Raw genomic sequence first — 54323 nt, 5'->3', positions numbered from 1 at the left:
TCGGGGATCAGGAAGGCGGTTTCGGCGAGGTTGTTCTCGGCCGCGATCGCCTGCAGCGTCGCGTCGTCGAGCCACTCCTCGAGTGGCATCACCGCGGCGGGATTGCCGGTGAAGGGGCGGTCGGCAAAGGCGTCGACCTGCGTGATGGGAAGGCGGCGCCAGCTCATGGATAGAGCAGCCCGCTGGTCCAGCCATCCCGATCACGAACGAACAGGGTGCGTTCGTGGAGGCGGTGCGCGCGGTCCTGCCAAAATTCGATCCGACCGGGGGTCACGCGCCAGCCCGACCAGCGCGGCGGGCGCGGCACGTCCTGCCCCTCGAAGCGTGCCTGCATCTCGGCGAAGCGCGCCTCGAAGGTCGCGCGGTCGGCGAGCGGGCGCGACTGGTCGCTCGCCCAGGCGCCGAGCTGGCTGTCGCGGCTGCGCGTCGCGAAATAGGCGTCGGCAACGCTGTCCGCGACGGGTTCGACGGGTCCCTCGATGCGGATCTGGCGGCGCAGCGACTTCCAGTGAAAGAGCAGCGCGACCTGCGGGTTCGCGGCGAGCTCGCCGCCCTTGCGGCTGTCGAGATTGGTGTAGAAGACGAACCCGTCCGGCCCATGCCCCTTCAGCAGCACCATGCGCAGCGAGGGCCGCCCGTCGGCGGTCGCGGTGGCGAGCGCCATCGCGTTCGAATCATTGGGCTCGCTGGCGCGCGCTTTGGCGAACCAGGCGTCGAACAGGGCGAAGGGGTCGGTGGTCGTCATGGGCGCGCTTCTAATGCGCCGTCGGCCTGCGGTCGAGTAAAAGCCAGCCTATATCGTCACCCCGGACTTGATCCGGGGTCCCGCTTTCGGACGTCACCGAGCGGGACCCCGGATCAAGTCCGGGGTGACGGAAGAGAGGAGTTACCTTGGAACTTGACCGCCTTTCGCTCCGTTCCCACATCGCGCGCGCAATCGGGCCTTTCCGGCCAACATCTTATCGGGCTACAGGATAGAAATGGCAGATCCCTATTCCACCCTCGGCGTCGCGAAGAATGCGGGCGAAGCCGAAATCAAGTCGGCGTACCGCAAGCTCGCGAAGGAGCTGCACCCCGACCGGAACAAGGAAAATCCGAAGGCGGCGGAGAAATTCTCCGACGTCACCAAGGCCTATGACCTCCTGTCCGACAAGGAAAAGCGCGCGCAGTTCGATCGCGGCGAGATCGATGCCGAGGGCAACCCCGCCATGCCCTTCGGCTATGGCGGCGGCGGCTTTCGCGGGGACCCGCGCGGCGGCGCGCAGGGCGGTTTCGGCGGCGAGGGCGCCGATTTCGGCGATATCTTCGAAGGGCTGTTCGGCGGCCGTGGGGGCGGCGGGGGGCCGTTCGGCGGCTTCGGCGGGCGCAGCGCACCGCCGCCCAAGGGCGCCAACGTCGCCTATCGCCTGTCGGTCTCCTTCCTCGACGCCGCGACGCAGGCGATGCAGCGCATCACGCTCGCCGACGGCAAGACGATCGACCTCAAGCTGCCCGCCGGGGTCGAGACCGGCACCCAGATGCGCCTCGCGGGCAAGGGGCAGCCGGGGCCGGGCGGCAACGGCGACGGCATCGTCACCATCACGATCAAGGACCATCCCTTCTTCGAGCGCGAGGGCGCCAACATCCGCCTCGACCTGCCGATCACGCTGAACGAGGCGGTGAAGGGCGCGAAGGTCAAGGTGCCGACGGTCGACGGGCCGGTGATGCTGTCGATCCCCGCGGGCTCGTCCTCGGGCCGGGTGATGCGGCTCAAGGGCAAGGGGTTCAGCCAGAAGGGCGGCGGGCGCGGCGACCAGCTCGTGCGGTTGATGGTCGACCTGCCGAAGGAGGACGCGGGGCTCGCGAAGCTGGTGGACGAATGGACCGACACGCGGCCGGTCAGGGCCGATCTCGGCGTGTGACGCGTGGCTGATCGCAGCGAGACGAAAGCCGCCGCCGCGCTCGAGCGCGAAGTCGCCGAGGAAGTCGGCAAGGAATTTCTCGCCGAGGGACATTCGCCCCATTCGCCCGAGGCGCGCGCCGAGCGCGCCAAGCGCACCCATTTGCGCGCGCGGGCGCAGGGCGTCATCGAGCGCGGGCGCGAGCGGCTGGGGCCGGGAACGCGCGCCTTCCACATCGTCCGCCGCGTGATCGTCGGCACCTATACCGACGGCTTCATCCACGCCGGCAATCTCGCCTATCTGGCGCTGATCGCGCTCTTTCCCTTCTTCATCCTGCTCGCCGCCGCCTTGAGCCTGTTCGGCGGCAGCGCCGGGGGCGAGGCGGCGATCGACGCGGTCTTCTCGATCATGCCGCCGACGGTCGCCAAGGCGCTGTCGGGCCCGATCCGCGAGGTGATGGGCGCGCGCACCGGCCTTTTCCTGTGGCTCGGCGCGATCGTCGCGCTGTGGACCGTGGGCAGCCTCGTCGAGACGATCCGCGACATCCTCCGCCGCGCCTATGGCACCCATTTCAGCCGCGGCTTCTTTCATTACCGGCTGCTGTCGATCGGCATCATCTCGGGCGCGGTGGTGCTGATGCTGCTGTCGTTCAGCATGCAGGTGCTGATCGTCGGCATCGAACAATTCGTGACGCGGGTGTTGCCCGCGCAATTCCAGTCGGCGGGGGTGGTGCTGATCTCGCGCGGCGTGTCGGGGCTCGGCCTCTTCCTCGCCATCTATCTGCTCTTCTATTCGCTCACCCCCGCCAAATACCGCCGGCAGAAAAAATGCCCGAAATGGCCGGGCGCGCTGTTCACCACCCTGTGGTGGATCGGGGTCACTCTGGCGCTTCCGCCTTTGCTCGCCAGCCTGCTGAGCTATGACGCGACCTACGGCAGCCTCGCGGGCGTCATGGTCGCGCTTTTCTTTTTCTACCTCGTCGGATTGGGTATGGTGATCGGCGCCGAACTCAACGCCGCGCTCGTCGAGGTTGAGGATTTGGGACACGACGCTATTGGGCGCGTGGACGATATCATCGTGGAAGACAAATAAAGGTCGGAGAAACCAAATGACGGGTCTGATGAAGGGCAAGCGCGGGCTGATCATGGGCCTCGCGAACGACAAATCGCTCGCCTGGGGAATCGCGAAGGCGCTGCACGGCGCGGGGGCGGAGCTTGCCATCAGCTATCAGGGCGACGTGATGGCGAAGCGGGTGAAGCCGCTCGCCGACGAACTCGGCTGTGATTTCCTGATCGACTGCGACGTCGCCGACATGGCGAATCTCGACCAGGCCTTCGCGACGCTCGCGGCGCGCTGGCCGACGATCGACTTCGTCGTCCACGCGATCGGCTACACCAACAAGGAGGCGCTGCGCGGCCACTATGCCGATGTGACGCTCGACGATTTCCTGATGACGATGAACATCAGCGTCTACAGCTTCACCGCGGTCGCGAAGCGCGCGGCGGCGATGATGGCGCCCTTCGACCCCGAAACCGGCAAGGGTGGCGGCTCGCTGCTGACCCTCAGCTATTATGGCGCGGAAAAGGTCATCCCGCATTACAACGTCATGGGCGTCGCCAAGTCGGCGCTCGAAACGAGCGTCAAATATCTCGCCAACGATTATGGCCCGCAGGGGGTGCGCGTGAACGCGATCTCGGCGGGGCCGATCAAGACGCTCGCCGCCTCCGGCATCGGCGACTTCCGCCTGATCCTCAAGTGGAACGAACATAACGCCCCGCTCCGCCGCAATGTCACGATCGACGACGTCGGCGGCTCGGCGCTCTATCTGCTGAGCGATCTCGCGTCGGGCGTCACCGGCGAAACGCACCATGTCGACGCGGGCTATCACACCGTCGGCATGAAGCAGGAAGACGCGCCGGATATCGCGCTTGCCTGACGGCCTCGCCATCCGCGCCGCCACGGCGGCGGATGCCGATGCCATCGACGCGATCATCCGCTCGGCCTTCGCCGGGACCGAGCATGGCTATCAGGGCGAGGCCGAACTGGTGCGGATGCTGGAAGCCGACGGCGACGCGCTGGTCTCGCTCGTCGCCGAGGCGGACGGCGCGATCGCCGGGCATGTGCTGTTCAGCCGGATGGACGTGGAGGCGGATGGCGCGGCGATCCCCGCCGCAGGCCTCGCGCCCGTCTCGGTCGCACCTGGCCAGCAAGGGCAGGGGATCGGTGGCGCGCTGATCCGCGCCGGGCTGGATGGGCTGCGCGCGCAGGGCGTGGCGATCAGCTTCGTCCTCGGGCACGAGGCCTATTATCCGCGCTTCGGCTATTCGCCCGACCTCGGCGCGCGCTTCGCTTCGCCTTTCGCGGGGCCGCATTTCATGGCGACGATGCTTGGCGACGCGACATGGCCCAGGCACGGCCGGGCCGATTATGCGCCCGCCTTCTCCCGCCTCGGTTGAGCGGGGACGGCCTGCGGAGCTTGAATTGCGGCGCGAATCCCGCCATCGCGCGAAAATGGAATTCGCATTGGCCCTCGATCATGTGCAGGTCGCCATGCCCGTCGGCGGCGAGGCGCGGGCCCGCGCCTTCTTCGGTGCGTTGCTCGGCCTCGCCGAATTGCCCAAGCCCCCCGACATGGCAGCGCGTGGAGGTTGCTGGTTCGCACTCGGCGATCGTCAGCTTCATCTGGGCGTGGAAGCGGACTTTCGGGCGGCGAAGAAGGCGCATGTCGCGCTCGCGACCGATGCACTCGACGCGCTGCGCGCGCGTCTCGATGCGGCAGGTTTCGCGACTCACGACGACAGCGTCATCGACGGCCGCCACCGTTTCTTCACCGACGACCCTTTCGGCAACCGGATCGAATTCATGGACAGGACCGCACGCGCATGAGTTTCAACAGCTTCGGACGCGTTCTTCGATTCACGACCTGGGGCGAAAGCCACGGGCCGGCGCTTGGCGCGGTCGTCGATGGCTGTCCGCCGCGGCTGTCGCTGTCGGAGGCCGACATCCAGCCCTTCCTCGACAAGCGTCGTCCCGGCCAGTCGCGCCACACGACGCAGCGGCAGGAACCCGATCAGGTACGCATCCTGTCGGGCGTGTTCGAGGGCAAGACCACCGGCACGCCGATCAGCCTGATGATCGAGAATGTCGACCAGCGCTCGAAGGATTATGGCGAGATCGCGCAGGCCTATCGCCCCGGTCACGCCGACTACGCCTATGACGCCAAATACGGCATCCGCGATTATCGCGGCGGCGGGCGGTCGAGCGCGCGCGAGACCGCGGCGCGGGTCGCGGCGGGCGCGGTCGCGCGGCTCGTGATCCCCGAGGTGCAGATCCACGCCTGGGTCGCCGAGATCGGCGGCGATGCGATCGACCCTGCGAACTTCGACCTCGAAGAGATTGACCGCAATCCCTTTTTCTGCCCCGACCCGGCGGCAGCGCAGCGCTGGGAGGCGATGATGGACGCGGCGCGCAAGGCGGGCAGCTCGCTGGGCGCCGTCATCGAATGCGCGGCAAGCGGCGTTCCCGCGGGCTGGGGGGCGCCCGTCTATGCCAAGCTCGACGCCGACCTCGCCGCCGCGATGATGGGGATCAACGCGGTGAAGGGGGTCGAGATCGGCGCCGGCTTCCACGCGGCGCGGCTGCGCGGCGAGGAGAATGCCGACGCGATGCGCCCCGCGGTGGGCGGCAGCAACCGCCCCGATTTCCTGTCGAACAACGCCGGCGGCATCGCGGGCGGCATCTCGACCGGCCAGCCGGTGGTGGTGCGCGTCGCCTTCAAGCCGACCAGCTCGATCCTGACCCCGGTGCCGACGGTCAATCGCGCGGGGGAAGCGACCGACATCGTCACCAAGGGCCGTCACGACCCCTGCGTCGGCATCCGCGGCGCGCCCGTGGTCGAGGCGATGATGGCGCTCGTCCTCGCCGATCATAAATTGCTGCACCGGGCGCAATGCGGATGACGCGCGCATGATCGAGGCGGTGCGCACGACCATCGAGGCGCACCAGGCGGCGCTGTCGCTGCTGATCCTTGCCGCGATGTTCGTCGGCTTCCTGATGGAGCGGCTGCCCGCGACGGTGATCGCGATCCTCGGTGCCTGCACCTATCTGGCGCTCGGCATTCTCGATGCCGAGGCGGCCTATTCGGTCTTTTCCAACTCGGCGCCGATCGTCATCGGCGCGATGTTCGTGCTGTCGGGCGCGCTGATTCGCACCGGGGTGATCCAGCGCGTCGCCGACGCGATCATGGCGCGCGCCGAAAAGCATCCGCGCCTCGCCATCGTCGAGGTGCTGCTCGGCGCGCTCGCCGCCTCGGCCTTCCTCAACAACACGCCGGTCGTCGTCGTGCTGCTGCCGATCATGATGAAGCTCGCCGAGGTGACGGGAATCAGCGCGAAGAAGCTGCTGATGCCGCTGTCGATCGCCGCGGTGCTCGGCGGCACGCTGACCCTGATCGGCACCTCGACCAACCTCGTCGTCGACGGCATCGTCCGCGACGCGGGGATGCCGCGATTCGGCATTTTCGAGATCACGCCGATCGGGCTCGTCACCGCGGCGTCGGGGATGATCGCGCTGGCGCTGATGTGGTGGCTGCTGCCGTCGGACAAGCCGATCCCCGGTGCCGCCGGGACGCACGATGCGCACCAATATCTGACCGAACTGGTGCTCGGCGACGACGACGATCTGGTCGGCATGACGGTCGAGGCGTTCCGCGACCTGCCGCGGTCGGGCCGCGTCGTCGGCGTGCGCCGCGCTTCGGCCGTCGTCCACGGCGCCGAGCTCGATCACTGGACGCTGGCCGCCGGCGACCGGCTGATCGTCCGGGTCGACGGCGCGACGCTGGTGACCTGGCGCGAACAGGGGCGCTTCCTGCTGGGGATCGGCGCCGGCGTCCCGGCCGCGAACGACATGGTCGTCGAAACGATGATCGCTCCCACCCATCCTTCGATCGGCCAGCGGCTTGCCGACATTCCCTTTCTGCAGAAAATCCGCGCGCGCATCATCGGGCTCGACCGCCCGCTGCACGAGGCCGGCCCCGACCTCGCCAGCGTCCGCATCCGCCCCGCCGACCGGCTGCTCGTCACCGGCGGCCCGCGCGAGGTGGAGGCGCTGCGCGACAATCCCGGCCTGATCGGCGCCGACCTCGCCAAGACGCGCGCCTTCCGCCGCGGCAAGGCGTGGATCGCGATCCTCTGCATGGCGGGCGTCGTCAGCCTCGCGGCGCTCGACGTGATGCCGATCGGCGTCGCGGCGATCATCGCCATCGGGGTCATCCTCGTTACCCGCTGCATCGACAGCGACGAGGCGTGGGGAACGATCGACGGCGACGTGCTGATCCTGATCTTCGCGATGCTCGCGGTCGGCGTCGCGCTCGAGAAGAGCGGCGCGGTCGCGATGATGGTCGGCTGGGTCGAGCCCCTGCTCGCCGACGCGCCGTCGTGGGTGCTCGTCTTCGGCATCTATTTCTTCGCGCTCATCCTCTCCGAACTGCTCAGCAACAATGCGGTCGCGGCGCTGATGACCCCCGTGACGCTCGCGATCGCCGCCGAACTCGGCGTCGACCCGCGCCCGCTCGTCATCGCGCTGATGATCGGCGCCTCGGCCTGCTTCGCGACCCCGATCGGCTATCAGACCAACACCATCGTCTATGCCGCGGGCGATTATCGCTTCGTCGACTTCGTCAAGATCGGGGTGCCGCTCAACATCGTCACCGGCATCTCGACCTGCCTCGCGATCGTCTTTTTCCTGACCTGAGCCCCGCGCCTTGCCCGCGGCCCGTCACCCTGTTACCCCCGCGCCCTCATAAAATCCGCCGGGCGGGACAGGGGAGTGATCGAATGGCGCGTCGCCTAACTTTGTATATCTTGATCGGCATGGTTCTCGGCATCGTCGCCGGGGCCATCGCGCATGCGCAGGTCGGCGCCGATGCCGAGGAAGCCAAGCGGATTGCGGGCTATTTCAAGCTGCTCGCCGACGTCTTTCTGCAACTGATCAAGATGATTATCGCGCCGCTGGTACTGGCGACGATCGTGACCGGCATCGCCAATATGGGCGACAGTTCGGCGCTCGGGCGCATCGGCGGGCGGGCGCTCCTCTGGTTCATCACCGCCAGTCTGGTGTCGATCACGCTCGGCCTGCTGCTCGTCAACGCGCTCCAGCCCGGATTGCGGCTCGACCTCACCGCCACCGTGCCGATCGGCGAGGTCAAGACCGAGGCGCTCAACCTGCGCGACTTCGTGCTTCACGTCTTTCCCCAGTCGATCTTCGAATCGATGGCGAAGAACGATATTCTCCAGATTCTGGTCTTTTCGCTCTTCGCCGGAGTGGGCCTCTCGGCGATCGGCGAACGCGGCGAAATTCTGGTTCGCGGCATGGACGCGCTCGCCGAACTGATGCTGCAGATCACCAACTATGTGATGCTGTTCGCGCCTTTTGCGGTGTTCGGCGCGCTCGCCGGGGTGATCACCGTCAACGGGCTCGGCATCCTGCTCGACTTCCTGCGGCTGGTCGTCGAATTCTATTTCGGGCTGCTGCTGCTCTGGCTGGTGCTGCTCGGGCTCGGCGCGATCTTCCTCGGCAGGCGCATCCTGACGCTGGTGCGCTATATCGTCGAGCCGCTGCTGCTCGCCTTCTCGACCGCCTCGTCGGAGGCCGCGCTGCCCAAGCTGTTCGAACAGCTCGACCGCTTTGGCATCCCGCGCCGCATATCGGGCTTCGTCCTGCCGCTGGGCTACAGCTTCAACCTCGACGGGTCGATGATGTACATGAGCTTCGCGACCCTGTTCATCGCGCAGGCCTATGGCATCGAGCTGTCGATCGGCACCCAGATCCTGATCCTGCTGACGCTGATGGTGACGTCGAAGGGGATCGCCGGCGTGCCGCGCGCCAGCCTCGTCGTGATCACCGCGACGCTCGCGCAGTTCGGGCTTCCGGTCGAGGGCGTGGCGCTGATCCTCGGCATCGACCAGTTCCTCGACATGGGCCGCTCGGCGACCAATGTCGTCGGCAATGCGGTCGCGACCAGCGTCATCACCAAGTGGGAAGGCATGCTCGAAAAGCCCGAGCCGGCCAACGCCGACTGGCCGCACGCGCCGAGCCATACCGCGCATCATGGAACCCGCGGGCTCGATCTTCGTGAAGACAATGAGGAAGGGGAGGCTACGCCGGCGACCGATCGCGCCTGAACCATGGCTTTTCGGTCGCCTCGAAGGGGTGGACGAGGAGCTGAACGATGGCGGATACCGCGGTAACGGCGGCAGCAAGCGGCGACGAAGCGCGCGCCCGGCGGTTGCAATGGCGGATGCTGATCGGCTTCGTCGCGGGGCTGCTCGCGGGGTTGGCGGTCTTCTACGGCGCCGCCGATGCGCCCTGGGTCGACATGGTGACCACCTATGTCACAGGGCCGATCGGGCAGATTTTCCTGCGCCTGCTGTTCATGCTGGTCATCCCGCTGCTCGTCTCGGCGCTGATCGTCGGGGTCGCGGAGATGGGCGAGATGCGCGCGCTCCGCACCGTCGGGCTGCGCACGCTCGTCTATACGATCGCCGTGTCCTCGATCGCGGTCGCGATCAGCCTCGCGATGGTCAATCTGCTCCAGCCGGGGGCGGGCGTCGATCCCGCGCTCGCCCAGACGCTGCTCGCCGAAGGGGCCGATCGCGCCGGAGCGATCATACGCGATGCGCATGAGGCGAAATCGGGCGTCGACGCGGTCGTCGCGATCGTTCCCGACAATTTCTTCACCGCGATGAGCCAGAACGACGTGCTCGCGGTGATGTTCTTCGCGCTCTTCTTCGGCATCGGGCTGATGCTCGTCCAGACGCCGCAGGCGCGGGTGCTGAAAACCGCGATCGAGGGCGTGTTCGAGGTGGCGATGAAGCTGATCGGCCTCGTCATCCAGCTCGCGCCGATCGCGATCTTCTGTTTCATGTTCAACCTCGCAGCGCAGTTCGGCTGGGACCTGATCGTCCGCCTGTCGGCCTATGTCGGGGTCGTGCTGCTTGCGCTCGGCCTGCAGATGTTCGTGATCTTCCCGATCCTGCTCAAGGCGTTCGCGGGAAAATCGCCGGGCGCCTTCTTCCGCGAGACGCAGGAAGCCTTTGTGATGGCCTTCGCGACCGCCTCGTCGAACGCGACGCTGCCGACCTCGCTGCGCGTGGCGCACGACCGGCTGCGCCTGCCCGACCGGGTGGCGCGCTTCGTCCTCACCATCGGCGCGACCGCGAACCAGAACGGCACCGCGATGTTCGAGGGCGTGACGGTGATCTTCCTCGCGCAGTTCTTCGGCATCGACCTGACGCTGACCCAGCAGATTTCGGTGATGCTCGTCTGCATCCTCGGCGGCATCGGCACTGCGGGCGTGCCGGCGGGGTCGCTGCCGGTGATCGCGCTGATCCTCGCCTCGGTCGGCGTGCCGCCCGAAGGAATCGGGCTGGTGCTCGGCGTCGACCGCTTCCTCGACATGTGCCGCACCGTGCTCAACGTCATCGGCGATCTGGTCGCCGCGACCGTCGTGTCGGCGGGGGTGGGGAGCACGCCGGCGGCGGACGATCCGCCGCCGGCCTGACCGCTTTACTGATCGCGCTGCGCGCGGATGCGGTCGCCGCGGTTCGGACGCGGCGCGCGTGCCGGACGCTCGGCGCGCGGCGGCGTGGGGCGTGCGGCAGGTGCACGAGGCGCGGGAGCAGGCCTGGCCGCGGGTGCACTGCGCGGCGAGCGCGCTGCGGGCTGGCGGATCGACGGCTGGCGTGGCGTCGCCGCATCGCGGGCGGGCCGACCGGTCAATACCGAACGGATCTGGGGCTTCTTGCCGTCGGGCCGCGCGATCGGGCCGCGATCGGGGCGGCCGGGGCGCGTCGCCGCGGGCGGCGGCCTGTGGTCGTTGCCGCCGGGGCGGGCGCCCGGCCGCGTGCCGTGCGGCGGCCGGTTGCCGTCATGGTCGCCGCTCCAGCCGCCGGGGCGTCCCGGCCGGCCGTGATGGTTGCCATTGTCGCCGTCATGCCCGTTCGATCCGCCGGGATGCCCCGGCCGGCCCGGCCGGCCGCCGTGGTTGCCGTCGCCGCGTCCGCCATGATGGCGCCACCAGGCGCGGCGGCCGCCCCAATAGTTCAGATACTGGCCGCGCAGCGGATAGCGATTGTGGTAGTTGTCGAACATCCACAGGCCGTAGCCCGGATAATAATAATCGTCGTACCAGCCCCCGCCGAAGCCGATCTGCGCGAAGCCGCCGCCATAGTCGCCGCTATCGTAGCAATCATAGCCATAGCCGTCGTCATAGGCATAGGGATCATAGTCGTAATAATCGCCCGCGCACGCGCCCGAGGAGGCGTAGCCGGCCCCATAGACGTCGCCATAATAGCAGCCGCCGAGCGTGGTCGTCGCCAGCGCGCCGAGCGCGAGGGAGAGGGGGCGCCGAAACATCTTGGCCATCATCTTGTCCTTCATGAAGGTCCAACGAGCGGACCCCCGATCTTGAAGCCCGGATTGCCCGAGTCGAGTTGAATTTGCGGTGAATGGTGCCCCGCGCCGCTCCAAGCGTTACTTGCATCGATGTCAGTAGTCCGATAGGCTCGCGCAAACCAGAACGACAAAGGATGACACCTGCGATGAACGCCCCCGCACGGATCGAATGGTCGGAAGCGCGTTTCGGTCCCGAGACGCGGCATTGGCTGCCGCGCAATCCCGACAGCGTGCTCGACCATATTCCGGGCCAGGACGGCCTGCCGATCCTCGGCAACACGCTCGACCAGCTCCGCGACTATCCGGCCTTCACACGAAGGATGGTGGCACGATATGGCCGCGTCTATCGCAACAACAGCTTCGGCGGGCGCAGCGTCACGCTGCACGGGCCCGAGGCGAACGAGCTGGTGATGTTCGACCGCGAGAAGATCTTCTCGTCCGAACAGGGCTGGGGGCCGGTGCTCAATCTGCTCTTCCCGCGCGGGCTGATGCTGATGGATTTCGAAAAACATCGCGCCGACCGCAAGACGCTGTCGGTCGCCTTCAAGCCCGAACCGATGCGCCACTATGCCGATTCGCTGAACGAGGGGATCCGGAATCGCGTCGCGACATGGAGCGGCAAGACCTTCAAATTCTATCCCGCGATCAAGGAATTGACGCTCGACCTCGCCGCGACCAGCTTCCTCGGCATTCCCTGGGGCCCCGAGGCGGACAAGGTCAACAAGGCGTTCGTCGACATGGTGCAGGCGTCGATCGGCGTCGTGCGCGTGCCGCTGCCCTTCACCGCGATGGGGCGCGGCGCCAAGGGGCGCGCCTATCTGGTCGACTATTTCGGCCGCATGGTGCCCGAGCGGCGCGAAGGCACGGGCGAGGATATCTTCAGCCAGATCTGCCGCGCGACCGACGACAATGGCGAGCATCTCTCGGTCGAGGCGATCGTCGACCATATGAACTTCCTGATGATGGCGGCGCACGACACCATCACCAGTTCGGTCACCACGCTCGTCTGGCAGCTCGCGAAGCACCCCGAATGGCAGGACCGGCTGCGCGAGGAGATGCTGCGCGTCGCTCCCGCTGGCGAGGGGGTCGGGCACAACAGCCTCGGCGAGCTCGAACTCACCGAATGGGCGTTCAAGGAGGCACTGCGGCTGGTGCCCCCGGTGCCGAGCTTTCCGCGCCGCGCGCTCAAGGATTTCGAGTTCGGCGGCTACCGCATCCCCGCGGGCACCTCGGTCGGGGTCAGCCCCGCCTTCACCCACATGATGGAGGAGCATTGGCCCGAGCCCGAGACATTCGACCCGATGCGCTTTTCGCCCGAAGTCGCCCGCGAGCGGCACAAATATGCCTGGGTGCCCTTCGGCGGCGGCGCGCACATGTGCCTCGGGCTGCACTTCGCCTATATGCAGGCGAAAATCTTCTTCCACCACGTGATCACGACGCACCGCATCGTGGTGGCGGAGGGCTATGAGCCCGACTGGCAGATCTTGCCGATCCCGCGGCCCAAGGACGGATTGACCGTGCGGTTCGAGCCGCTCTGAGCTTGCCGCGCCGCGCGCGATGCCCCAGTTGGGGCGGGTGAAAAAGCAAAGCCCCCGTCCCTATCTGATCTGGTTCGGCATCGCGGTGCTGCTGACGCTCGCCGCGATCCGCGGGCTGGCGTGGCTGCGCGCGCATCCCGAGCACAACCCCGCCGCCCGCTTCGAGCTTGCGCATCGGCAGGGCTGGGCGACGCACGGCAAGCTGACGGCGTTCGCGGGCGACGACGCGGCCTGCTTCGCCGCGTTCGACCGCGCCGGTGCGGGCTATCTCCGGCGACCCCCAATGGGCGAGGGCGTCTGCCGCGCGTCTCAGCGCATGTTGCTCACCGGCAATCGCTTCGTGCCGACGATGCGCCCGGCGAACGCCGCGCCGGGCTGTGCGGTCACCGCGGCGATGATCCTGTGGACCCGCGACGTCGTCCAGCCGCTCGCGCGGAAATATTTCGGGCAAAGGGTCGTCGAGCTCGAAAATCTCGGCGCCTACAACTGCCGCAGGATCGCGGGACGCCAGGCGCAGAGCGAGCATTCGACCGCGAACGCGATCGACATTTCGGCCTTCGTCCTCGCCGACGGGACGCGCATCTCGCTCGTCGGCGACTGGGACGATGCCGATGTGCGGAGCGAGTTCCTGCACGCGGTCCGCGACGAATCGTGCGGCCTGTTCAGCACTGTCCTATCGCCCGATTACAACGAGGCGCACGCCAACCATTTCCACCTCGACATGGCGGTGCGGACGGCGGGCTGGACGGTCTGCCGCTGAGCGGTCTTCAGACGGTGAAGCTCTCGCCGCAGCCGCACGCGCCCTTGGCATTGGGGTTCTCGAACACGAAACCCGCGGCGAAGTCGTCCTCGACCCAGTCCATGACGCTGCCGATCAGATAGAGCACCGACGCGCCGTCGATGTAGAAGGTGCCGCCGGGCGTTTCGATCTTCTCGTCGAAACGGTCGGCCTCGGTCACATAATCGACCGAATAGGCGAGGCCCGAACAGCCGCGGCGCGGGGTCGACAGTTTGACGCCGATCGCGCCCTCGGGGGCGGACGCCATCAGCTTCGCGACGCGCGCTTCGGCGGCGGGGGTCAGCGTCACCGCGGCGGGACGGGTGCGGGTCTTGGCATCGGTCATTATCATCTCCCCCCTCCCGCTGGCGGGAGGGGTCGGGGGTGGGCCTGCTCAATATAGGGATGGTTCGGGCCCGCGCCCACCCCCAACCCTTTCCGCAGGCGGGAGGGGGACTAAAGCATCCCCAATTCGAGGCGCGCCTCGTCGCTCATATTCGCGGGGCTCCACGGCGGATCCCAGACCAGATTGACCTCGGCGTCGCCCACGCCCGGCACCGCGCCGACGCGCAGCTCGACCTCGCCGGGCATCGATTCGGCGACCGGGCAGTGCGGCGTGGTCAGCGTCATGGTGATCAGGACATGGCCATCGTTGATCTCGACATTGTAGATCAGGCCGAGGTCATAGATATTCACCGGGATTTCCGGGTCGTAGATGTCCTTGAGTGCGTTCACGACGGCTTCGTAAAGGTCGCCGCCGACCCCATGCGGGTCGACCTCGGCCGGCTTGGCGGCCAGGAAGCCTTCCAGATAGTCGCGCTTGCGCTCCAGCTTGTCGCTCATCGATTCCGGGGCGGGCCCGGCGTCTCCGACGCGCGCCTTGGGCGGCGGCGGTACGCTCTCCACTTCCTCGACCCGGATCGTCCGTTCCTCGTTCATCCGAAAATCCTTTCGACGCGCGCCAGCCCTTCGATCAGCGCGGTCACATCATCCTGATGGCTGTAGAGCCCGAAGCTTGCGCGCGCGGTCGCCGGCACGCCTAGATGCTCCATCAGCGGCTGCGCGCAATGGTGCCCGGCGCGGATCGCGACCCCGCTCTCGTCCAAGATAGTGCCGATGTCGTGCGGATGAACCCCCGCCATCGCAAAGCTCACGATCCCGGCGCTGCTCTCGGGACCGAACAGCGTCACGCTGTTCTTGCGCGCGAGCTGCTCGCGCAGCGAAGCGACCAGCGCGCATTCGTGCGCGTGGATCGCTTCGATCCCGATGCTTTCGACATAATCGACCGCCGCCGCGAGCCCCAATGCCTCGACGATCGCGGGCGTTCCCGCCTCGAAGCGCGTGGGGGCGGGGGCATAGGTCGTCTTCTCGAAGGTCACCCGGTCGATCATCGACCCGCCGCCCTGCCACGGCGGCAGCGCGTCGAGCTTGTCGCTCCACAAGATGCCGATGCCGGTGGGGCCATAGAGCTTGTGGCCTGAAAACACATAATAGTCGCAGCCCAATGCCGCAACGTCGACCGGCAGCCGTGGTACCGCCTGGCAGCCGTCGATCAGCAGTTCGGCGCCGACGCCGTGCGCGAGCTCGGCGGCGCGCGCGACGTCGAGCGGGCTGCCGAGCACGTTCGACACATGCGTGAAGGCGACCATCGTGTGTTCGGGGGTGAGCAGCTTCTCGGCAGCGTCGAGATCGATGCGGCCGTCTTCGGTGAGCGGGCAGACGTCGACCTGCCATCCCGCGAGCTGCCACGGCACGATATTGCTGTGATGTTCGAGCGTCGACAGCAGCACGCGGCTCTTGCGCGGGTGCGAGTAGGCGACAAGGTTGATCGCCTCGGTCGCCCCGCGCACGAAGACGACCTCGGTCTCGCGCGCGCCGATGAACGCGGCGATCCGCCGCCGCGCCGCTTCATAAGCGAGCGTCATGTCGGCCGAGCGCGCATAGACGCCGCGATGGACGGTAGCGTAGTCGCGCCCCATCGCCAGCGTGCAGGCGTCGATCACCGCTTGGGGCTTCTGCGCCGTCGCGGCGGTGTCGAGATAGTGCCAGCCGGGGGTCAGGCCGGGGAAGTCGCTTCGCCGATCCTCCCCCAACGGGGGAGGGGGACCATCCGAAGGATGGTGGAGGGGCACGTGAGGATCAAGCGCAGCGGAGATGGCCTGTGCCCCTCCACCAGCTTCGCTGGTCCCCCTCCCCGTTCCGGGGAGGATCTTCGCGTCGACGCTCACACCAATTCTCCCAGCTTCGCCAGCGCCAGCTCCTGCAGCCGCGCCTCATCCTCCGCTCCGTCGAACACGCCCGCGACGAACGCCTGCAGCAGGATCTTCTTCGCCTCGGCCGGCGGCATCCCGCGCGACTGGAGATAGAAAAGCGCCTCCGCATCGAGCTCGCCGATCGCGCAGCCGTGCGCGCATTTGACGTCGTCGGCGAAGATTTCGAGTTCGGGCTTGGCGTTGGCGGTCGCGCTCCGGTCGAGCAGCATTGCCTTCACATCCTGCTCGCTGTCGGTCTGCTGCGCCCCGCGCGCGACCGCGACCTTGCCCAGATAGGTGCCGGTGGCATGGCCGCCGAGCACCGAGCGCACCCTCTGCCGCGACGTCGCGCCGGGTTCGGCATGGGTCACGGTGGTGATGATCTCGAGAATCTGTTCGCCTCCGCCGATCTGCGCCGCGCCGAGCGCGAAATCGGCGCCTTCGTGGAGGATGACGTTGAGTTCGATCCGCCCATAGGCGCCGCCGATGTTCAGTACATGCAGCTTGGCAACCGAACCCTTGCCAAGGGTGAGGTCGATCTGTTGGATCGCGCCTTCATCCTGCACGATCGCCCGGCGCAGCTCGCCGCCCGCCGGTACGACAATGCTCTCGGGTGCCGGGAGCGGCCAGAGGCGCGTCAGCGCCTCCATGTCGCTATAACGCCACGCCTCATCACGGCGTGTGGGGAGAGGTGCCGTGCTCACGGCCTATTCCCCTCCGCGTCTCCGCGTGTCCGCGTGAACAGAATACAGGATTCACGCGGAGACGCGGAGGCGCGGAAAAAAGAAGAGATTGCGCCTGCGGCGCGGAGATGAGTCACGCCGCCACCTCCGCATAGCCATGCGCTTCCAGCTCGCGCGCCAGCTCAGGACCGCCCGACTTGACGATCCGCCCCGCCGCGAGGACATGGACGAAATCGGGCTGCACATAGTCGAGCAGCCGCTGGTAATGGGTGATCAACAGCACCGCCTTGTCGGGCCGCCGCATGATCGCGTTGATCCCGTCGCCGACGATGCGCAGCGCGTCGATGTCGAGCCCCGAATCCGTCTCGTCGAGGATCGCGAGCGTCGGGTCGAGGATGCCCATCTGCACCATCTCGTTGCGCTTCTTCTCGCCGCCCGAAAAGCCGACGTTCACCGGGCGCTTGAGCATGTCCATGTCGAGCTTGAGCAGCCCCGCCTTCTCGCGCGCCAGCTTCAGGAAATCGCCGCCCGACAGCGGTTCCTGCCCCCGCGCCTTGCGCTGGGCGTTCAGGCTCTCGCGCAGGAACTGGACGTTCGACACGCCGGGGATTTCGACCGGATATTGGAAGCCGAGGAACAGGCCGGCGGCGGCGCGCTCGTGCGGGTCGAGGGCGAGGAGGTCTTGGCCTTCAAAGTCTACGGACCCATCGGTCACCTCATACCCCGGCCGCCCGCCGAGCACGTAGGACAGCGTCGACTTGCCCGCGCCGTTGGGCCCCATGATCGCATGAATCTCGCCCGCGTTGATGGCGAGCGACAGACCCTTCAGGATCGGCTTGTCGGCGACGGCGGCGTGGAGGTTTTCAATTTTGAGCACTGTTTCTGTCGATCCTATATTCATTGGCCTCAATCTGGATGGGGCTGCCATTGACCTTCAGGGTCTCGTCTTGCGGAACACGAACGAACTCGTGCGAGCCACCGATCTGATTATGCGGATTCGGAACCAATTCGGGCTCGGAACCGGAAGCGACCGGGCGCTGTCTACGGAGTAGCCAACGCAACATCACATCAAACTCCTCTCTAGCCCCTCCCCTTCAGGGGAGGGGTTGGGGTGGGGTCTCTCGGCCTGAGGCAGGGCTTCGGTGATAAACCGCAACACGCCATCTATATTGGACATAACGTCATGGTTCGTGACGCGGATGGTGCGATAGCCTTGTTCCGCTAGTGTCTTATCTCGGGCGCGGTCCGCAGCCTCTTCGTGCGTGTCACCATCGACCTCGATGATCAGCTTCGCCGGAACGCAAACGAAATCCGCAATGAACCGCCCGATCACTTGCTGACGACGGAATTTGAAACCTTCGACCTGCCCATTCGACAGATGCCGCCACAACCGCTTCTCGGGTTCGGTCGGGTTGTTTCGCATCTGGCGAGCGCGGCTCTGCAACTCTTCGATGGTCGAGGCCGATAGACCCCACCCCCGGCCCCTCCCCTGAAGGGGAGGGGTGTTAAGCTGTTTGGCCTGATCGCGAAGTGTCCAGGTCATCCGACCGACCCCTCCAGCGAAATCCCCAGCAATTTCTGCGCCTCGACCGCGAACTCCATCGGCAATTGCTGCAGCACTTCCTTCGCGAAGCCGTTGACGATCAGCGCCACCGCTTCTTCCTGCGACAGCCCGCGCTGCATCGCGTAGAAGAGCTGGTCGTCGCTGATCTTGCTCGTCGTCGCTTCATGCTCGACCTGCGCGCTCGGATTGCGGACCTCGATATAGGGCACGGTGTGTGCCCCGCAGCGGTCGCCGAGGAGCAGGCTGTCGCACTGGGTGAAATTGCGCACGCCCTCGGCGTTCGGCGCGACGCGCACCAGCCCGCGGTAGGTGCCGCTCGACTGGCCCGCGCTGATCCCCTTGCTGACGATGGTCGAGCGGGTGCGCTTGCCGTTGTGGATCATCTTGGTGCCGGTGTCGGCCTGCTGGAAATTGTTGGTCACCGCGACCGAATAAAATTCGCCGACGCTGTCGTCGCCATTGAGGACGCAGCTCGGATATTTCCAGGTGATCGCAGAGCCGGTTTCGACCTGCGTCCACGACACCTTGCTGCGCTTGCCTTGGCACAGCGCGCGCTTGGTCACGAAATTATAGATGCCGCCCAGCCCCTCGGCGTTGCCGGGGTACCAGTTCTGCACCGTCGAATATTTGATCTCGGCGTCGTCGAGCGCGACCAGTTCGACCACCGCGGCGTGGAGCTGGTTCTCGTCGCGCATCGGCGCGGTGCAGCCTTCGAGATAGGAGACATAGGCGCCCTTGTCGGCGACGATCAGGGTGCGCTCGAACTGCCCCGTATTCTCGGCATTGATCCGGAAATAGGTCGACAGCTCCATCGGGCAGCGCACGCCCTCGGGCACGTAAACGAAGGTGCCGTCCGAAAAGACCGCGCAGTTGAGCGCCGCGAAATAATTGTCGTGCTGCGGCACGACCTTGCCGAGCCATTTTTTGACGAGGTCGGGATGCTCGCGGATCGCTTCGCTGATCGACAGGAAGATGACGCCCGCCTTCTTGAGTTCCTCGCGGAAGGTGGTCGCGACGCTGACGCTGTCGAACACCGCGTCGACCGCGACCTTGCGCGCGCCCTCGACCCCGGCGAGCACCTTCTGCTCCTCGATCGGGATGCCGAGCTTCTTGTAGACCTCGAGGATTTCGGGATCGACCTCGTCCAGCGACGACAGCTTCGGCTTCGCCTTGGGCGCCGCATAATAGTACGCGTCCTGGTAGTCGATCGGGGGCACATTGAGCTTCGCCCAGTCGGGCGGCGTCATCGTCAGCCAGTGGCGATAGGCCTTGAGCCGCCAGTCGAGCATCCATTCGGGCTCGTTCTTCTTCGCGCTGATGAAGCGGACCGTGTCTTCGGACAGGCCCTTGGGCGCGAATTCCTGCTCGATGTCGGCCGACCAGCCATGCTCGTAATCGGCGACGCGCAGCGCCGCCTCGCGGGCGGCCTGGTCCTTGACGGGGAGTTCGGTGTTGTCGGTCATATCTCTAACTCGTCGCCCCCGCGAAGGCGGGGGCCGTTGTCGTTTCATCCTGCGGCGTCGGAGTAAGGCCTCCAGCGGCCCCCGCCTTCGCGGGGGCGACGGTGAGGCTCGCCAGGCTGATCTCGGCCAGCGCCGCGCGCACCGCGCCGTTGACGACGCCGAGGTGCGGCTGGACCTGGCAGCTTCCTTCGAAGCCGCAATCGTGGCGTCCCTCGTCGCAGCAGGCGGTCAGCGCGATCGGGCCCTCGACCGCCTCGATGATCTCGGCGACGTTGATCGCCGCCGCGGGCCGCGCGAGCCGCACGCCGCCGCCGCTACCGCGCGAGGCGACGAGCAGCCCGGCGCGCGCGAGGCTGCTCACCAGCTTCTGTGCGGTCGGCCCCGGAATCCCCGTCTGCTCGGCGAGCAGCGCCGCGTGCAAAGGCACCGACCCGCACTGGCGCGCGGCGGCGCTCATCAGCACCACGGCATAATCGGCAAGGTTGGACAGGCGCATCGTTTCTCCGTCCGCGAATTGCGAACGATTCTTAACTGGAGTAAATTACTCCACTTATATAGGTGAAGCTCCGGCCCGGCGCAACCAAGGGGCGCTATTCGCCCGCCAAGAAAAAAAGGCACCCATCCGGCCGAAGCCAAATGAGTGCCAAGATGAAGGTCTCAGTCCTCGTCAGAGAGGAAGAGCTCTTCTGGGTCGCAGGCCCCGATTATGCCCGCGCCGTGATTCGCGATTGTATGGAAACGCCAAAACGACAGCTTCGGCGCTTTTGATGGTTAACGCGCGTCAGGTCTCGGACACCAGCGGGCTCACCTTGCCCGCGAGCTGCTTGCGGCCCTTGGTCGTCGCCTCGGTATAGCGCGAGGGGTGGCCGAGCTGTCCCGGCGTCGCGCCCGCGAAGCGCTTGATCTCGCGGATCAGGTGCGACTGGTCGTAAAAGGCGTCGCCAAGCTCCGCCGCGTCGAGATTTTCGCCGCGCGCGAGCGCCGAGGCGGCGCGCACCGCGCGATATTTGCGTGCCAGCATCCGCGGCGACAGGCCGTAATAATGTTTGGTCATGCGCTCGACCGAGCGGATCGACATGCCCGTCGCTTCGACCAGATCGGCGACCTGCGGCGATGCGGTGTCGGTCAGCCAGCCGTCGACGGTGCGGATGAACCACATCGGCGCCGCTTCGTGCTTCTGCAGCACCTCGCGCGCGAAATTATTGCCGATCACCAACTGCTCGGCGACGTCGGCGGCGTTCGTCAGCGCGGCGGCGACCGCTTCGACCCAGTCGCCGAACAGGCTCGCGGCGTCGACCGCGCGATCGGTCAGCTTCTCGGCATCGTCGCCCATCAGCGCCGCCCAGCCCGCAGGGAGCAGGCCGAAACCGAACATGCGCGTCGGGCAATGGCTGATCGCGCGTACCCGCCCGCTCGTCGGCCCGACGATATTGGCGCGGCACACCGGCGAGCGGTGGCCGTCGGCGAAGACATATTCGCCGTCGGCAGCGGTCACGAAGCGGAATTGCGGGCGGTCGGCGCGCTCATATTCGTCGAAGCTCGGCATGTTGACCCGTGCGACGTAAAAGCTCGACACCATGTCCGCGAGATCGGGTTCGGGCGGAAAATATTGCAGTTCGAACGGCGCATCGCCGTCCACGCCCTGTGGCGAGGAAAGATTGTCCGGCATGACGAGACCGACCCCCGGCAGCTTTATTGCCGCCTGTTTACGATCCGTATCATTTTCCTTTCGTCGCGGTGCGTCAAGCTGCAATTTATCGGGGACCGTCCTTTTGCGCGGCGATCCAGCCATCGACCCGGCGCTCCAATATGTCGAGCGGCACCGGCCCCGAGCCGAGCACGACGTCGTGGAAGGCGCGGATGTCGAAGCGGTCGCCGAGCGCCGCCTGCGCGCGGCCGCGCAATTCCATGATCTTGAGCTTGCCGATCGTATAGGCGGTCGCCTGTCCCGGATAGACGATATAGCGTTCGACGGCTTTCTCGATATCGCCGTCGGGGTTGGGGGTGTTGGCCTTCAGATATGCGATCGCCTGCGCGCGGCTCCAGCGCTTGTCGTGGATGCCGGTGTCGACGACCAGCCGGCACGCGCGCCACAGCTCCATCCCCAGCCGGCCGAAATCGCTGTAGGGATCGGTATAGAAGCCCATGTCCTTGCCGAGTTCCTCGGCATAGAGACCCCAGCCCTCGGTATAGGCGGTGAAATTGCCGAAGCGGCGGAAGGGCGGCAGTCCCTCGAGCTCGGTCTGCACCGCGCGTTGCAGATGGTGGCCGGGAATCCCCTCGTGATAGACCAGCGCCTCGAGCTCGGTCTTCGACATGTCCTTAAGGTCGTAGAGGTTGACATAATAGGTGCCGGGCCGCGACCCGTCGGGCGAGGGCGATTGATAGAAGGCCTTGCCCGCCGATCCCTCGCGGAACGCCTCGACCGCCTTCACCTGCAGCGGCGCCTTGGGCAGCGTGTTGAAGAAGGCGGGCAGCCGCGCCTCCATCGCCTTCACATGCGCGTCGACCTCGGCCAGATAGGCGGTGCGCGTCTTGTGATAATATTGCGGGCTCGTGCGCAGATGCTCGAAGAATTGCGGCAACGTGCCCTTGAAGCCGACCTTCGCCATGATCGCCTGCATCGCGCCGTGGATGCGCGCGACCTCGGAGAGGCCGAGATCGTGAATCTCCTGCGCGGTCATGTCGGTGGTCGTGTAATTGGCGAGCAGCGCCTGATAATAGGCCGCCCCGTCGGGCAGCCGCCAGACGCCGTCGTCGGTCGGCGCCGACGCCTCTTGCCGCTGCATCTCGCCGAGCAGGCGGCGATAGGCGGGATAGGCATGGTCCCGCCACGCCGCCTGCGCGTCGCCGAGGAGCCGCGCCCTGGCGTCCGCGTCGATGTCGAGCTTGGCGACCTTCGCCGCGAAATCGGCGAGCACCGCGTTGGGGGCGGGGCGGGCGGGGTCGCTCGTCGTCAGGTTGCGGATGTCCGCGATCACATAGGCATAGACCCATTTGGGCGGCTGGATGCCGCGCGCCGCGCGCTCGGCCGATTGCGCGCTCAGCGCGTCGAGCACTGGCTCCATGCCCTCGATCCGCTCGATATAGGCGCGCGCGTCCTGGGTATCGGTGACGCGGTGGATGTTGATCAGGAAGGCGGGCATCTGGCTCTGCGACCCGCTCATCTGGTTGAAGATATAGCTATAATCGCGGAAGGGGAACAGCCTGGCGTTGCGTTCGGCCTGCGCATTGAACAGCTCGAACGACAGCGCGTCGTTGGCATCGAGCGCCGCGGGATCGAAGCTGCCGCGCATCGCCGCCGCCGCCGCCTGCAACAGCTTGTCGCGCGCGACCGCGGCCTCGTCGCCGACATCGTCCCAGCGGCCGTAGTCTTCGTCGCGGATGCCGCGATAGGCCTTCGCCTCGGGGCTCAGCGACAGCTGCGCCGCGTCATATTTGCCGAAGAAATCGGCGAGCCCCGCGCCCGCGGGCGCCGGCTGGGCCGCCGCCGGGAGCGGGGCCGCGCCCTCCTGCGCCGCCGGGGCCGCGCAGCCCGACAGGGCGAGCGCGGCGGCGCAGATGGAGGCGGCAAGGGCGATGCGGCGGTGCGACACGATTTTCTCCCGGTTTTTCGGCAGCCGCGGGCTTGCCATAGCGCCCCGCGCGGCGCAATGGCGACCCCATGTCGCTCTTCGCTTCCGCCGCCGATGCCGCCTATGCCTGCGTACGCCCGCTCGTTCATGCGACCGATGGCGAGGCGGCGCATAATCTGACGCTGAACGCGCTCCAGCCGCTGCCGCGCGCGCGCCGCGCGCTGACCGGCCCGGCGCTCGCGACCGAACTGGCCGGAATCGCCTTTCCCAACCCGGTCGGGCTGGCGCCCGGCTTCGACAAGGATGCCCGCGTCGCGCACGCGATGCCGCATTTCGGCTTCGGCTTCGTCGAGGTCGGCACGCTCACCCCGCTGCCGCAGGCGGGCAATCCGCGCCCGCGGCTGTTCCGGCTGGTCGAGGATGGCGCGGTGATCAACCGCATGGGTTTCAACAACGGCGGGCAGGCGGCCGCGGCCGAACGGATCGCCTGTCTCCGCCGCTATGGCCTCGCGGTGCCGCTCGGCATCAATATCGGCGCGAACAAGGACAGCGCCGACCGCATCGCCGACTATGCGAAGGGCACCGCGGCGATGGCGCCGCTCGCCGATTATCTGACGGTGAACATCTCGTCGCCCAACACGCCGGGGCTGCGCGCGCTGCAGGACAAGGGCGCGCTCGAGGCGCTGCTCGACGGCGTCGCGGCCTCGCAGGGGGACGCGGCGAAGCCCGTGTTCCTGAAGGTCGCGCCCGATCTCGAACCCGCCGACATCGACGATATCGTCGCGGTGGCGCTCGGCAAGAGATTGGCGGCGGTGATCGTGTCGAACACGACGATCGAGCGCCCGCCGCTCGCCTCGCGCCACGCGGACGAAGCGGGCGGGCTGTCGGGCGCGCCCCTCGCGGCGCTGGCGCTGCAGCGGCTCAAGGATTTCCGAACCGCAAGCGGCGGCGCGCTGCCGCTGGTCGGCGTCGGCGGCATCGCGAGTGCCGAACAGGCGTGGGAGCGCATCCGCGCCGGCGCCAGCCTCGTCCAGATCTATTCGGCGATGGTGTTCGAAGGGCCCGGCCTCGCCGGCCGCATCGCGCGCGGGTTGGAGCGCCTCGCAGCGCGCGATGGCTTCGCGAAGGTGTCGGACGCGGTGGGGGCGGGGGCCTGAAAGCACGATCCTCGGGGTTGCGCTGCCCCATGCGCCGCGCCAATGTCGCGCGCATGATCAAGCGACTCCTTGCTGTCTTCAGCCTGTTCGTCATCGCCATCCCGTCGCTCGCCGCGGCGCAGGGCGTCACTTCCTCCGCCGATCCGCGCGCGACCGAAGCGGGGCGCGAGATATTGGCGAAAGGCGGCTCGGCCGCCGACGCCCAGATGGCGATGATGCTGGTGCTGACGCTGGTCGAGCCGCAGTCGAGCGGGGTCGGCGGCGGCGGCTTCTTTATCTATCACGACGCGAAGACCGGTCAGGTCACGACGATCGACGGCCGCGAAAAGGCGCCCGCCGCGGCGACGCCCGACCACTTCCTCGGCAAGGACGGCAAGCCGCGCGGCTTCATGGACGTCGTCCCCGGCGGGCTGTCGGTCGGCGTCCCGGGCAATATCCGGCTGATGCAGGAGGTGCACAAGCGCTGGGGCAAGCTGCCCTGGGCCGATATCTTCCAGCCGGCGATTGTGCTCGCCGACAAGGGGTTCGAGGTCACCCCGGTGCTCCACAATCTGATGAACGCCTATGCCGATGTCTGGAAGGATTTTCCCGAGATTCGCGCCATCTATTATGTCGATGGCAAGCCCGCGCCGGTCGGCACGATCGTCAAGAATCCTGCTTATGCGAAGCTGCTCCGCGACGTCGCGGCGCGCGGCCCCGACGCCTTCTACACCGGCGCCAATGCGCAGGCGATCGTCAAGGCGGTGACGCAGGCGCCGCGCAACCAGTCGAAGATGACGCTCGCCGATCTCAAAGCCTATGAAGCGAAGGAGCGGCCCGCGGTCTGCACCACCTACCGCATCTACAAGGTCTGCGGCATGGGCCCGCCCTCGTCGGGCGCGACGACCGTGTTCGGCATCCTCGGCATGCTCGAAGCCTATGACATGAAGGCGATGGGCAAGGACAATGTGATGAGCTGGCACCTGCTCGCCGAGGCGATGCAGCTCGCTTATGCCGATCGCGGGCAATATCTCGGCGACAGCGATTTCGTCGACGTGCCGGTGAAGGGTCTGCTCGACAAGCAGTATCTGGCGAGCCGCCGGATGCTGATTTCGCCCTACACGGTGCGCAGCGATTATCCGGTCGGCACGCCGCCGGGCGCCGAACCGCGCACGCCGTCGGGGCCGGTCGCCGAGCATGGCACGACCCATTTCGTCGCGGTCGACCGCGACGGCAATGTCGCGACGATGACCTCGACCGTCGAATCGATCTTCGGCAGCCAGCTCATCGCCAATGGCTTCGTTCTCAACAACGAGCTCACCGACTTCACCTTCGCGCCCGAACAGGACGGCAAGCCCGTCGCCAACCGGGTCGAGGCGAACAAGCGGCCGCTATCCTCGATGTCGCCGACGATCGTCTACGGCCCTGACGGGCAAGTGGTCCTCGCCCTCGGCTCGGCGGGCGGCAAGCGGATCATCATGCATGTCGCGAAGACGCTGATCGGGGTGCTCGACTGGGGGCTTCCCGCCGAGCAAGCGATCGCGCTTCCCAATTTGTTCTTCGACGATCAGGGCGCGATCATCGAGGACAATGCGATGGGCAAGGAGATCGCACAGGAATCGGCGGTGTTCGGCAAGCCGATCCGGCCCGAGAATTTCGGGTCGAAGGTCAATGCCGTCGAGCGCACGCCGACGGGCTGGCGCGGCGCCGCCGATCCGCGTACGCCCGGCAATTGGGCGACCGACGATCCGACCGCGGCGGCCGAATAACAGGACAGAAAAGACCAATATCCTCCCGGGAGAGAAGAGGCATGAAGCTCGAAAACCCGCATCTCGACCATTTTCCAAGCCTGGTCGCGATGTTCTTCGACCGCGCGGCGCGCGGCGGCGAGGACCCGTTCCTGTGGCGCAAGGCCGATCGCGCGTGGCAACCGCTGAGCTGGCGGCAGGTCGCCCATCAGGTCGCGGCGCTCGCGCATAATCTGCGCGAACTGGGCCTGAAAGAGGGCGACCGGGTGGTGCTGGTCAGCGAGAACCGTCCCGAATTCTGCATCGCCGACCTCGGCATCATGGCTGCGGGCTGCATCACCGTGCCGACCTACACGACCAACACCGAGCGCGATCACCAGCATATATTGGGCAACAGCGGCGCCAGCGCGGTAATCGTGTCGACCGCCAAGCTCGCGCGGGCGTTGATGCCCGCGGTGATGCGATCGAACGCCAATATCGTCATCAGCATGGAATCCCTGCGCGTCGGCCAGCAGGGCGATGTCCAGATCCATGACTGGGAACCGCTGGTGACCGGCGGCGAGGCGCATCTGGAGGATGCGAAGGCGCGCGGGCTCGCGATGAAGCGCGAGGATCTGGCCTGCCTCATCTACACCAGCGGCACCGGCGGCGCCCCGCGCGGGGTGATGCAGCACCATGGCGCGATCCTGCACAATGGCGCGGGCGCGGCCGAGATATTGGTCAACGACTTCGGCATCGGCGAGGAGGAGGTGTTCCTCTCCTTCCTGCCGCTCAGCCACGCCTATGAGCATTCGGGCGGGCAGTTCCTGCCGATCATGGTCGGCGCGCAAATCTATTACAGCGAGGGGCTCGAAAAGCTCGTCTCCAACATCGAGGAGACGAAGCCGACGATCATGGTCGTCGTGCCGCGCCTGTTCGAGGTCATTCGCGCGCGGATGATCAAGTCGGTCGAAAAGCAGGGCAAGCTCGCGAACTGGATGCTGAACCAGGCGCTGCGCGTCGGCGAAAAGGATTATGAGCGCCGCATGGGCGTCCTCGACCGCCCGGTCGACCTCATTCTCAACAAGCTGTTCCGGCCCAAGATCCAGCAGCGCTTCGGCGGCCGGATGAAGGCGCTGGTGTCGGGCGGCGCGCCGCTCAATCCCGAAATCGGCGTCTTCTTCCACTCGATCGGTCTCACGCTGCTGCAGGGCTACGGCCAGACCGAGGCGGGGCCGGTGATCAGCTGCAACCGTCCGTCGGCGGGGCTCAAGATGGACACCGTCGGCCCGCCGCTGATGAATACCGAAGTGCGGATCGCCGACGACGGCGAGATCTGCGTGCGCGGCGAACTCGTCATGCACGGCTATTGGCGCAACGAGGCGGAGACGCAGCGCGTGCTGGTCGAAGGTTGGCTCCACACCGGCGACATCGGCCATATCGACCCTCAAGGCCGCATCGTCATCACCGACCGCAAGAAGGACCTGATCGTCAACGACAAGGGCGACAATGTCTCGCCGCAGCGGGTCGAGGGGATGCTGACGCTCCAGCCCGAAATCCTCCAGGCGATGGTCTATGGCGACAAGCGCCCGCACCTCGTCGGCCTGCTCGTCCCCGATCCCGAATGGGCGGCCGAATGGGCCGAGGCCGAGGGTCTGCCCAAGGAGCTGGAACTGCTGCGCGAGCATGAGAAGTTCCGTGCCGCGGTGCGCGCCGCGGTCGACCGGGTCAACGACCAGCTTTCGGTGATCGAAAAGGTGCGCAAGTTCGACTTCGCCGACGAACCCTTCGGAATCGAGAATGAGCAGATGACGCCCTCGATGAAGATCCGCCGCCATGTGCTGAAGGAAGTCTACGCTGACAAGATCGCGGCGCTGTATCGGGGGTAGGAGATCGATTAAGCCCCTCCTCACCATCTCGTCATCTCGTCATCCCGGCGAAGGCCGGGATCTCGCCGTCTCGGCTTTACGCACCGGTGAGATCCCGGCTTTCGCCGGGATGACGGTTCCATCAATTATGATTGCGCTCCAGATGTGTGACAGGCGGGCTGCGACCCGAAAGAGCTCGGCGCAAACCGGACCCGCCTGTCGCTGAACCGATGGCTCAGCCAGCGTCCCCCGCCGGTTTGCGATAGGGGACGAAGTCGCCGAAGACGCAGGTCGGACCGCGGATACCGCTCGACCGGTCGACCAGGTGGAAGAAATCGCCGTTGCAGATCTGCGAGCCATATTGCTTGATGACCATGATGTCGCTGTCGCGCGCGAGGCCGGGGCAACTGCCCTTGAGGTCGTTGCGATAGACGAGATTGCCGCCCGACCGGTAGAGCAGGATAGTGTCCGATACCCGGATCGCATCGTTGGTGCGGAAGCTGGGGAGGCATTTTTCGGGCGCCCCCGCCACCTTGCCGGCGAGCTGCTTGTCGAGCGTTTCGGCCTGTTTCGGCGTCAGCGCCTCGGCGCCCGCCTCGGCGCTGCCGGCGGGCGCGCAGCTTGCGACGATCGGCATGGTCGCCGTCATCAGCGCGGCGGCGCAGAGGAGATTCCATTGAGCCATGATCAAACTCCTTGCAACATAAGGGGCGGTAAACGCTTCAAAATGAACGGGCGCTGAAATCGGCCGCTACGGTCAGGCGGCGTCCTTCAGTGCCCGGATGCGGCCGAGTTCGGCGGCGCTCGGCGCGCGCAGGAAGGGGTTGGTCGCGCGCTCGGCGCCGATCGTGGTGGGGACGGTCGCCTCGCCCGCCGCGCGCGCCGCCTCAACTTCGGCGAGCCTGGCCGCGAGCGCGTCGTTCCCGGGCTCGACCGTCACCGCAAAGCGCGCGTTCGACAGCGTATATTCGTGCGCGCAATAGACGCGCGTCGCATCGTCGAGCGTGCCGAGCCGCTGCATGTTGGCGAACATCTGCTCCGCCGTCCCTTCGAACAGCCGGCCGCAGCCCATCGCGAATAGCGTGTCGCCGACGAAGATCGCGCCGTCCCCGGCGAAATGATAGGCGATATGGCCCGCGGTGTGCGCGGGCACATCCCAGACATCGGCGACATGCGCGCCGAGCCGGACCTGGTCGCCGCCCTTCACCAGCCGGTCGGCGGTGGGGATGCGCTCGCGTTCGGCGGCCGGGGCGATGATCTCGCAGCCGGTCTTCGCCTTGATGTCGGCGTTGCCGCCGGTGTGGTCGGGATGCCAGTGGGTGTTCCAGATCGCGGTGATCGGCCAGCCGCGCGCGTCGGCCTCGGCGAGCACCGGGTCGGCGACCGCGGGGTCGACCACCATCGTCTCGAAGCTCTCGGGATCGTGGACCAGCCAGACATAATTGTCGCCCAGGACGGGGATGCGGACGATATCGAGCTGTGCCACGATTGCCTCCTTTCGCTCCGGCCTTTCGCTTCCTTGACGGAACGGGTTGGCGCGAGCCTTGGTGTTCCTACCAGCTTCCCGTATTGGGCATCGAGACCCAGGGTTCGGCGGGTTCGAGATGACCATCCTGCAGCAGTTCGACCGAAATGCCGTCGGGCGAGCGCACGAAGGCCATATGGCCGTCGCGCGGCGGGCGGTTGATCGTCACCCCTGCGTCCATGAGCCGCTGGCAGGTCGCATAGATGTCGTCGACGCGATAGGCGAGGTGGCCGAAGTTGCGCCCACCGCCGTAGCTCTCTACCGCGCTGCCGTCCGCGGGCGGCCAATTATAGGTCAGCTCGACCTCGGCGACGTCCTTCTGCCCCGGCGCGGCGAGGAAGATCAGCGTGAAGCGTCCCGCCTCATTGTCGAAACGGCGAACCTCCTCGAGCCCGATCAGCTGAAAGAAGGCGACGGTCGCGTCGGGGTCGGCGACGCGGATCATGGTATGAAGATATTGGGTCATGCCCCTATCTAGGCACGAAGAGGCCGTCCTTCAAACGCTTCGAACATGGATAGCAATTCATCGGGCACCGGGGCCGGCGCGCCGCGCGCCTCGGCGACGTGGACGCTGACCTCGAGCCCCGTCGCGCGCAGGTCGTCGCGCCCCGCGCCGTGCAGTTCGAACAGGAAGGTCATCGAACTCCGGCCGACGCGCGAGCAGCGTACGCAGATGTCGATCTGCTCGTCGAGAAGAATCGGCGCCTTATAGTCGACCTCCGCCCGCGCGACGTGGAATTCGGGGCTGTCGTGATGCGGCCAGCGGTCGTAGACGCCCACCGCGCGCCAATATTCGGTGATGCCGATATCGAAATATTCGAGGTAGCGACTGTTGAACACCACCGCCTGCGCGTCGATCTCGGCGTAGCGTACGCGCTTGGTGAGGTGGAAGCGGAAGTCGCTGCGGGCCATGGGTCTCTTTCAGGGGTTGGTCGCGATACGCGCGACGGTTCTTAGCTTGTCGCGATACGCGCGACGGTATCGATCAGAAGCGCGATGTCGCCGTCGCGCGACAGGCGGTGGTCGCCGCCCTTGACCAGCGTGACCTGAACGTCCGCGCTCGCGAGCGCGGCGGACAGGCGGAGGCTGATGTCGGGCGACACGTCGCTGTCCTCCTGCCCGTGAAGCAGGCGGACGGGGCAGGCGAGGGGAATTGCGGCGTCCAGCAGCCGGTTGGCCTCGCCCGACTGCCAGAAGGCCCGGGTCGTGACATAGGGGTGATCGCCATAGGGCGTGTCCTCGACCAGCGCGCCTTCGGCGAGGATGATCGCCTTTTCTTCCGGCGTGAAGCCCCAGTCGGTGAAATCGGGCGCCGCGGCGATGCCGACCAGCCCCGCGACTCGGCCCGGCCCGTCGCGCCCGACGAGCATCAGCGCCGCGAGCAGCATCAGCCAGCCGCCCATCGACGATCCGACGAGTAGCACCGGGCCGTCGACCTTCGCGTCGATCAGGTCGAGGACGTCGCCGCGCCAGTCGAGCAATGTCTGCTCCGAAAACAATCCGTCCGACGACCCGCAACCCGCGTAATCGAGCAGCAGGCAGCCATGTCCCTCGGCCGCCGCCCAGGCGAAGAGCGCGGTCGCCTTGCCGCCTTCCATGTCGGACATGTAGCCGGGGAGGAAGGCGATCGTCGGCCCGGCACCCTCGACATGGCGATAGGCGAGCCGCGGCCGGCCGGGGCGGTCGAGATAGGCGGGCGGTGCCAAATCACTCACCGAAGCATGTCCCGACGTTATTTTTACGTTCGTGTCGAGCGAAGTCGAGACACCCATCGGCCTTGCGCCACGACGATGGGTGTCTCGACTTCGCTCGACACGAACGGGAAAGAGGGAGGCGCATGGAGTCGTGACGGTCAGATGACCCAGTCGACCGTCTGCATCTGCATCACCGCCTGCCCCTTGGCGCGGCGCTGTTCGACCATGATGCGGTTGAGGCGCTGGATCGTGTCGCTGCCGGTGGTGATGCACCAGCCGGGGACGAGCGCGTGGACCAGCGCGCAGAGCCCGCCCCAGATCATCGTCACGCCGAAGCGCGATGCGACACCGAAATGCTCGATGTAATTTTCGTCGACGCTCTTCGGATGATCGACGAACAGGCGCTTGAACATGGGGGCTCCTTTCCGGCTCGCTGCTCCCCTAGCGGGGGCGGGCGATTCCGGCAAGGGAGGCGGGCCATCGTCATTGCGACCCCGGCGAAAGCCGGGGGAAGCAATCCAGAGTGTGGCAAGCCGCTCTGGACTGCTTCGTCGCTACGCTCCTCGCAATGACGGTCGAGTTTTACTTCTCCGCCAGGAACGCATCGAGCGCCTTGGCGAACGCCTCGGGCTGGTCGAGCATGATGAAGTGGCGGCTGCCCGGCACCATCTCAGCCTTGAACTTCGCGACGCCCGCATATTGTGGCTCGAACGCCGCCTTCGCGGCTTCGGCCGGCATCGCGCTGTCGTCCTGCGCATAGAGCAATGTGACCGGCGCCGCGATCTGCCCGAGCTCGCCGCGCAGGTCGGTGGTCATGTCGTCGTAGAAGAGCTGCGCGCTGACCCGCGGGTCTGCGTCGCGCATCCAGCCTGCGACCGCGGTGCGGCCCGCGACGCTGTTCGACATGCCGCCGGCCATGCTCGCCGCGCCGGGGTCGGCGACCGGGCCCGCCGGTTTCGGCTTGCCATATTGGGCGCGCATCGCGGCGGCCATCGCCTCGGCCCGCGGTTTCAGCATCTCGACCGTCGCGCCGGGAACGAAGATGGTGCCGATGAAGGGCACCGCGTCGACGACCATCAGCTTGCCGACCTCCTGCGGCGCGCGCGCCGCGATCATCAGCCCGGTCAGCCCGCCGAGCGAATGGCCGATCACTGCGGGCGCGGGGCGCCCTGTGTCGGTGATGCAATCGTCGATATAGTCGGCGATCTCCTGCATCATCGGTTCGAGCACCGGACCATCGGCGTTGATCCCCGCATCGTCGCCGCCGAAGCCGCGCACCTGCACCAGATGCAGGCGATATTTGCCTTTCAGCCGTTCGGCGGCCTGGTCCCACACCGCGCGCGGCGAGGACAGGCCGGGGATCAGCACGACGTCGGGGCCTTCGCCCTCGACCTTCACCGTAATCCGCTTGCCCTCGACCAGCGGCGCGGCGCAGGCGGCGTCGGGTTCGGCCGCCCGGGCGTGGGTGGCGGCGAGGTTGGCGACGAGCAGCGCGAAGAGCGCCATGATGGGAAGCAGTTTTCGCATGGGTTCAATCCTTCAGGAAAATCTCTTCGATGGGGAGGCCGAACAGGTCGGCGATGCGGAAGGCGAGGGGGAGCGACGGGTCGTATTTTCCCGTCTCGATCGCGTTGACCGACTGGCGCGACACTTCGAGTCGCTCGGCGAGATCGCCCTGGCTCCAGTCGCGCTCGGCGCGCAGGACCTTGAGGCGGTTCCTCACGACCCGCGCACCCGGTGCCAGATCTGCGCGACGCCGAGCCCGATCGCCCAGACCGGCACGGCCATCCAGCTTTCGACGTGCGGCACGACCTTGAAGCTCTCGAGGAAACCCCACACCGTCGCCACGATCAGCAGCAGGCCGAGCCCGAACAGCGCATGGGTGACATAGCGCATCTTCAGATATTCGTCGGTCTCCTCGACCAGATAGCGATAGAGTCCCCAGACGAAATAGACGATCGGCAGCGCCGGCAGCACCGCGATCAGCCACAGCAGCGGCCCCTCGGGCTTCAGCCAGTCATTGACCGAAATGGCGAAGAACAGCGCCGCGACATAGGAGAAGGACCAGATCAGCCCGCGGCGGTTGTAGCGCTTGAGCGCGGGCGAGGAGCAGCCGGCGAAGTTGCCGTCGCGCTCGGTCGAGCGGATCAAGGGAATCAGCAACAGCATCGGCGGCAGCATGACGATCATCGTCCAGATGCCGTCGAGACCGGCGAACCGCGCGCCGAACCCCGTTCCGAACATCGCGACGACGAACGCCAGCCCCCAGAGCAGCGGCGCGTGATTGGCGACGGGCGCGTTATCCTCGACCATCTCAGGCGCTCCGCGGATGCTGGGGGTGAATGGTAGTCATTGGTCAAGCTCCCTTGTTAATCAGTAAAGGATGTTTGACACCAGGGAGTGTGAAAGTCAAGCGACATTGACAAATTGATTGGCGTGCTTGTCGGCCTGAGCCCGAAAACGCGCGATATCCGGGGAATCTATCCGATCAGCCGGCTCGGCCAGCCGATCCGCACCAGCGTGTCGCCGGGGTCCGAAACCGCGAATTCGTACATGCCCCAAGGCTTGTGAGTCGGCGCCTTGAGCGGGCCGATGATCGCGTCGCGCACCGCCTCGGCGATCTCGGCGACCTTTTCGGTGTAGAAATAGAGTCCGAACGGATTCTGTCCCGGCACCAGCCATTCCTGCGGCGATTCATCGGTCAGGTGAAGCTGCCAGCCCGCGCCATCGTCGAGCAGGCGATAGCTGCCGTGATCGCTCACGACCCTGAGGCCCAGCCGTTCGTAAAAGGCGGTGCTGGCGTCGAGGTCGCGGCAGGGCAGGATCGCGGCGATGCTGTGGCGGGGGGCGTCGGACATGGCGCCAGCTTAGCCATGCGTCTCGGTGTCGCCAATCGGACTTTTCGCATCGTGCCGCAGCCGCCAGTTGGCGAGATGCGCCGCGGCGAGAGCGATCGCGCCGGCCGAGGTGAACCAGCGGTCGGCGGCTTCGGGATCGAGCGCGCCGAGCCAGCCCCCGTGGCCGGCGAGGCCGAGCGCGAGGAGGCCCAGCCCGCCCGCCGCGAGCAGCGCGGGTCCCGCGCGCCGGTGCCGCCGCCAGCCGCCCGACATGGCGGCGAACGCCGCGGGCGCCGCGAGCAGCAGGATCGCGGCATGAAAGGCCTCGGGCAGCGCCAGCCAGGCGCTGAGCGCCGGCGCCAGCAGCAGGATCAGCGGCAGCGCGAGGCAATGGACCAGGCAGGCGAAGGACAGGCCGACGCCCATCGCGTCGAACAGCCGCGCGCGGGAGGAGGGGAGGCACATGGGAGAGGACTTTCGCAAGAGTATGCGCGCCAGATAATGATACATTGTATCATTGCAAGCGGCGATTGCGCATGATGGCGACTCGATTGGAAAGCAGGAGCGCGATTTAGCCTTCTTCGTCACCCCGGACTTGATCCGGGGTCCCGCTGAACGACGAAGGAAAGCGGGACCCCGGATCAAGTCCGGGGTGACGAGACAGGAAATGGCACTATCCAAATCCGGACCAGGTCATCACCTTGCGAATCCGCCCCTTGCCGCTCCCCGCGCATACTGGCAAAGGAGCCCGGCAATTTTGCCCAGAAAGGCCTATTTTTCGATGTCCGAGATGATCCGCGTCACCCTTCCCGATGGCTCTGCCCGAGAAGTCGCGCGCGGGACTACCCCGGCTGAGATCGCGGCGGACATCGGACCGGGCCTCGCCAAGGCCGCGCTCGCCGCGAAGGTCGACGGCGAAGTGCGCGACATCCTGCGTCCGCTCGACACCGACACGAACCTTGCGCTGATCACCAGCCGCGACGAGGCCGACGCGCTCGAACTCGTCCGCCACGACTATGCGCATATCCTCGCCGAAGCGGTGCAGGCGCTGTGGCCGGGAACGCAGATCACCTTCGGCCCGGCGACCGAGGACGGCTTCTATTACGACGTGAAGGCGCCCGAGAGCCGCGATCCCTTCTCGATGGACGATCTGCCCGCGATCGAGGAGAAGATGCGCGAGATCATCCGCGCCGACAAGCCGCTCCGCCGCGAGGTGTGGAGCCGCGACGCGCTGATCGCCAAATGGGAAAAGGACGGTGAGGTCTTCAAGGCCGAATGGGCGAAGGAACTGCCCGAGAGCGAGGAACTCACCGTCTATTGGTCGGGCGACGACTGGCTCGACATGTGCCGCGGCCCGCACCTCGCGAGCACGGGAAAGGTCGATCCGCAGGCTTTCAAGCTGATGCGCGTCGCGGGTGCCTATTGGCGCGGCGACCAGAAGAATGCGCAGCTGACGCGCATCTACGGCACCGGCTGGCTGAACAAGAAGCAGCTCGACGCGCATCTCCACAAACTGGAGGAGGCCGCGAAGCGCGACCACCGCAAGCTCGGGCGCGAGATGGATCTGTTCCACCTCCAGGAAGAGGCGCACGGCAGCGTCTTCTGGCACCCGCACGGCTATATCGTCTGGCGCGAGCTCGAGGCCTATATGCGCCGTGCGATCGACGGCGCGGGCTACAAGGAGGTCAAGACCCCGCAGGTGATGGACGCGCGCCAGTGGGAACAGTCGGGCCATTGGGGCAAATATCGCGAGAATATGTTCGTCATCCCCGACGAGGTGCCGAACATCGAGGACGAAGGCCCACTCGTCTCCGACGCCGCCGAGTGGATGGCCTTGAAGCCGATGAATTGCCCCGCGCACGTCCTGATCTTCCGCCAGGGGATCAAGTCGTACCGCGACCTGCCGCTGCGCATCTACGAAAATGGATGCTGCCATCGCAATGAACCCCACGGCGCCCTCCACGGCCTGATGCGCGTGCGCCAGTTCACGCAGGACGACGCGCATATCTTCTGCCGCGAGGACCAGATCATCGACGAGGTGCAGGACTTCTGCGCGCTCGCCGACCGCATCTACAAGGATTTCGGCTTTTCCTACGCGATCAAGCTGGCGCTGCGTCCCGACAAGCGCTTCGGCAGCGAGGAGATGTGGGACCTGTCGGAGGCCGAACTGCGCGACGCGGTCGTCCGCGCGGGGCTCGCCACCGACGATTATGGCTGGGAGGAGCTGCCGGGCGAAGGCGCCTTCTACGCGCCCAAGCTCGAATGGCACCTGACCGATGCGATCGGGCGGACGTGGCAGGTCGGCACGATCCAGTCCGACCGCGTACTGCCCGAGCGTCTCGACGCGAGCTACATCGCCGAGGACGGCGAGCGCCACCGCCCGATCATGCTCCACCGCGCGATCTTCGGCAGCTACGAACGCTTCATCGGCATTTTGATCGAGCATTTCGCCGGCCGCTTCCCGACCTGGCTCGCGCCGGTGCAGGCGGTGGTCGCGACGATCGTGTCCGACGCCGACGATTATGCGAAGGATGCGGTGGCGCAGCTTCAGGCGGCGGGCATCCGCGTCGAGAGCGATCTTCGCAACGAGAAGATCAACTACAAGGTGCGCGAACACAGTCTCGCGAAGGTTCCCTATCTCCTCGTCGTCGGCAAGCGCGAGGCGGAGGAGGGCACGGTCGCGGTTCGCACCCTCGGCCAGGACGGCCAGCGCATCATGCCGCTCGCCGAGGCGATCGCGATGCTGAAGGGCGAAGCGACACCGCCGGACCTGCGCGCGGCTTGACGGCCCTGCACCCGATCCTCGGCTTCGCGCCGCTGACGCTGGCGGGCGCGGCGGCGATGACCTTTGGCGCCGCCTATGTGCGCGGACTGACCGGCTTCGGCATGGCGATCATCCTCGTGCCGCTGCTCGGGCTGATCATCCCGCCCGCGCAGGCGGTGGTGCTCGGCATATTGCTACAGCTGCTCATCGGGCCGGTCGGGCTCGGGCTGATCCACGCCGATGCCGACCGCGCGACGGCGCTGCCGATCGGGCTGATCGCGATGGCGACGACGCCCATCGGGATGGCGGTGCTGGGCGTCACGCGGCCCGACGTCGCGCGGCTGCTGATCACAGGGGTCGCGGTCGGCGCTTTCGTCGCGGTGCTGCTGCCCAAGCAGCCCGAGGGGCATCGGCCGGGCCGCGGCGCGGTGATCGGCACCGGGGTCGCGTCGGGCATCTTGACCGGCTTCGCGGCGATGCCGGGGCCGCCGGTCGTGCCCTTCTATCTTCGCCGCCACCTCGAGCCCCGGGTCGCGCGCGCCTCGATGCTGCTGATCTTCTTCCTGACCGCGATCGCCGGGACGGCGGCGGCGCTGTGGGTCGGCATCGCGACGAAGCGGCTGTTCCTGCTTGCGCTGCTGCTCTTCGTCCCGATGTGGCTCGGCAACCGCTTCGGCGGTCGCCATTTCGGCCGGGTGCCCCCGCATGTGTGGCAGGCGATGGTCGCGGTCGTGTTGGGCATCGCCGCGATTTCGGCGGTCGTCCGCCTCTTGAACTAAAGGCTTCGCAGCGCGCGCGCCGGGCGGGCCGACAGCAACGGCCAGCTTCCGGCGATGCCGATCAGGAAGGACAGGCCGGCGCCGCCGAGCAAGGTCAGGCCGACGATCAGCGGATCGGGGGCGAAGCGGAAGTCGAAGAGCTGGGTGACGACATACCAGGCCGAGGCGAGCCCGAGGCCGAGCGCCAGCACCGCGAGCACCACCGCAAGCACGCCATATTCGACCCCCTGCGCCCCCAATATCTGGCCTCTCGTGGCGCCAAGCAGTTTCAGGATGAGGCTGTCGTAGACGCGCCGCTCGCGGCTCGCGGCGATCGCGCCGATCAGCACCGCGATGCCGGCGAGGATCGCGATGCTCGCCGCCGCGGCGATCGCCTGGCTCATCTGGGTGAGGAGGCCCGTCACCTGCGTCACCACGTCGCGCACCGCGATCAGCGAGGCCGAGGGGAAGGCGCGCGGAATGCTGCGCGCGAGGCCGGCCTCGGCGGCCGGCGGCACCGCGACGGTCGCGACCATATTGTGCGGCGCGGCGTCGAAGCTGCCCGGCGAGAAAACGAGGACATAGTTGAGGCCGAAATTGTCCCACTCGACAGTACGGAAGGAGGCGACCTTGGCCTGCACCTCGACCCCGAGGACGTTGACGGTCAGCGTGTCGCCGAGCTTCAGGCCCAGCGATTTCGCGACCTCCTGCTCGACGCTGACCAGCGGCGGACCCCTGTAGTCCGCCGGCCACCAGGCACCGCCGACGAGCGCGCTCCCCTGCGGCAGGGCGGCGCTGTAGGTCAGCCCGCGATCGCCGCGCAGCACCCACGCGCCCTCGGGGAGTTCGGCGAGTTCGTCGACGCGTTGGCCCGCGAACTCGGTGATGCTGCCGCGTAGCGCGGGGATCAGATTGACCTCGGCCTTCGGGTCGGCGGCCGTCACCAACGCGCGGAAGCGCGCCGCGCCGTCGCGGGGCACATCGAGGACGAAGAAGCTCGGCGCGCGCTGGGGGACGGTGCGCGCGATCTCGGCGGTGATGCTCGTCTGGATCGCGGCGAGGGTGACGAAGAGGGTGAGGCCGAGCCCGAGCGCGACGACGAGCGCACCGGTCGCGGCGCCCGGCCGGTGGAGATTGGCGAGCGCGAGGCGGAGCAGCGGCCGGCGCGGTCGCGGAAGCCGGCTCGCGACGCGCCGCACCAGCCAGCCGAGCCCGACCAGAAGCACGAGCAGTCCCGCCGCGGCGCCGACGAAGCCGAGCGCGAACAGCGGCTCGCGGGCGGTTCCGACGGCGAGCGCGACGATGGCGGCGAGCGCCGCGCCGACCGCGAGGACGGTTCGTCGCTCGGGCCGCGCAAGCCCGTCGACGGTGGCGCGGAACAGGCCCGCCGCGGGCACCTGCCGCGTCGCCGCGAGCGGGGGCAGGGCGAAGGCGACGGCGATCAGCAGGCCATAGGCGGCGCTCACGCCAAGCGGCAGCGGATAGATGGCGAGGCCGGGCTTCACCGGCAGCACGTCGCCGGCGATCGCGGTGATGATCGTCGGCGCGAACGCCCCGACCGCCAGGCCGAGGGCGATGGCGGCTGCCGCGACTGCGAGGATCTGCAGGGCATAGATGCGCATCACCGCGCCGCTGTCCGCGCCGAGGATCTTCAGCGTCGCGAGGCCGGGGCGCTTGCCCGCGAGATAGCTCGCGACGCCGTTGCCGACCCCGATTCCGGCGATGACGAGTGCGGCGAGACCGACGAGCGAGAGGAACTGGCCCATGCGCTCGATGAAGCGTCGCGTTCCGGGGGCGCCGTTGCTGCGGTCGGTGACATCCCAGCCGGCATCGGGGAAGGCGGCGGTCAGCCGCTTGCCCACCGCCTCGGGGTCGGCGCTGCCCGGCAGGCGGAGGCGATATTTGCTCTCGTAGAGGCTGCCGGGCTGGATCAGTCGCGTCGCGGGCAGGTCGGAAAGCCCGATGATCGCGACCGGCCCGAGTGTGAATCCCTCGCCGAGCCGGTCGGGCTCGTCGGCGATGATACCGCCCACAACGAACGCTTTTTCGCCGAACTTCACACTGTTTCCGACTTCGAGACCCAGCCGCGAGGCGAGATCCTTGCCGATCCAGATGCTCCCCGCTGGCGGTGGGCCCCGCCGCGCTCCGCTTTCGAGCCGCATCGTGCCGTAGAGCGGATAGGCGGCGTCGATCGCCTTGAGTTCGGAGAGCAGGGCCTCGCCGTCGGGGGCGTTCGCCATCGCGCGCAGCCGCACCGTCGCCGAGACGCGCCCCTCGCGGCGGAAGGCGGCCATTTCCTCAGGGGTAGCTTCGCGCTGCGGCAGGCCGAATTCGACGTCGCCGCCAAGGATGGTCTGGCCGCGCGTTTCGAGCTCGGACGTGATCCCGCGCGTCAGGCTGCCGATCGCGGCGAGCGTCGCGACGCCGAGGAACAGGCAGACCGCGAGCAGGCGAAGCCCGCGAATGCGCGTCGCGAGGTCGCGCCGCGCGATCCGCCAGAGGGTAGCGAGAGGGATCATCAAATCCTCCCCGGAACGGGGAGGGGGACCATGCGAAGCATGGTGGAGGGGCACGGGAGGTCCGGTGCAGCGTTCGCTCGCCTGTGCCCCTCCACCACCCTGCGGCCTCGCGGGAAGCAACGCGCCCCGCGCGTTCCTTTGCCCCGCTCGCTCCCCCTCCCCCTTTGGGGGAGGATTGCCGGGCCCCTCACGCCCGTTCCTCGATCCGCCCGTCGTGCATCGTGACGACACGGTCGCAATGTTCGGCGAGTTCGGGGTCGTGGGTGATGATGAGCAGGGTCGCGCCGAGCGCGGCGCGGCGGGCGAAGATCAGCTCGATGATCGCATGGCCGGTCGCGGTGTCGAGATTGCCGGTCGGTTCGTCGGCGAAGATGATCGCGGGCTCGCTCGCCATCGCGCGCGCGATTGCGACGCGCTGCTGCTCGCCGCCCGAAAGCTGGGCGGGATAGTGGGTCAGCCGGTGGCCGAGGCCGACCGCTTCGAGTTCGGCCCGCGCCCGCCCGAAGGGGTCGGCGATCCCGGCGAGTTCGAGCGGCACCGCGACATTTTCCAAAGCGGTCATCGTCGGCAGCAGGTGAAAGGCCTGGAGCACGATGCCGATCCGCCCGCGCCGCGCGCGGGCGAGGCCGTCCTCGTCCATCGCGGCGAAGTCGAGCCCCGCGACGCGGATGCTGCCGCCGCCCGCGCGTTCGAGCCCCGCGAGCACCGCCATCAGCGAACTTTTGCCCGACCCCGACGGGCCGAGCAGCGCGACCGAAGTGCCGGCTTCGACCTCGAAATCGACCCCGCGCAATATTTCGACGGGGGCCTTGTCGCTCCCCAGCGTCAGCGTCACATTGTGGGCGGCGATCGCCAGCTCTGGCGCCAGAGAGATCTGGTGTCGGGGCGCGTCGGGCAAGGAAGGACCCTTTGGAAATGAAAACGGCCGGATGGCGTTCTGTCTGGATATATGGTTGTGCGATCGCGCTTTGCCAACCGCTCGCGGGATGCGGCAGCGCCGAGGCGCCGTCGGCGCCGAGAGAAGAGGTGAAGGCCGACGCGCCCGCGCTTTCCGCCGACGCGCCGCTGATCATCGCGTTCGGCGACAGCCTCTATGCCGGCTACCAGCTCGGGCCGAAGGAAGGGCTGGCGCCGCAGCTTCAGGCCCAGCTTCTCGCCGATGGGATCAGCGCGCGCGTGCAGAACGCCGGCGTTTCGGGCGACACCACCGCGGCGGGGCGCCAGCGCCTGTCCTTCGTGCTCGACCATGCGAAGACGAAGCCCGCGCTCGTGCTGCTCGGGCTCGGCGGCAACGACATGCTGCGCGGCATCGGCCCCGATCAGACGCGCGCCAATCTCGACGCGATGCTCGCCGAGCTTCGGAAGCGGGATATTCCGGTGCTGCTCACCGGCATGGTCGCGGCGCCCAACCTCGGCGCCGACTATGCCAAGGCGTTCGATCCGATATACTCTGAGCTGGCCGCCAAATATGACGCGAGCCTCTACCCCTTCATCCTCGACAATGTCGTCGGCAAGCCCGAGCTGATGCTCGGCGATCATATCCATCCCAATGCCAAGGGGGTGAAGATGATCGTTGGCGGACTGGCGCCGCTGGTGGAAGGGGCGCTGCCGGATAGCGAGTAATCCGTCGTCATTGCGAGCAAATTGCGGGAAATCCGAATCACCGCATCCCCGAGCGAAGACGAGGGGCCCGTTCGAGCGAAGCGAGAACCTGCGGGCGTCGCCGCCTCGACTTCGCTCGGCAAAGCCCCTCGTCTTCGCTCGGGGATGCGGTTCATGTGCATGGCTGATGCTCTAAGCGAGCAATTTCTCCGCCCGCACGCGCCAGTTCGTCGCCAGTGCGTCCATGTCCGCCAGCGCCCGCAGCGCCGCCGGCTCGCGCTTTCCCGCGCCGCCGATCAACAGGGTGAAGACGCGCGCCACCGTCCAGTCGGGAAGCGGACGCTCGATCAGTTCGAGCGCCTCGCCCGCCGCGACCGTGCCTTCCTCGATCACGCGATAATACCAGCCGCTGCGCCCGCTGCTCACCACCGTCGCGGGAACGCTCGCGATGCCGAAGCGGTGGCCGAGTTTCCAGCAGGGCTGGCGTCCCTGGCTGATCTCGACCAGCGCGCTGCCGAGCCGGAACCGGTCGCCGACGCAGACGATGCTTTCGACGAGTCCGGTGGTCGAGACATTCTCGCCGAACGCGCCCGGCGCGGCGAGCAGCGCGTGGTCGGCGAGCCGCTCGCGCCAGAAGGGATAATGATCGCGCGGATAGTGATGGATCGCCTTGTCGGGGCCGCCGTGGACCGACAGATCGGCCTGCTCGTCGCCATCGATCCCGAGAAAGCCGACGCGCCGCGGACTCGCGACGGGGGATTTGGCGATCGCGCTCGCCTCGCCCTTGTCGCCGAACCGGCGTGCCTTGCCGGTCAGCAGGGCGTCGACGACCCAGCTCATGCGGCCTCCTGTTCGACGCAGATGGCGGCGGCGTCCTCGCGATCGAGCGGCACGCCGAGCAGGCCGCAGAAATGGGGGCTTCCCCGCTCGGCGTCGCGAAGGAAATGCCGGCATTCGGCGCAGAGGCCAAAGGGGCGATGGCCGCGCGCGGCAAGAAATCCGGCGAGCATGTGGGCGAGGAGGGGTGCGAAGGTCGCGCGCTCGGCGGCGGTCAGTCCCGCGAGCATCGCATCGGCGACATTCTCGGGCGTGCGTTCGAGCAGCGCGCGGCCCGCTTCGGTCAGGGTCAGGCGCACGAGGCGCCGGTCGTCCGCGTCGCCGGTCCGTTCGACCAGCCCCTTGCGCTCCAGCGTCGCGACGGTTTGCGATACCGTGCCCTTGGTTTGCCCCAGCCAGGCGGCGAGCGCGCCGGGCGTGCGCGAAAAACGGTTCGCGATTCCCAGATAGCGCAGCGCCTGCCACTGCACCGGCTTGAGTCCCGCCGAATGCCCGTCCCCCGCGATCAGGCGTGCGGCGCGCGTCAGCATGTCGGAGAGCCGGTCGGTCATGGCATGATGGTATCGACTAAAAACCATTTGCGCAATCCAGGCGTGCGTGTCAGTTAATTGGTATCGAGTCGATACTTTGATGCTCGATGACAGGAGACGATCATGACCGAGAAAGCGATTTTCTATCACGCCGGCTGCAGCGTTTGCGTCGATGCCGAGCAGGCGGTGGCCGACGCCATCGACCCCGCGCGCTACAATGTGGAAAGCGTCCATCTGGGCGAAGCCCCCGGCCGCGTTGCCGAGGCGGAGGCCGCGGGGGTCAAATCGGTGCCCGCGCTCGTCCTCGGCGGGCTTCCCTATCACATCAACTTCGGCGCTCCGCTCGACGCGCTCAAATAGAATGGCGTGCCGCGCGGGGCCGGTGTCAGGCCCCGCGCGGCCCGAACAGGATGATCGCGGCGCCCCCGAGGCAGACGAGCGCGCCGATCAGGTCCCAGCGGTCGGGCCTCGCGCCCTCGACCGCCCACAGCCACAGCAGCGCCGCGACGATATAGACCCCGCCATAAGCGGCATAGGCGCGCCCGGCATGATCGGCGTCGACCAGCGTCAGCAGCCAGGCGAAGAGCGCGAGCGAGGCCATGCCGGGCAGCAGCCACCAGGCGGATTTGTCCAGCCGCAGCCATGCCCAGAAGGCGAAGCATCCGGCGATCTCGGCCAGCGCGGCCCCGATATAGGCGAAAGCGGTCATGGCCTTACCGTGGCGCGGCGGTGCAGCAAAGGGAAGGGGATTGTTGGATCGGCTTTGGGGTGGGAATCTGTCGTCTGAAGGTTGATTTGATGCTCCCTCCCGCTGGCGGGAGGGGAGAAGAATGACCGCAATCGGTCGGTAGCGGTCATCCGGTTTCGACTGTGCGGTTCCCGATCGCCCCAAATAAAAAGGCGCGGCCCCGCGGGGCCGCCCCTTCCTGTTTCGCGTCCGTCCGAACGGATCAGAAGGCAAAGCCGACGCCGACGGCGAAGCTGTCGAAGTCGCTGAAGTTGCCGATGAACTGGTGGCGATATTCGAGCTTGCCATAGAGGTTGGTGCCGAGCTTGTGCTCATAGCCAACGCCCGCATAGGGATCGTCGATGTCGCTGAAGGTGTAACCGCCAGCAGCGTAGAGCTTGCCCTTTTCGCCGACCTTGGTGCCGAAGCGGCCACCGGCCGAGAACTGGACGTCGGCGCCGTCGATCAGCACCTTGTCGCCGGCGACTTCGGCGCCGACGAAGGTCGTCGAACCGAGGTCGAAGTCATAGCCGGCCGCGACGCCTAGGGTGGCATCGTCAAGGCCGCTGCCGGTCACGTAACCACCGCGCACTTCGACCCGGCCTTCGCCGCCTTCGGCAGCCATGGCGGGGACAGCAACGACGGCCGAGAGGAGAGCGGCTGCAACTGCGAACTTCTTCATTTTCTATTCCTTTTCTCTGATCTGGACCACGCCCTTTGGGTCGCGGCCCGGCGCCCTAGATGGCGTTCGCACCTGTCGCGTCAATGAATGCGCCGTTCAGAATATGACAATTTTCTTACCTGTGTTGTTTTTGCAACACAGCATAGGTATGCGCGGTAGCGATCGGGTGCGCCCTTTCGCGAATGCGGGTAGCGGCAACTCCGGGCGGATGTTCGGAACGGGCGCGGGCGTCAGCCCAGCGCCGCCTGCTTTTCCTCGGCGATGCGGTCGAGTTCGGCGCGGGTCGGCTTGGTCGCGGCGCTCTTGAGCTGACCGCATGCGGCCATGATGTCGCGCCCGCGCGGGGTGCGGATCGGGGCCGAGATGCCGGCCTCGAAAATCAGGTTGCTGAACGCGCGCACCCGCTCGGACGACGAGCACTCATAGGGCGCGCCGGGCCAGGGGTTGAAGGGAATGAGGTTCACCTTCGCGGGCAGCTTGTAATGCTTGATCAGGCGGACGAGTTCGCGCGCATCGGCGTCGCTGTCGTTCTTGTCCTTCAGCATCACATATTCGAAGGTGATGCGCCGCGCGTTGTTGGCGCCGGGATAGGCGGCGCAGGCCGCGAGCAGCTCCTCGATGCCATATTTGCGGTTGAGCGGCACGATCTCGTCGCGGATGTCCTTGGTCACCGCATGGAGCGAGACCGCGAGGTTCACCCCGATCTCCTCGCCCGCGCGCGCCATCATCGGGACGACGCCGCTGGTCGACAGGGTGATGCGCCGCTTCGACAGCGCAAGGCCGTCGCCGTCCATGACGATCTTGAGCGCGCCCTTGACCTCGTCGAAATTATAGAGCGGCTCGCCCATCCCCATCATCACGATGTTGGTGAGCATGCGGCCGTCGGCGGTGTAGTGGCCGGCGTCGTCATCCTCGTCGTCGGCATCGGGCGCTGAGGCCATCGTTCCCTTCGGCCATTCGCCGAGCGCGTCGCGCGCGAGCAGCACCTGTCCGACGATCTCGCCCGCGGAGAGGTTGCGGACGAGGCGCATCGTGCCTGTATGGCAGAAGCGGCAGTTCAATGTGCAGCCGACCTGGCTCGACACGCACAAGGTTCCGCGGTCGGCGTCGGGGATGAACACCATCTCATATTCCTGGCCGTCGGCGGCCGCCAGCAGCCATTTGCGCGTGCCGTCGTTCGACACCTGCGCGGTGACGACGGTGGGGCGGCCGACGATGAAGCGCTCGGTCAGCCACGGGCGCATCGCCTTGGCGATGTCGGTCATCGCCTCGAACTCGGTGACACCGCGGTGATAAATCCAGTGCCAGACCTGCTTGCCGCGCAGCTTCGCCGCCTTGGCGTCGAGCCCGGCCTCTTCGAGTACGGCGCGAATCCCCTCGCGCGTCAGGCCGACGAGGTCGACGCGATTGCCGCCGCGCAGCGGAACGGTGCCGGTGATGACCGGGTCGATATGGCCGGGGATCTGCATGATGCGCGCGCATATAGGCGGGAAGGGGGAAAAGCGCAATCTCAAGCCCCTCCCCTTTAGGGGAGGGGTTGGGGTGGGGCCGTCGGTCTTGCGCAAGGTCGACGGCCTCACCCGCTGCGACTAACGAACAAGTTCGTAAGTCTCGCTGCCCTCCCCTGAAGGGGAGGGTGTAGATTAGAGGGCCTTCAGAAACGCTAGCCGCTCGGCCACCGCGCCATCGGCTTCGGCGTTGCGCAGCGGCAAGACATTCCGCACCAGGATTTCGGCCGGCGTCGGCTCCGCCGCGAACAAGGCCATCACCTCGTCGGCGAAGGCGTCGAGCGGCATATAGGCCTCGCGCGTCGATTGGCCCGGGGTCAGTTCGGTGCGTACCGCGGGCGGGGCGAGTTCGATCACCTCGACCTTGCCCTCCAATTGGACGCGCAGCGCCTGCGTGTAGCTGTGCAGTGCGGCCTTGGTCGCCGAATAGGTCGGCGCCTTGGGCAGCGGGACGAAGGCGAGGCCCGAGGTGACGTTGACGATCGCGCCGTCGGGCGCGGCCGCGAGATGGTCGATCAGCGCGTCGATCAGCCGGATCGGGCCGAGGAGGTTGGTGACCACCGTCGTCTCGGCGTCGGCCAGGTCGCGTTCGGCATCGACCGCCTCGTACATCATCACGCCGGCGTTGTTGACGAGGATGTTGAGCGCCGGGAAGCGGGCGATCACCTCCTTCGCGAAGGCGGCGATGGCATCCGCGTCGGTGATGTCGAGCGTCATCGCGTGGAGGTTCGCGCGGCCCGCGACCGCGGCGTCGAGCTTCGCCGCGTTGCGGCCGGTGATGATGACGGTGTTGCCCGCGTCGTGCCAGCGCTGCGCGAGCGCGAGCCCGATGCCCGAGCCGCCGCCGGAGAGGAGGATGGTGTTGCCTGTGGTCTTCATGGGGAGATCCTCGCTTGGGGGTGGTGAGGAGGCCTATTTATGCCTATACTCTCCAAAGGAAAGTAGGCACCTGAAAGTGCTATAGTTACCTTAAAGAGAGAAATGGGTTTTCCGTCATGCCGCAGCCCGAAAAACGACCCTATGACCCCGAAGCGCCGGTCGATCCGCGCGTCGAAACGCTCGTCAACGAGCTGATCGGGCGAGTCGCCGACAAATGGACGCTGCTCGTGCTCGAGGAGCTGGAGGAGCATGGCACCTGCCGTTTCACCCGCCTCGCGCAGCTCGTTCCGGGAATCAGCCAGAAGATGCTGACCCAGACGCTCCGCGCCATGGAGCGCGACGGGCTCGTCCACCGCACCGTCCATCCGGTGATTCCGCCCAAGGTCGAATATCGGCTGACCGAGTTGGGCCAGAGCCTCGGCGAAGCCTTTTGCGGCGTCTGGCACTGGGCCGAGGCGCATCTGTGCGAAGTGGAAAAGGCACGCGCCGCGTTCGATACGCGCGATTGAAGGAACCCGGACGATGGACACGCCGCAAGATCCTCCATCGATGCCGCCTGCAAAGATCATTGTCTATGCGATCACGCTGCCGCTTTCGCTGCTGCTGCTGATCTTCTGGCCCGCGGGTTCGCTCGGCTGGCGGCCGGGCTGGCTGTTCGTCGCGGCGGTGGTGGTCGGCTTTGGCGCGTCGGGGCTGGTCCTGGCGCGGGTCAATCCGGTGATCTATCGCGCGCGCAGCCGGTTCCAGCCGGGGACGAAGGGGTGGGACAAGGCGCTGCTCGCGGTCATCCTGCCCGCGATGGTCGCGATCCTGCCGGTCGCGGCGCTCGACGCGGGGCGTTTTCGCTGGTCGCATGTGCCGCTCTGGCTCGTCGCCGGGGGCTATGCCGCGCTGCTCGCGGGGATCGCGGTCACCGCGTGGGCGCAGGCGGTCAACCCCTTCTTCGAGCCCGGGGTGCGCATTCAGTCCGAGCGGCACCAGCGGGTGATCGACAGCGGGCCGTATCGCGCGGTACGGCATCCCGGCTATTCGGCGGCGATCCTGCTCTTCGCCGGCATGGCGCTCGCGCTCGGCAGTCTGTGGGCGCTCGTCCCCGCGCTGGTGGCGAGCGGGGTGCTGATCCTGCGCACGTCATGGGAGGACCGGCTGCTGCAACGCGAGTTGCCGGGCTATCCCGCCTATGCCGCGCGTGTCCGCTGGCGGTTGTTGCCCGGCGTCTGGTGACGCCGGTTACTTCGCGCGGGTGGTGACGCGGATCGGCCGGGCTCGCGCCGCGTCGGCGATCACCTGCTGGGCCTCGGCCGAGGCGATCGCGCGGGTGTCGCGGCGGCATTCGCGGACGTCGTTCTTGCCCTCGAGGTCATAGTCGGGGGCGGTGCCGCACACGGCGACGACCGCGCGCCAGATACGGCGGTCGAGCGTCCGGGCGCCCTTTTCGGTCGCAAGGTCGAGGTCGGCGTGGGCGACCAGCGCGGTTCGCGGGGCGGGCGCGGGCTGGGCGAAGACGGGCTGGGCCAGCGGTGCAGCGGCCAGAGCGGCGAGGATCAGAAGCTTGGTCATCTCTTGTCTCCATCGGCCGGCAGTTGGGGAGGGGAGGAAGCCGGTGGACCCAAGATAGAGGGCGGGTCGCGGCCCGAGGAGCAACGATGTTGCGCGGCCGTTCTGCAAAATTGCAGAATGCGGTCGGCGCTATTATTGCGCAAAAGACGCCATGTTCGATTGGGACGATCTCAAATCCTTTCTCGCGGTCGCGGAGACCGGGAGCACGCTGTCGGCGGCGCAGGCGCTGCGCGTCAGCCAGACGACGGTCGCGCGGCGCATCGCGGCGCTGGAGGCGGCGACCGGCCTCAACCTGTTCGAGCGGCGGCAGGCGGGCTATGCGCTGACCCCGGTGGGCGAGGCGATGCTGGCGAGCGCGGCGGCGGTCCGCGATGCCGCCGCGCGCTTCGGCGAAGCAGCGGGTGCCCGGTCGCGCGATGCGGGCGGCACCGTGAGCGTCACGACGATGGAGATTTTCGCGATCACCATCCTGCCGCCGATCCTGCGCGACCTGCGCGCGGCGCATCCCGAAATCCACATCCACCTCGATACCTCGGACGAGCCCCGCGATCTCGCCGCGGGCGCTGCGGACATCGCGATCCGCAGCAGTAAGCAGCCTGCGGGCGCGGGTCTCGTCGGGCGGCGCATCGCCGACAACCCGTGGACCGTCTATTGCAGCCGCGACTATGCCGATCTTCACGGTATCCCGCACAGCCGCGACGAGCTGGTCACCCATCCCTTCATCGGCGGCGGCGGTTCGGTGTGGGAGCCCTATCAGGCGTGGCTCAGGCAATATCGGCTCGAGGAGTCGGTGGTCATGCAATATGATTCGGCGTCGGGCCTGCTCGCCGGAGTGCGTTCGGGCATGGGGCTCACTATCCTGCCGGCTTTCCTAGCCGACCGCGAGCCCGACCTCATCCGCTGCATTCCGCCCAAGACCGAAGACACGACGGGGCTGTGGCTGCTGACCCACGAGCGGCTCCGCCACGTGCCGCGGGTGCGGACGGTGCTCGATTTCCTCGCGAGCGCGCTGACCAAGCTGGCGCGGAACTAGGCGATCACCCCAACCTTGCGCAGCCCAGCGCCGCCGCGTCGATCGCGGTCGCGGCGCCGCGCAGGCGATAGGTGTCGGCGATCGCGCCGCCGCGCACCGACACGCTCTCGACGCTCATGCTCGGCGCCGAGCGCATCGCCGCGATGATGCCCGCGTCCATCCGCGCGTCGCTCGCCCAGCCGTGGACGCCGTTGCCGGTCAGGATGAAGCGGCGGCTGCCGATCGTCAGGCGCAGTTCGGCGCCGTCGCGCCGCGGCTTCGACAGGCGAACATAGAATTGGCCGCGGATGCGCGATTTGGGCCAATAGCCGACGCTCGCATAGCCCTTGACCTCGGGCGTGCCGATCGTCGCTGCGGGCGCCGCGATCGCGTAGCAGCGCGGGGCGGCCGGATCGCGGAAGGCGCCCCAGCCGTCGAAGACGCCGAGCGCGGCGGGCGCCGCCGCCGCGGCGACGGGAAGGGCCAGCGTCAGAAGGAAGGGAAGGGCGCGCCGCATCGGCCCTCGTTTGCGCGATTGGGGATGCTTTGCAAGCATGGCTTGCACGGCGCGGTGCGTGCGTTAAGGAAGGTTGGCATTTTCAGGGGCAGGGAATCGCGGCGCCGAATCGCTCGCGAGCCGCCGCCCCTTCAGGGACTTCTCCCGAACAGGCAGGGATGACGAATTAGAATGAAAGCGACGATCGAACGCGCAGTGCTTCTGAAAAGCCTCGGCCACGTCCAGTCGGTGGTCGAACGGCGCAATACCATTCCCATCCTGTCGAACGTGCTGATCGAGGCCGATGCCTCGGGCCAATTGAAGCTGATGGCGACCGACCTCGACCTCCAGGTCGTCGAGACCGTCGCGGCGAAGGTCGAGACGCCGGGCACGACCACCGTGTCGGCGCACACCTTGTTCGAGATCGCGCGCAAGCTGCCCGAGGGCGCCGAGGTCAGCCTGTCGGCCGCCGAAGGCAAGATGCAGGTCAAGGCCGGCCGTTCGAACTTCAACCTGCCGACGCTGCCGCGCGACGATTTCCCGGTGATCGCCGAGGGCGACCTGCCGACCAGCTTCGAGCTGCCGGTCGCCGAACTCGTCCAGATCATCGACAAGACGCGCTTCGCGATCTCGACCGAGGAAACGCGTTACTATCTGAACGGTATCTTCCTCCACGTCGCCGAGGATGCGACCGGACCAGTGCTGAAGGCCGCGGCGACCGACGGTCATCGGCTGGCGCGCTACACGGTGACGCGCCCCGAAGGCGCGACCGGCATGCCCGACGTCATCGTGCCGCGCAAATGCGTCGGCGAGATCCGCAAGCTGCTCGACGAAGCCGAGGGCAATGTCGAGATCAGCCTGTCGGCGTCGAAGATCCGCTTCCAGCTCGGCAACGCCGTGCTGACCTCGAAGCTGATCGACGGCACCTTCCCCGACTACAGCCGCGTCATCCCAACCGCGAACGACAAGCTGCTGAAAGTCGATCCGAAGAGCCTGTTCCAGGGCGTCGACCGCGTCTCGACCATCGCGAGCGAAAAGACCCGCGCGGTCAAGGTTGGGCTCGACAAGGACCGTATCACGCTGAGCGTCACCAGCCCCGAGAACGGCACCGCGGCCGAGGAACTGGCGGCGGGCTATGACAGCGACGCGATGGAGATCGGTTTCAACGCGCGCTACCTGTCCGACATCCTGGGCCAGGTCGACGGCGACAGCGTCGAATTGCATCTGGCCGATGCCAACGCGCCGACGCTGATCCGCGAAAGCGAGAAGAGCCCGGCGCTGTACGTACTGATGCCGATGCGGGTTTGAGCACCTGCGTCATCCCAGCGAAAGCTGGGATCGCTATCGTGGTTGTTCAACCTCCAGCGATCCCAGCTTTCGCTGGGATGACGTTTAATCTCAACCCGCCTTCGCGACCCGCCAGATCACCCCGCCGGTATCGTCGGCGACCAGCGCGCTGCCGTCTTTCGCGACCTTGACATCGGCGGGGCGGCCGCGGGTCGTCTTGCCGTCCTTGGCGAGGAAGCCGTCGAGCAGGGTGACCGGCAGCGCATCGACCGGCTTGCCGCGGTCGCCGAACTTCACGAACACCACGCTATAGCCTGACACCGGCTCGCGGTTCCACGATCCGTGCAGCGCGATCAGCGCGCCGTTCGCCCATCGTTCGCCGAGATCGAGCCCCTCGGTGAAGGTGAAGCCGAGCGGCGCGACATGCGCGCCAAGGGCATAGTCGGGGCGCTTCACATATTGCCGGCGATCCTCGGCGTCGGGATCGACGCGCGGGTCGACGAAGCCGCCCCAATAATACCAGGGCCAGCCGAAGAAATCGCCCTCGTCGACATTGGTCAGATAGTCGGGAACGAGGTCGGAACCGAGCATGTCGCGCTCGTTGACGACGGTCCAGAGCTGGTCGCTGCCGGGATACCAGGCGAGGCCGACCGGGTTGCGCAGACCCGCGGCGAAGGTGCGGACATAGCCGTTCTCGGGCCGCACCTCGAGTACCGCGGCGCGGCGGAACTCGTTGTTCACGCCCTTTTCACCGATATTGCTGTCGGCGCCGACGCCGACATAGAGCCAGCCGTTCGGCGCCGCGACGAGGCTCTTGGTCCAGTGGCGGTTGGTGCCCTTCGCGGGCAGGTCGGCGATCTTCTTCGGCTTGCCCGCCATCTTCGTCGCGCCCTCGACATAGGGAAAGGCGAGCAGCGCGTCGGTGTTCGCGACGTAGAGCGTCTTGCCGACCAGCGCCATGCCATAGGGCGAGTTGAGGCCGGTGATATAGGCGCTCCTGACCTCGGCCTTGCCGTCGCCGTCGGCGTCGCGGAGCAGGGTGATGCGGTTCGCCGACGCGCCGCCGGCGCCGGCCTTGCTCATCAGGCTGCCCATCACCTTGCCCTCGATGCCCGAGGTGTCGCGCGGCGGGCTCTGCGCTTCGGCGACGAGGATGTCGCCGTTCGGCAGCACGAAGATCGAACGCGGATGGTCCAGGCCTTCGGCGAAGCGCTGAACCGCCAGCCCCGCCGCCGCCGCCGGTGCCTGTCCGGCCGGCCAGTGCGTCGCCTCGGGCACGTTCATCGTCGGGAAGGTTTCGGGCCGCTGTGCCGCCATCACCGGCACCCGCCCGCTGAGCTCGGCGGTCGAGAAGCGCGCGACGTCGGGACGCGACATCACATAGAAGGTGATCCCGCCGGCGATCAGGAGGACGATCAGGGCGAGGGCGGCATATTTCAGGATCTTGCGCATGCTGTCTGTCTACACCGGCGGATCGCGGCGGCAAAGGGGCGAAACGCGGGGTGCGACTGGGTTAACGCGAAGGCGTCTGCAATTAACCTTACCTGCCCGTTCATCACGGTTGGGAACGGCGCGGTCAGGGCGGATCGCTATGGTCCGGTCTCCACGCAAGAACCGGGGATATGATGCAGCTTTCAGCACCTTTTCTCGCCGATCGCGCCGCGGTCGACGACGCCTATGCGCTGATCGATCTGCACGGCGACGAAGCGGGCTTCGCCGCGGCGGCGCGCGCCGAGCAATATCGCGTGCTCGGCAACCATCTTCATTTCGCGCGCTGGCGGCAGATCGAGCGGCTGATCACCTATCTGTCGGTCGAGAGCGCGCTCGACACGGTGCATTGAGGCGAGCCCTTCGCACTAATCGGCCATGCTGTTCTTGGCCGAAGCGATCGAGCGGTTGCGGCCGTCCCGCTTCGCCCGATAGAGCGCGGCATCGGCGTCGGCGATCAACAGCGCGGCGTTGCCGCCCTCGGCCCGATCGACATGGCCGATGCCGATACTCACCGTGACCCGCCCGCCCGGGGCCGGCGAAGGCAGATCGAGGCGTTCGACCGCGCATCGAATCGTCTCGGCGAGCACCATCGCCTCAGCGAGATTCGCGGCGGGCAGGATCACCGCGAACTCTTCGCCGCCATAGCGTGCGACGAGGTCGGACCCGCGCGTCGCGCAGCCGGCCAGCGCCTCTGCCACGGCCCGCAGCCGCTGGTCGCCCACCGGATGGCCAAGCCCGTCGTTGAGCAGCTTGAACTGATCGACGTCGATCATCAGCAGCGCCATCCCGCTTCCGGACCGTGCGGCGCGATCCCATTCGCGGCGCAGGCTTTCGTCGAACTGGCGCCGGTTCGCGAGGCCGGTCAGCGCGTCGACGCGCGACAGCCGCTCGAGTCGGTTCTGGTCGTCGAGGCTGCGTAGCTGGACGAGAATGGTGCGCAGGCCATAGCCGAGGATCGCCGCGCCGCAGCCCGCTATCGCCAGTGCGGGGTCGATCCGGACCAGAGAAGTGGAAACCATCAGCAGCGTCGCGGGCAGCATCAGCGGCGCCGCGGCCTGCACGACATGCGGAAAGGCCGGCGAGGTGCGGAGCACGCCCTTGCCCGGCATGTGGTGCGCGATCGCGAGGCCGGCGAGCAAAGTGAACGGTAGCCCGATCACCAGGTCCGACGGCGATCCATAATAGACGTCCGCATAGAGATGGTTGATGAAGGCGGCGGTCGCCAGATAGGCGAAGGCGAAGAGGGTCAGGCTGCGAAAACAGGCACGCCGAACCGGATCGGCGCTCGCCAGAAAGCGGATCGCCGCGAACAGCGCGATGAACAGATTCTCGATGTCGAACATCAGACGGAGGGCGAGCAGATTGGCGGTGCTCGTGTCGGCCAGCGTCGCAAAGGCGAAGGTGTGGCGGAAGAACAGATAGCCGAGGATCGCCGCGAGCGCCGCGTCGATCAAGCGAACCGGCCAGGATTCGCGGTCGGGGGCCGCGAGCGCGAAGATGATCGGGACGCCGTAGAGGATGAAGAGCAACAGGGTGAAACCGGCGGCACCTGACCAGCTGTCGAACCACAACCCCGCGAGCAGATTGCTCGCCATCCCGCCGGCCCACAGCAGCATCGCGGCCCCCAGTGCGATCCAGCCCTCCACGAAGGCGTCGCGCCGGGCGCGATGAAAACAGGCCGCGGCCGCCAGGAGCGGC

The 54323-nt window shown here is 67.3% G+C and carries 59 protein-coding genes (2 of these 59 only partly in view); 23 read left to right on the top strand and 36 right to left on the bottom strand.

The annotated features are described in order from the left end of the window. Positions 1 to 167, bottom strand: the beginning of a protein-coding gene (locus ACOTSS_RS13730) for a PhzF family phenazine biosynthesis protein (RefSeq protein WP_448688683.1). Its footprint begins 658 nt before the window's first position; only the first 167 of its 825 coding nucleotides appear in the window; the start codon lies at positions 165 to 167; the stop codon falls past the left edge of the window. Continuing rightward, positions 164 to 745: a pyridoxamine 5'-phosphate oxidase gene (gene pdxH / locus ACOTSS_RS13725; RefSeq protein WP_448688682.1), complete on the bottom strand. Its 582-nt coding sequence runs from the start codon at positions 743 to 745 to the stop codon at positions 164 to 166. Before pdxH ends, ACOTSS_RS13730 begins: the two co-directional genes overlap by 4 nt. 235 nt (positions 746 to 980) lie before the next feature. Here pdxH and ACOTSS_RS13720 point away from each other — a divergent pair, with 235 nt between their 5' ends. The 9 genes from ACOTSS_RS13720 to ACOTSS_RS13680 all read left to right on the top strand — a co-directional run bounded on the left by ACOTSS_RS13720 (position 981) and on the right by ACOTSS_RS13680 (position 10440). Beyond that, entirely contained in the window at positions 981 to 1901 is a 921-nt protein-coding gene (locus ACOTSS_RS13720) for a DnaJ C-terminal domain-containing protein (RefSeq protein ID WP_448688681.1), read from the top strand. Positions 1902 to 1904: 3 nt separating this feature from the next. After that, the gene (locus tag ACOTSS_RS13715; RefSeq protein WP_095387106.1) at positions 1905 to 2972 is read left to right on the top strand and encodes a YihY/virulence factor BrkB family protein; all 1068 of its coding nucleotides are present in this window, start codon (positions 1905 to 1907) and stop codon (positions 2970 to 2972) included. Positions 2973 to 2988: 16 nt separating this feature from the next. Then, positions 2989 to 3816, top strand: a complete 828-nt coding sequence (fabI, locus tag ACOTSS_RS13710; protein WP_448688680.1) for an enoyl-ACP reductase FabI — start codon at positions 2989 to 2991, stop codon at positions 3814 to 3816. Then, positions 3809 to 4336: a GNAT family N-acetyltransferase gene (locus ACOTSS_RS13705; protein WP_448688679.1), complete on the top strand. Its 528-nt coding sequence runs from the start codon at positions 3809 to 3811 to the stop codon at positions 4334 to 4336. Before fabI ends, ACOTSS_RS13705 begins: the two co-directional genes overlap by 8 nt. Positions 4337 to 4391: 55 nt before the next feature. After that, entirely contained in the window at positions 4392 to 4766 is a 375-nt protein-coding gene (locus ACOTSS_RS13700; RefSeq protein WP_448688678.1) for a VOC family protein, read from the top strand. Continuing rightward, positions 4763 to 5839: a chorismate synthase gene (aroC, locus tag ACOTSS_RS13695; protein WP_448688677.1), complete on the top strand. Its 1077-nt coding sequence runs from the start codon at positions 4763 to 4765 to the stop codon at positions 5837 to 5839. The genes ACOTSS_RS13700 and aroC overlap by 4 nt, the downstream gene beginning before the upstream one ends. A gap of 7 nt (positions 5840 to 5846) precedes the next feature. Further along, on the top strand, positions 5847 to 7631 hold the full coding sequence (locus tag ACOTSS_RS13690; protein ID WP_448688676.1) for an SLC13 family permease: 1785 nt from the start codon (positions 5847 to 5849) through the stop codon (positions 7629 to 7631). A gap of 83 nt (positions 7632 to 7714) precedes the next feature. Beyond that, positions 7715 to 9061 carry a dicarboxylate/amino acid:cation symporter gene (locus ACOTSS_RS13685; RefSeq protein WP_448688675.1) on the top strand — a complete coding sequence of 449 codons (1347 nt, stop codon included), beginning with the start codon at positions 7715 to 7717 and terminating at the stop codon, positions 9059 to 9061. A 47-nt stretch (positions 9062 to 9108) separates the two neighbouring features. Beyond that, positions 9109 to 10440 carry a dicarboxylate/amino acid:cation symporter gene (locus ACOTSS_RS13680; RefSeq protein ID WP_448688674.1) on the top strand — a complete coding sequence of 444 codons (1332 nt, stop codon included), beginning with the start codon at positions 9109 to 9111 and terminating at the stop codon, positions 10438 to 10440. Positions 10441 to 10445: 5 nt separating this feature from the next. Here the strand turns inward: ACOTSS_RS13680 and ACOTSS_RS13675 are convergent, their stop codons facing one another. Beyond that, positions 10446 to 11303 carry a hypothetical protein gene (locus tag ACOTSS_RS13675; protein ID WP_448688673.1) on the bottom strand — a complete coding sequence of 286 codons (858 nt, stop codon included), beginning with the start codon at positions 11301 to 11303 and terminating at the stop codon, positions 10446 to 10448. A gap of 176 nt (positions 11304 to 11479) precedes the next feature. Between ACOTSS_RS13675 and ACOTSS_RS13670 the strand changes: the two genes are divergently transcribed. Both ACOTSS_RS13670 and ACOTSS_RS13665 read left to right on the top strand, forming a co-directional pair. Continuing rightward, positions 11480 to 12871 (top strand): cytochrome P450, encoded by a 1392-nt coding sequence (locus ACOTSS_RS13670; RefSeq protein ID WP_448688672.1) that lies wholly within the window; start codon positions 11480 to 11482, stop codon positions 12869 to 12871. 37 nt (positions 12872 to 12908) lie between these two features. Beyond that, positions 12909 to 13631 carry an extensin-like domain-containing protein gene (locus tag ACOTSS_RS13665; RefSeq protein ID WP_448688671.1) on the top strand — a complete coding sequence of 241 codons (723 nt, stop codon included), beginning with the start codon at positions 12909 to 12911 and terminating at the stop codon, positions 13629 to 13631. Between the two features lie 7 nt (positions 13632 to 13638). Here the strand turns inward: ACOTSS_RS13665 and ACOTSS_RS13660 are convergent, their stop codons facing one another. From ACOTSS_RS13660 to ACOTSS_RS13615, 10 genes are all read right to left on the bottom strand, one after another. Continuing rightward, positions 13639 to 13995: a HesB/IscA family protein gene (locus ACOTSS_RS13660; protein ID WP_448688670.1), complete on the bottom strand. Its 357-nt coding sequence runs from the start codon at positions 13993 to 13995 to the stop codon at positions 13639 to 13641. Between the two features lie 110 nt (positions 13996 to 14105). After that, entirely contained in the window at positions 14106 to 14588 is a 483-nt protein-coding gene (locus ACOTSS_RS13655; RefSeq protein WP_095387116.1) for an SUF system Fe-S cluster assembly protein, read from the bottom strand. Next, complete coding sequence (locus ACOTSS_RS13650) at positions 14585 to 15742, bottom strand: aminotransferase class V-fold PLP-dependent enzyme (protein WP_448688669.1); 1158 nt, start codon at positions 15740 to 15742, stop codon at positions 14585 to 14587. Before ACOTSS_RS13650 ends, ACOTSS_RS13655 begins: the two co-directional genes overlap by 4 nt. Before the next feature lie 131 nt (positions 15743 to 15873). Beyond that, a complete protein-coding gene (locus ACOTSS_RS13645; protein ID WP_448688668.1) occupies positions 15874 to 16605 on the bottom strand; it encodes a SufD family Fe-S cluster assembly protein in 732 nt (243 codons plus the stop codon). A gap of 112 nt (positions 16606 to 16717) precedes the next feature. Beyond that, on the bottom strand, positions 16718 to 17461 hold the full coding sequence (sufC, locus tag ACOTSS_RS13640) for a Fe-S cluster assembly ATPase SufC (protein WP_448688667.1): 744 nt from the start codon (positions 17459 to 17461) through the stop codon (positions 16718 to 16720). 186 nt (positions 17462 to 17647) lie between these two features. After that, positions 17648 to 18127 carry an endonuclease domain-containing protein gene (locus ACOTSS_RS13635; protein WP_448688666.1) on the bottom strand — a complete coding sequence of 160 codons (480 nt, stop codon included), beginning with the start codon at positions 18125 to 18127 and terminating at the stop codon, positions 17648 to 17650. Next, entirely contained in the window at positions 18124 to 19611 is a 1488-nt protein-coding gene (gene sufB, locus ACOTSS_RS13630; RefSeq protein ID WP_448688665.1) for a Fe-S cluster assembly protein SufB, read from the bottom strand. The genes ACOTSS_RS13635 and sufB overlap by 4 nt, the downstream gene beginning before the upstream one ends. Positions 19612 to 19615: 4 nt before the next feature. Further along, a complete protein-coding gene (locus tag ACOTSS_RS13625) occupies positions 19616 to 20107 on the bottom strand; it encodes an RrF2 family transcriptional regulator (RefSeq protein WP_448688664.1) in 492 nt (163 codons plus the stop codon). A 285-nt stretch (positions 20108 to 20392) separates the two neighbouring features. Then, positions 20393 to 21280: a helix-turn-helix domain-containing protein gene (locus tag ACOTSS_RS13620; protein ID WP_448688663.1), complete on the bottom strand. Its 888-nt coding sequence runs from the start codon at positions 21278 to 21280 to the stop codon at positions 20393 to 20395. Between the two features lie 85 nt (positions 21281 to 21365). After that, positions 21366 to 23246, bottom strand: coding sequence for a DUF885 domain-containing protein (locus ACOTSS_RS13615; RefSeq protein WP_448688662.1), 1881 nt, complete (start codon positions 23244 to 23246; stop codon positions 21366 to 21368). Positions 23247 to 23275: 29 nt separating this feature from the next. On the opposite strand from ACOTSS_RS13615, the gene ACOTSS_RS13610 reads away from it, so the two are divergent. From ACOTSS_RS13610 to ACOTSS_RS13600, 3 genes are read left to right on the top strand one after another with little or no spacing between them, the layout of a single operon-like run. Then, positions 23276 to 24343, top strand: coding sequence for a quinone-dependent dihydroorotate dehydrogenase (locus tag ACOTSS_RS13610; RefSeq protein ID WP_448688661.1), 1068 nt, complete (start codon positions 23276 to 23278; stop codon positions 24341 to 24343). A gap of 53 nt (positions 24344 to 24396) precedes the next feature. Then, entirely contained in the window at positions 24397 to 26091 is a 1695-nt protein-coding gene (gene ggt, locus ACOTSS_RS13605) for a gamma-glutamyltransferase (protein ID WP_448688660.1), read from the top strand. Between the two features lie 41 nt (positions 26092 to 26132). Further along, complete coding sequence (locus ACOTSS_RS13600) at positions 26133 to 27938, top strand: AMP-dependent synthetase/ligase (RefSeq protein WP_448688659.1); 1806 nt, start codon at positions 26133 to 26135, stop codon at positions 27936 to 27938. Between the two features lie 214 nt (positions 27939 to 28152). On the opposite strand, the gene ACOTSS_RS13595 is transcribed toward ACOTSS_RS13600, so the two are convergent. The 11 genes from ACOTSS_RS13595 to ACOTSS_RS13545 all read right to left on the bottom strand — a co-directional run bounded on the left by ACOTSS_RS13595 (position 28153) and on the right by ACOTSS_RS13545 (position 34438). Then, a complete protein-coding gene (locus ACOTSS_RS13595; protein WP_448688658.1) occupies positions 28153 to 28602 on the bottom strand; it encodes a hypothetical protein in 450 nt (149 codons plus the stop codon). Positions 28603 to 28674: 72 nt separating this feature from the next. After that, positions 28675 to 29403 carry a hydroxyacylglutathione hydrolase gene (gloB, locus tag ACOTSS_RS13590; RefSeq protein WP_448688657.1) on the bottom strand — a complete coding sequence of 243 codons (729 nt, stop codon included), beginning with the start codon at positions 29401 to 29403 and terminating at the stop codon, positions 28675 to 28677. A 67-nt stretch (positions 29404 to 29470) separates the two neighbouring features. Continuing rightward, positions 29471 to 29908: a VOC family protein gene (locus ACOTSS_RS13585; RefSeq protein ID WP_448688656.1), complete on the bottom strand. Its 438-nt coding sequence runs from the start codon at positions 29906 to 29908 to the stop codon at positions 29471 to 29473. An 8-nt stretch (positions 29909 to 29916) separates the two neighbouring features. Continuing rightward, a complete protein-coding gene (locus ACOTSS_RS13580; protein ID WP_448688655.1) occupies positions 29917 to 30354 on the bottom strand; it encodes an acyl-CoA thioesterase in 438 nt (145 codons plus the stop codon). A 41-nt stretch (positions 30355 to 30395) separates the two neighbouring features. Further along, a complete protein-coding gene (locus tag ACOTSS_RS13575) occupies positions 30396 to 31157 on the bottom strand; it encodes an alpha/beta fold hydrolase (RefSeq protein ID WP_448688654.1) in 762 nt (253 codons plus the stop codon). 137 nt (positions 31158 to 31294) lie between these two features. Next, complete coding sequence (locus ACOTSS_RS13570) at positions 31295 to 31549, bottom strand: DUF6356 family protein (RefSeq protein WP_095387132.1); 255 nt, start codon at positions 31547 to 31549, stop codon at positions 31295 to 31297. Between the two features lie 169 nt (positions 31550 to 31718). After that, the gene (locus tag ACOTSS_RS13565; protein WP_448688653.1) at positions 31719 to 32663 is read right to left on the bottom strand and encodes an alpha/beta fold hydrolase; all 945 of its coding nucleotides are present in this window, start codon (positions 32661 to 32663) and stop codon (positions 31719 to 31721) included. Between the two features lie 4 nt (positions 32664 to 32667). Further along, positions 32668 to 32859: a helix-turn-helix transcriptional regulator gene (locus ACOTSS_RS13560; protein ID WP_257548746.1), complete on the bottom strand. Its 192-nt coding sequence runs from the start codon at positions 32857 to 32859 to the stop codon at positions 32668 to 32670. Further along, a complete protein-coding gene (locus ACOTSS_RS13555) occupies positions 32856 to 33449 on the bottom strand; it encodes a hypothetical protein (protein ID WP_448688652.1) in 594 nt (197 codons plus the stop codon). Before ACOTSS_RS13555 ends, ACOTSS_RS13560 begins: the two co-directional genes overlap by 4 nt. Positions 33450 to 33616: 167 nt before the next feature. Beyond that, a complete protein-coding gene (locus ACOTSS_RS13550; protein ID WP_095387136.1) occupies positions 33617 to 33994 on the bottom strand; it encodes a VOC family protein in 378 nt (125 codons plus the stop codon). A gap of 9 nt (positions 33995 to 34003) precedes the next feature. Next, positions 34004 to 34438 carry a MerC family mercury resistance protein gene (locus tag ACOTSS_RS13545; protein ID WP_448688651.1) on the bottom strand — a complete coding sequence of 145 codons (435 nt, stop codon included), beginning with the start codon at positions 34436 to 34438 and terminating at the stop codon, positions 34004 to 34006. Positions 34439 to 34754: 316 nt separating this feature from the next. On the opposite strand from ACOTSS_RS13545, the gene thrS reads away from it, so the two are divergent. Together thrS and ACOTSS_RS13535 are read left to right on the top strand one after the other, a co-directional pair. Next, a complete protein-coding gene (thrS, locus tag ACOTSS_RS13540) occupies positions 34755 to 36758 on the top strand; it encodes a threonine--tRNA ligase (RefSeq protein ID WP_448688650.1) in 2004 nt (667 codons plus the stop codon). After that, positions 36755 to 37516: a sulfite exporter TauE/SafE family protein gene (locus ACOTSS_RS13535; RefSeq protein ID WP_448688649.1), complete on the top strand. Its 762-nt coding sequence runs from the start codon at positions 36755 to 36757 to the stop codon at positions 37514 to 37516. The genes thrS and ACOTSS_RS13535 overlap by 4 nt, the downstream gene beginning before the upstream one ends. Here ACOTSS_RS13535 and ACOTSS_RS13530 read toward each other — a convergent pair. Together ACOTSS_RS13530 and ACOTSS_RS13525 are read right to left on the bottom strand one after the other, a co-directional pair. After that, complete coding sequence (locus ACOTSS_RS13530; RefSeq protein ID WP_448688648.1) at positions 37513 to 40014, bottom strand: ABC transporter permease; 2502 nt, start codon at positions 40012 to 40014, stop codon at positions 37513 to 37515. The two genes, ACOTSS_RS13535 and ACOTSS_RS13530, sit on opposite strands and share 4 nt — an antisense overlap. A gap of 187 nt (positions 40015 to 40201) precedes the next feature. Continuing rightward, on the bottom strand, positions 40202 to 40912 hold the full coding sequence (locus ACOTSS_RS13525; protein ID WP_448688647.1) for an ABC transporter ATP-binding protein: 711 nt from the start codon (positions 40910 to 40912) through the stop codon (positions 40202 to 40204). A 17-nt stretch (positions 40913 to 40929) separates the two neighbouring features. On the opposite strand from ACOTSS_RS13525, the gene ACOTSS_RS13520 reads away from it, so the two are divergent. After that, positions 40930 to 41637, top strand: a complete 708-nt coding sequence (locus ACOTSS_RS13520; RefSeq protein WP_448688646.1) for an arylesterase — start codon at positions 40930 to 40932, stop codon at positions 41635 to 41637. A gap of 171 nt (positions 41638 to 41808) precedes the next feature. Here ACOTSS_RS13520 and ACOTSS_RS13515 read toward each other — a convergent pair whose 3' ends face one another. Beyond that, entirely contained in the window at positions 41809 to 42456 is a 648-nt protein-coding gene (locus ACOTSS_RS13515; RefSeq protein WP_448688645.1) for an MOSC domain-containing protein, read from the bottom strand. Further along, complete coding sequence (locus ACOTSS_RS13510; RefSeq protein ID WP_448688644.1) at positions 42453 to 43004, bottom strand: MarR family winged helix-turn-helix transcriptional regulator; 552 nt, start codon at positions 43002 to 43004, stop codon at positions 42453 to 42455. Before ACOTSS_RS13510 ends, ACOTSS_RS13515 begins: the two co-directional genes overlap by 4 nt. Positions 43005 to 43106: 102 nt before the next feature. Between ACOTSS_RS13510 and ACOTSS_RS13505 the strand changes: the two genes are divergently transcribed. Continuing rightward, positions 43107 to 43343, top strand: coding sequence for a thioredoxin family protein (locus ACOTSS_RS13505; RefSeq protein WP_448688643.1), 237 nt, complete (start codon positions 43107 to 43109; stop codon positions 43341 to 43343). A gap of 25 nt (positions 43344 to 43368) precedes the next feature. Here the strand turns inward: ACOTSS_RS13505 and ACOTSS_RS13500 are convergent, their stop codons facing one another. From ACOTSS_RS13500 to ACOTSS_RS13485, 4 genes are all read right to left on the bottom strand, one after another. Then, positions 43369 to 43692: a YnfA family protein gene (locus tag ACOTSS_RS13500; RefSeq protein WP_448688642.1), complete on the bottom strand. Its 324-nt coding sequence runs from the start codon at positions 43690 to 43692 to the stop codon at positions 43369 to 43371. A gap of 241 nt (positions 43693 to 43933) precedes the next feature. Beyond that, entirely contained in the window at positions 43934 to 44392 is a 459-nt protein-coding gene (locus ACOTSS_RS13495) for an outer membrane protein (RefSeq protein WP_095386390.1), read from the bottom strand. A 230-nt stretch (positions 44393 to 44622) separates the two neighbouring features. Continuing rightward, on the bottom strand, positions 44623 to 45861 hold the full coding sequence (gene rlmN, locus ACOTSS_RS13490) for a 23S rRNA (adenine(2503)-C(2))-methyltransferase RlmN (protein ID WP_448688641.1): 1239 nt from the start codon (positions 45859 to 45861) through the stop codon (positions 44623 to 44625). Positions 45862 to 46035: 174 nt separating this feature from the next. Further along, on the bottom strand, positions 46036 to 46779 hold the full coding sequence (locus tag ACOTSS_RS13485; RefSeq protein WP_448688640.1) for an SDR family oxidoreductase: 744 nt from the start codon (positions 46777 to 46779) through the stop codon (positions 46036 to 46038). A gap of 116 nt (positions 46780 to 46895) precedes the next feature. Here ACOTSS_RS13485 and ACOTSS_RS13480 point away from each other — a divergent pair, with 116 nt between their 5' ends. Together ACOTSS_RS13480 and ACOTSS_RS13475 are read left to right on the top strand one after the other, a co-directional pair. Beyond that, on the top strand, positions 46896 to 47288 hold the full coding sequence (locus ACOTSS_RS13480; protein WP_448688639.1) for a winged helix-turn-helix transcriptional regulator: 393 nt from the start codon (positions 46896 to 46898) through the stop codon (positions 47286 to 47288). A 13-nt stretch (positions 47289 to 47301) separates the two neighbouring features. Further along, positions 47302 to 48003 (top strand): methyltransferase family protein, encoded by a 702-nt coding sequence (locus tag ACOTSS_RS13475; RefSeq protein WP_448688638.1) that lies wholly within the window; start codon positions 47302 to 47304, stop codon positions 48001 to 48003. Positions 48004 to 48009: 6 nt separating this feature from the next. Here ACOTSS_RS13475 and ACOTSS_RS13470 read toward each other — a convergent pair whose 3' ends face one another. After that, entirely contained in the window at positions 48010 to 48339 is a 330-nt protein-coding gene (locus tag ACOTSS_RS13470; RefSeq protein WP_448688637.1) for a UrcA family protein, read from the bottom strand. A gap of 151 nt (positions 48340 to 48490) precedes the next feature. Between ACOTSS_RS13470 and ACOTSS_RS13465 the strand changes: the two genes are divergently transcribed. Further along, entirely contained in the window at positions 48491 to 49372 is an 882-nt protein-coding gene (locus ACOTSS_RS13465; RefSeq protein WP_448688636.1) for a LysR family transcriptional regulator, read from the top strand. Between the two features lie 4 nt (positions 49373 to 49376). Here ACOTSS_RS13465 and ACOTSS_RS13460 read toward each other — a convergent pair whose 3' ends face one another. After that, positions 49377 to 49868, bottom strand: a complete 492-nt coding sequence (locus tag ACOTSS_RS13460; protein ID WP_448688635.1) for a hypothetical protein — start codon at positions 49866 to 49868, stop codon at positions 49377 to 49379. Positions 49869 to 50039: 171 nt separating this feature from the next. Here ACOTSS_RS13460 and dnaN point away from each other — a divergent pair, with 171 nt between their 5' ends. After that, a complete protein-coding gene (dnaN, locus tag ACOTSS_RS13455; protein WP_448688634.1) occupies positions 50040 to 51155 on the top strand; it encodes a DNA polymerase III subunit beta in 1116 nt (371 codons plus the stop codon). Positions 51156 to 51245: 90 nt separating this feature from the next. Here dnaN and ACOTSS_RS13450 read toward each other — a convergent pair whose 3' ends face one another. Next, positions 51246 to 52586, bottom strand: coding sequence for a PQQ-dependent sugar dehydrogenase (locus ACOTSS_RS13450; protein ID WP_448688633.1), 1341 nt, complete (start codon positions 52584 to 52586; stop codon positions 51246 to 51248). Between the two features lie 170 nt (positions 52587 to 52756). Between ACOTSS_RS13450 and ACOTSS_RS13445 the strand changes: the two genes are divergently transcribed. Next, a complete protein-coding gene (locus tag ACOTSS_RS13445; protein WP_448688632.1) occupies positions 52757 to 52975 on the top strand; it encodes a hypothetical protein in 219 nt (72 codons plus the stop codon). 15 nt (positions 52976 to 52990) lie between these two features. Here ACOTSS_RS13445 and ACOTSS_RS13440 read toward each other — a convergent pair whose 3' ends face one another. After that, positions 52991 to 54323, bottom strand: the 3' portion of a protein-coding gene (locus ACOTSS_RS13440) for a diguanylate cyclase (protein ID WP_448688631.1). It continues 176 nt past the right edge of the window; 1333 of the gene's 1509 nt are visible here — the last part of the coding sequence; its start codon lies off the right edge, out of view — the gene reads right to left on this strand; it ends in the stop codon at positions 52991 to 52993.

The organism is Sphingopyxis sp. NJF-3, from assembly GCF_053514865.1.
The sequence above is the reverse complement of the archived record's forward strand: the minus strand, read 5'-3'. Positions and strand labels throughout refer to the sequence as shown.

What these genes read in the sequence shown, in the direction of transcription:
- pdxH (WP_448688682.1), bottom strand. Translation starts at nt 745, where the DNA reads ATGACGACCACCGACCCCTTCGCCCTGTTCGACGCCTGGTTCGCCAAA.
- ACOTSS_RS13720 (WP_448688681.1), top strand. Translation starts at nt 981, where the DNA reads ATGGCAGATCCCTATTCCACCCTCGGCGTCGCGAAGAATGCGGGCGAA.
- fabI (WP_448688680.1), top strand. Translation starts at nt 2,989, where the DNA reads ATGACGGGTCTGATGAAGGGCAAGCGCGGGCTGATCATGGGCCTCGCG.
- ACOTSS_RS13700 (WP_448688678.1), top strand. Translation starts at nt 4,392, where the DNA reads ATGGAATTCGCATTGGCCCTCGATCATGTGCAGGTCGCCATGCCCGTC.
- aroC (WP_448688677.1), top strand. Translation starts at nt 4,763, where the DNA reads ATGAGTTTCAACAGCTTCGGACGCGTTCTTCGATTCACGACCTGGGGC.
- ACOTSS_RS13690 (WP_448688676.1), top strand. Translation starts at nt 5,847, where the DNA reads ATGATCGAGGCGGTGCGCACGACCATCGAGGCGCACCAGGCGGCGCTG.
- ACOTSS_RS13685 (WP_448688675.1), top strand. Translation starts at nt 7,715, where the DNA reads ATGGCGCGTCGCCTAACTTTGTATATCTTGATCGGCATGGTTCTCGGC.
- ACOTSS_RS13680 (WP_448688674.1), top strand. Translation starts at nt 9,109, where the DNA reads ATGGCGGATACCGCGGTAACGGCGGCAGCAAGCGGCGACGAAGCGCGC.
- ACOTSS_RS13675 (WP_448688673.1), bottom strand. Translation starts at nt 11,303, where the DNA reads ATGGCCAAGATGTTTCGGCGCCCCCTCTCCCTCGCGCTCGGCGCGCTG.
- ACOTSS_RS13670 (WP_448688672.1), top strand. Translation starts at nt 11,480, where the DNA reads ATGAACGCCCCCGCACGGATCGAATGGTCGGAAGCGCGTTTCGGTCCC.
- ACOTSS_RS13660 (WP_448688670.1), bottom strand. Translation starts at nt 13,995, where the DNA reads ATGACCGATGCCAAGACCCGCACCCGTCCCGCCGCGGTGACGCTGACC.
- ACOTSS_RS13655 (WP_095387116.1), bottom strand. Translation starts at nt 14,588, where the DNA reads ATGAACGAGGAACGGACGATCCGGGTCGAGGAAGTGGAGAGCGTACCG.
- ACOTSS_RS13635 (WP_448688666.1), bottom strand. Translation starts at nt 18,127, where the DNA reads ATGACCTGGACACTTCGCGATCAGGCCAAACAGCTTAACACCCCTCCC.
- sufB (WP_448688665.1), bottom strand. Translation starts at nt 19,611, where the DNA reads ATGACCGACAACACCGAACTCCCCGTCAAGGACCAGGCCGCCCGCGAG.
- ACOTSS_RS13625 (WP_448688664.1), bottom strand. Translation starts at nt 20,107, where the DNA reads ATGCGCCTGTCCAACCTTGCCGATTATGCCGTGGTGCTGATGAGCGCC.
- ACOTSS_RS13620 (WP_448688663.1), bottom strand. Translation starts at nt 21,280, where the DNA reads ATGCCGGACAATCTTTCCTCGCCACAGGGCGTGGACGGCGATGCGCCG.
- ACOTSS_RS13615 (WP_448688662.1), bottom strand. Translation starts at nt 23,246, where the DNA reads ATGGCAAGCCCGCGGCTGCCGAAAAACCGGGAGAAAATCGTGTCGCAC.
- ACOTSS_RS13610 (WP_448688661.1), top strand. Translation starts at nt 23,276, where the DNA reads ATGTCGCTCTTCGCTTCCGCCGCCGATGCCGCCTATGCCTGCGTACGC.
- ggt (WP_448688660.1), top strand. Translation starts at nt 24,397, where the DNA reads ATGATCAAGCGACTCCTTGCTGTCTTCAGCCTGTTCGTCATCGCCATC.
- ACOTSS_RS13600 (WP_448688659.1), top strand. Translation starts at nt 26,133, where the DNA reads ATGAAGCTCGAAAACCCGCATCTCGACCATTTTCCAAGCCTGGTCGCG.
- ACOTSS_RS13595 (WP_448688658.1), bottom strand. Translation starts at nt 28,602, where the DNA reads ATGGCTCAATGGAATCTCCTCTGCGCCGCCGCGCTGATGACGGCGACC.
- ACOTSS_RS13585 (WP_448688656.1), bottom strand. Translation starts at nt 29,908, where the DNA reads ATGACCCAATATCTTCATACCATGATCCGCGTCGCCGACCCCGACGCG.
- ACOTSS_RS13580 (WP_448688655.1), bottom strand. Translation starts at nt 30,354, where the DNA reads ATGGCCCGCAGCGACTTCCGCTTCCACCTCACCAAGCGCGTACGCTAC.
- ACOTSS_RS13570 (WP_095387132.1), bottom strand. Translation starts at nt 31,549, where the DNA reads ATGTTCAAGCGCCTGTTCGTCGATCATCCGAAGAGCGTCGACGAAAAT.
- ACOTSS_RS13565 (WP_448688653.1), bottom strand. Translation starts at nt 32,663, where the DNA reads ATGCGAAAACTGCTTCCCATCATGGCGCTCTTCGCGCTGCTCGTCGCC.
- ACOTSS_RS13555 (WP_448688652.1), bottom strand. Translation starts at nt 33,449, where the DNA reads ATGGTCGAGGATAACGCGCCCGTCGCCAATCACGCGCCGCTGCTCTGG.
- ACOTSS_RS13550 (WP_095387136.1), bottom strand. Translation starts at nt 33,994, where the DNA reads ATGTCCGACGCCCCCCGCCACAGCATCGCCGCGATCCTGCCCTGCCGC.
- ACOTSS_RS13545 (WP_448688651.1), bottom strand. Translation starts at nt 34,438, where the DNA reads ATGTGCCTCCCCTCCTCCCGCGCGCGGCTGTTCGACGCGATGGGCGTC.
- thrS (WP_448688650.1), top strand. Translation starts at nt 34,755, where the DNA reads ATGTCCGAGATGATCCGCGTCACCCTTCCCGATGGCTCTGCCCGAGAA.
- ACOTSS_RS13530 (WP_448688648.1), bottom strand. Translation starts at nt 40,014, where the DNA reads ATGATCCCTCTCGCTACCCTCTGGCGGATCGCGCGGCGCGACCTCGCG.
- ACOTSS_RS13520 (WP_448688646.1), top strand. Translation starts at nt 40,930, where the DNA reads ATGAAAACGGCCGGATGGCGTTCTGTCTGGATATATGGTTGTGCGATC.
- ACOTSS_RS13515 (WP_448688645.1), bottom strand. Translation starts at nt 42,456, where the DNA reads ATGAGCTGGGTCGTCGACGCCCTGCTGACCGGCAAGGCACGCCGGTTC.
- ACOTSS_RS13510 (WP_448688644.1), bottom strand. Translation starts at nt 43,004, where the DNA reads ATGACCGACCGGCTCTCCGACATGCTGACGCGCGCCGCACGCCTGATC.
- ACOTSS_RS13505 (WP_448688643.1), top strand. Translation starts at nt 43,107, where the DNA reads ATGACCGAGAAAGCGATTTTCTATCACGCCGGCTGCAGCGTTTGCGTC.
- ACOTSS_RS13500 (WP_448688642.1), bottom strand. Translation starts at nt 43,692, where the DNA reads ATGACCGCTTTCGCCTATATCGGGGCCGCGCTGGCCGAGATCGCCGGA.
- ACOTSS_RS13495 (WP_095386390.1), bottom strand. Translation starts at nt 44,392, where the DNA reads ATGAAGAAGTTCGCAGTTGCAGCCGCTCTCCTCTCGGCCGTCGTTGCT.
- rlmN (WP_448688641.1), bottom strand. Translation starts at nt 45,861, where the DNA reads ATGCAGATCCCCGGCCATATCGACCCGGTCATCACCGGCACCGTTCCG.
- ACOTSS_RS13485 (WP_448688640.1), bottom strand. Translation starts at nt 46,779, where the DNA reads ATGAAGACCACAGGCAACACCATCCTCCTCTCCGGCGGCGGCTCGGGC.
- ACOTSS_RS13480 (WP_448688639.1), top strand. Translation starts at nt 46,896, where the DNA reads ATGCCGCAGCCCGAAAAACGACCCTATGACCCCGAAGCGCCGGTCGAT.
- ACOTSS_RS13475 (WP_448688638.1), top strand. Translation starts at nt 47,302, where the DNA reads ATGGACACGCCGCAAGATCCTCCATCGATGCCGCCTGCAAAGATCATT.
- ACOTSS_RS13470 (WP_448688637.1), bottom strand. Translation starts at nt 48,339, where the DNA reads ATGACCAAGCTTCTGATCCTCGCCGCTCTGGCCGCTGCACCGCTGGCC.
- ACOTSS_RS13465 (WP_448688636.1), top strand. Translation starts at nt 48,491, where the DNA reads ATGTTCGATTGGGACGATCTCAAATCCTTTCTCGCGGTCGCGGAGACC.
- ACOTSS_RS13460 (WP_448688635.1), bottom strand. Translation starts at nt 49,868, where the DNA reads ATGCGGCGCGCCCTTCCCTTCCTTCTGACGCTGGCCCTTCCCGTCGCC.
- dnaN (WP_448688634.1), top strand. Translation starts at nt 50,040, where the DNA reads ATGAAAGCGACGATCGAACGCGCAGTGCTTCTGAAAAGCCTCGGCCAC.
- ACOTSS_RS13450 (WP_448688633.1), bottom strand. Translation starts at nt 52,586, where the DNA reads ATGCGCAAGATCCTGAAATATGCCGCCCTCGCCCTGATCGTCCTCCTG.
- ACOTSS_RS13445 (WP_448688632.1), top strand. Translation starts at nt 52,757, where the DNA reads ATGATGCAGCTTTCAGCACCTTTTCTCGCCGATCGCGCCGCGGTCGAC.